Source organism: Tindallia texcoconensis, from assembly GCF_055383815.1.
Genome location: NZ_AP042431.1, coordinates 57,672 through 115,342 on the forward strand (window position 1 = coordinate 57,672; position 57,671 = coordinate 115,342).

At 36.7% G+C, this 57,671-nt stretch carries 52 protein-coding genes and 1 pseudogene (2 of these 53 cut by a window edge); all 53 read right to left on the reverse strand.

Going from position 1 to position 57,671, the window contains the following annotated elements; translation table 11 throughout:
• A protein-coding gene (gene miaA / locus ACZ47N_RS00290; RefSeq protein WP_464887142.1) for a tRNA (adenosine(37)-N6)-dimethylallyltransferase MiaA crosses the window boundary here: on the reverse strand, positions 1-564 show its 5' portion. 408 nt of this gene lie to the left of the window's left edge; 564 of the gene's 972 nt are visible here — the first part of the coding sequence; its start codon is at positions 562-564; the stop codon falls past the left edge of the window.
• Between the two features lie 39 nt (positions 565-603).
• Positions 604-2,532, reverse strand: coding sequence for a DNA mismatch repair endonuclease MutL (gene mutL / locus ACZ47N_RS00295; protein ID WP_464887143.1), 1,929 nt, complete (start codon positions 2,530-2,532; stop codon positions 604-606).
• The gene (gene mutS, locus ACZ47N_RS00300) at positions 2,529-5,225 is read right to left on the reverse strand and encodes a DNA mismatch repair protein MutS (protein WP_464887144.1); all 2,697 of its coding nucleotides are present in this window, start codon (positions 5,223-5,225) and stop codon (positions 2,529-2,531) included. Before mutS ends, mutL begins: the two co-directional genes overlap by 4 nt.
• Before the next feature lie 33 nt (positions 5,226-5,258).
• A complete protein-coding gene (gene miaB, locus ACZ47N_RS00305) occupies positions 5,259-6,599 on the reverse strand; it encodes a tRNA (N6-isopentenyl adenosine(37)-C2)-methylthiotransferase MiaB (protein WP_464888449.1) in 1,341 nt (446 codons plus the stop codon).
• A 169-nt stretch (positions 6,600-6,768) separates the two neighbouring features.
• Complete coding sequence (locus tag ACZ47N_RS00310; RefSeq protein ID WP_464887145.1) at positions 6,769-7,539, reverse strand: CheR family methyltransferase; 771 nt, start codon at positions 7,537-7,539, stop codon at positions 6,769-6,771.
• 103 nt (positions 7,540-7,642) lie between these two features.
• Positions 7,643-8,890: a 30S ribosomal protein S1 gene (gene rpsA / locus ACZ47N_RS00315; RefSeq protein ID WP_464887146.1), complete on the reverse strand. Its 1,248-nt coding sequence runs from the start codon at positions 8,888-8,890 to the stop codon at positions 7,643-7,645.
• A 153-nt stretch (positions 8,891-9,043) separates the two neighbouring features.
• Positions 9,044-10,564: a 4-hydroxy-3-methylbut-2-enyl diphosphate reductase gene (locus ACZ47N_RS00320; RefSeq protein ID WP_464887147.1), complete on the reverse strand. Its 1,521-nt coding sequence runs from the start codon at positions 10,562-10,564 to the stop codon at positions 9,044-9,046.
• A 133-nt stretch (positions 10,565-10,697) separates the two neighbouring features.
• Positions 10,698-11,561, reverse strand: coding sequence for a MurR/RpiR family transcriptional regulator (locus tag ACZ47N_RS00325; RefSeq protein WP_464887148.1), 864 nt, complete (start codon positions 11,559-11,561; stop codon positions 10,698-10,700).
• Positions 11,562-11,584: 23 nt separating this feature from the next.
• On the reverse strand, positions 11,585-12,121 hold the full coding sequence (locus ACZ47N_RS00330) for a 2-oxoacid:acceptor oxidoreductase family protein (protein WP_464887149.1): 537 nt from the start codon (positions 12,119-12,121) through the stop codon (positions 11,585-11,587).
• On the reverse strand, positions 12,114-12,953 hold the full coding sequence (locus ACZ47N_RS00335) for a 2-oxoacid:ferredoxin oxidoreductase subunit beta (protein ID WP_464887150.1): 840 nt from the start codon (positions 12,951-12,953) through the stop codon (positions 12,114-12,116). The genes ACZ47N_RS00330 and ACZ47N_RS00335 overlap by 8 nt, the downstream gene beginning before the upstream one ends.
• Before the next feature lies 1 nt (position 12,954).
• Positions 12,955-14,094 carry a 2-oxoacid:acceptor oxidoreductase subunit alpha gene (locus tag ACZ47N_RS00340; RefSeq protein ID WP_464887151.1) on the reverse strand — a complete coding sequence of 380 codons (1,140 nt, stop codon included), beginning with the start codon at positions 14,092-14,094 and terminating at the stop codon, positions 12,955-12,957.
• Positions 14,087-14,302 (reverse strand): 4Fe-4S dicluster domain-containing protein, encoded by a 216-nt coding sequence (locus ACZ47N_RS00345; protein ID WP_464887152.1) that lies wholly within the window; start codon positions 14,300-14,302, stop codon positions 14,087-14,089. Before ACZ47N_RS00345 ends, ACZ47N_RS00340 begins: the two co-directional genes overlap by 8 nt.
• Before the next feature lie 316 nt (positions 14,303-14,618).
• On the reverse strand, positions 14,619-15,413 hold the full coding sequence (gene surE, locus ACZ47N_RS00350) for a 5'/3'-nucleotidase SurE (protein ID WP_464887153.1): 795 nt from the start codon (positions 15,411-15,413) through the stop codon (positions 14,619-14,621).
• A 105-nt stretch (positions 15,414-15,518) separates the two neighbouring features.
• On the reverse strand, positions 15,519-16,913 hold the full coding sequence (locus tag ACZ47N_RS00355; protein ID WP_464887154.1) for an oxaloacetate decarboxylase subunit alpha: 1,395 nt from the start codon (positions 16,911-16,913) through the stop codon (positions 15,519-15,521).
• A gap of 226 nt (positions 16,914-17,139) precedes the next feature.
• The gene (gene mnmM, locus ACZ47N_RS00360) at positions 17,140-17,739 is read right to left on the reverse strand and encodes a tRNA 5-(aminomethyl)-2-thiouridylate-methyltransferase MnmM (RefSeq protein ID WP_464887155.1); all 600 of its coding nucleotides are present in this window, start codon (positions 17,737-17,739) and stop codon (positions 17,140-17,142) included.
• Entirely contained in the window at positions 17,736-18,200 is a 465-nt protein-coding gene (locus tag ACZ47N_RS00365) for a hypothetical protein (protein ID WP_464887156.1), read from the reverse strand. The genes mnmM and ACZ47N_RS00365 overlap by 4 nt, the downstream gene beginning before the upstream one ends.
• Positions 18,197-18,922 carry a pseudouridine synthase gene (locus tag ACZ47N_RS00370; protein WP_464887157.1) on the reverse strand — a complete coding sequence of 242 codons (726 nt, stop codon included), beginning with the start codon at positions 18,920-18,922 and terminating at the stop codon, positions 18,197-18,199. The genes ACZ47N_RS00365 and ACZ47N_RS00370 overlap by 4 nt, the downstream gene beginning before the upstream one ends.
• 13 nt (positions 18,923-18,935) lie before the next feature.
• The gene (asnS, locus tag ACZ47N_RS00375) at positions 18,936-20,234 is read right to left on the reverse strand and encodes an asparagine--tRNA ligase (protein ID WP_464887158.1); all 1,299 of its coding nucleotides are present in this window, start codon (positions 20,232-20,234) and stop codon (positions 18,936-18,938) included.
• Between the two features lie 32 nt (positions 20,235-20,266).
• The gene (gene purB, locus ACZ47N_RS00380) at positions 20,267-21,709 is read right to left on the reverse strand and encodes an adenylosuccinate lyase (protein WP_464887159.1); all 1,443 of its coding nucleotides are present in this window, start codon (positions 21,707-21,709) and stop codon (positions 20,267-20,269) included.
• A gap of 22 nt (positions 21,710-21,731) precedes the next feature.
• Positions 21,732-22,565, reverse strand: coding sequence for a PHP domain-containing protein (locus ACZ47N_RS00385; protein ID WP_464887160.1), 834 nt, complete (start codon positions 22,563-22,565; stop codon positions 21,732-21,734).
• 148 nt (positions 22,566-22,713) lie between these two features.
• Positions 22,714-22,794: pseudogene (locus tag ACZ47N_RS00390) on the reverse strand (stage V sporulation protein S); the annotation flags it as partial.
• A gap of 111 nt (positions 22,795-22,905) precedes the next feature.
• The gene (gene rny / locus ACZ47N_RS00395) at positions 22,906-24,432 is read right to left on the reverse strand and encodes a ribonuclease Y (protein ID WP_464887161.1); all 1,527 of its coding nucleotides are present in this window, start codon (positions 24,430-24,432) and stop codon (positions 22,906-22,908) included.
• Between the two features lie 253 nt (positions 24,433-24,685).
• Positions 24,686-25,717, reverse strand: coding sequence for a recombinase RecA (gene recA / locus ACZ47N_RS00400; RefSeq protein WP_464888450.1), 1,032 nt, complete (start codon positions 25,715-25,717; stop codon positions 24,686-24,688).
• 65 nt (positions 25,718-25,782) lie between these two features.
• Positions 25,783-26,328, reverse strand: coding sequence for a CDP-diacylglycerol--glycerol-3-phosphate 3-phosphatidyltransferase (gene pgsA, locus ACZ47N_RS00405; RefSeq protein ID WP_464887162.1), 546 nt, complete (start codon positions 26,326-26,328; stop codon positions 25,783-25,785).
• Positions 26,318-27,661 (reverse strand): 30S ribosomal protein S12 methylthiotransferase RimO, encoded by a 1,344-nt coding sequence (rimO, locus tag ACZ47N_RS00410; RefSeq protein ID WP_464887163.1) that lies wholly within the window; start codon positions 27,659-27,661, stop codon positions 26,318-26,320. Before rimO ends, pgsA begins: the two co-directional genes overlap by 11 nt.
• Positions 27,639-28,706: a tRNA 2-selenouridine(34) synthase MnmH gene (mnmH, locus tag ACZ47N_RS00415; protein ID WP_464887164.1), complete on the reverse strand. Its 1,068-nt coding sequence runs from the start codon at positions 28,704-28,706 to the stop codon at positions 27,639-27,641. Before mnmH ends, rimO begins: the two co-directional genes overlap by 23 nt.
• Before the next feature lie 22 nt (positions 28,707-28,728).
• A complete protein-coding gene (locus tag ACZ47N_RS00420; RefSeq protein ID WP_464887165.1) occupies positions 28,729-30,918 on the reverse strand; it encodes an FtsK/SpoIIIE family DNA translocase in 2,190 nt (729 codons plus the stop codon).
• A 35-nt stretch (positions 30,919-30,953) separates the two neighbouring features.
• Positions 30,954-32,198 (reverse strand): M16 family metallopeptidase, encoded by a 1,245-nt coding sequence (locus tag ACZ47N_RS00425; protein ID WP_464887166.1) that lies wholly within the window; start codon positions 32,196-32,198, stop codon positions 30,954-30,956.
• Positions 32,199-32,315: 117 nt separating this feature from the next.
• On the reverse strand, positions 32,316-34,472 hold the full coding sequence (locus tag ACZ47N_RS00430; protein WP_464887167.1) for a polyribonucleotide nucleotidyltransferase: 2,157 nt from the start codon (positions 34,470-34,472) through the stop codon (positions 32,316-32,318).
• A gap of 94 nt (positions 34,473-34,566) precedes the next feature.
• Positions 34,567-34,830 (reverse strand): 30S ribosomal protein S15, encoded by a 264-nt coding sequence (rpsO, locus tag ACZ47N_RS00435; RefSeq protein WP_464888451.1) that lies wholly within the window; start codon positions 34,828-34,830, stop codon positions 34,567-34,569.
• Positions 34,831-34,913: 83 nt separating this feature from the next.
• A complete protein-coding gene (locus tag ACZ47N_RS00440) occupies positions 34,914-35,867 on the reverse strand; it encodes a bifunctional riboflavin kinase/FAD synthetase (RefSeq protein WP_464887168.1) in 954 nt (317 codons plus the stop codon).
• 72 nt (positions 35,868-35,939) lie between these two features.
• Complete coding sequence (gene truB, locus ACZ47N_RS00445; protein ID WP_464887169.1) at positions 35,940-36,854, reverse strand: tRNA pseudouridine(55) synthase TruB; 915 nt, start codon at positions 36,852-36,854, stop codon at positions 35,940-35,942.
• Positions 36,838-37,836 (reverse strand): DHH family phosphoesterase, encoded by a 999-nt coding sequence (locus tag ACZ47N_RS00450; protein ID WP_464887170.1) that lies wholly within the window; start codon positions 37,834-37,836, stop codon positions 36,838-36,840. The genes truB and ACZ47N_RS00450 overlap by 17 nt, the downstream gene beginning before the upstream one ends.
• Positions 37,817-38,227 (reverse strand): 30S ribosome-binding factor RbfA, encoded by a 411-nt coding sequence (gene rbfA / locus ACZ47N_RS00455; protein ID WP_464887171.1) that lies wholly within the window; start codon positions 38,225-38,227, stop codon positions 37,817-37,819. The genes ACZ47N_RS00450 and rbfA overlap by 20 nt, the downstream gene beginning before the upstream one ends.
• Before the next feature lie 35 nt (positions 38,228-38,262).
• Positions 38,263-40,365: a translation initiation factor IF-2 gene (gene infB / locus ACZ47N_RS00460; RefSeq protein WP_464887172.1), complete on the reverse strand. Its 2,103-nt coding sequence runs from the start codon at positions 40,363-40,365 to the stop codon at positions 38,263-38,265.
• 20 nt (positions 40,366-40,385) lie between these two features.
• Positions 40,386-40,703, reverse strand: a complete 318-nt coding sequence (locus ACZ47N_RS00465; protein WP_464887173.1) for a L7Ae/L30e/S12e/Gadd45 family ribosomal protein — start codon at positions 40,701-40,703, stop codon at positions 40,386-40,388.
• The gene (gene rnpM, locus ACZ47N_RS00470; RefSeq protein WP_464887174.1) at positions 40,700-40,975 is read right to left on the reverse strand and encodes an RNase P modulator RnpM; all 276 of its coding nucleotides are present in this window, start codon (positions 40,973-40,975) and stop codon (positions 40,700-40,702) included. Before rnpM ends, ACZ47N_RS00465 begins: the two co-directional genes overlap by 4 nt.
• Before the next feature lie 30 nt (positions 40,976-41,005).
• Positions 41,006-42,124: a transcription termination factor NusA gene (gene nusA / locus ACZ47N_RS00475; RefSeq protein WP_464887175.1), complete on the reverse strand. Its 1,119-nt coding sequence runs from the start codon at positions 42,122-42,124 to the stop codon at positions 41,006-41,008.
• A gap of 12 nt (positions 42,125-42,136) precedes the next feature.
• The gene (locus tag ACZ47N_RS00480) at positions 42,137-42,604 is read right to left on the reverse strand and encodes a ribosome maturation factor RimP (protein ID WP_464887176.1); all 468 of its coding nucleotides are present in this window, start codon (positions 42,602-42,604) and stop codon (positions 42,137-42,139) included.
• 139 nt (positions 42,605-42,743) lie between these two features.
• Positions 42,744-47,084 (reverse strand): PolC-type DNA polymerase III, encoded by a 4,341-nt coding sequence (locus tag ACZ47N_RS00485; protein ID WP_464887177.1) that lies wholly within the window; start codon positions 47,082-47,084, stop codon positions 42,744-42,746.
• Between the two features lie 18 nt (positions 47,085-47,102).
• On the reverse strand, positions 47,103-48,167 hold the full coding sequence (ispG, locus tag ACZ47N_RS00490; RefSeq protein WP_464888452.1) for a flavodoxin-dependent (E)-4-hydroxy-3-methylbut-2-enyl-diphosphate synthase: 1,065 nt from the start codon (positions 48,165-48,167) through the stop codon (positions 47,103-47,105).
• A gap of 31 nt (positions 48,168-48,198) precedes the next feature.
• The gene (gene rseP, locus ACZ47N_RS00495; protein ID WP_464887178.1) at positions 48,199-49,200 is read right to left on the reverse strand and encodes an RIP metalloprotease RseP; all 1,002 of its coding nucleotides are present in this window, start codon (positions 49,198-49,200) and stop codon (positions 48,199-48,201) included.
• 26 nt (positions 49,201-49,226) lie between these two features.
• Positions 49,227-50,378, reverse strand: coding sequence for a 1-deoxy-D-xylulose-5-phosphate reductoisomerase (locus ACZ47N_RS00500; RefSeq protein ID WP_464887179.1), 1,152 nt, complete (start codon positions 50,376-50,378; stop codon positions 49,227-49,229).
• 23 nt (positions 50,379-50,401) lie between these two features.
• Positions 50,402-51,193: a phosphatidate cytidylyltransferase gene (locus ACZ47N_RS00505; RefSeq protein ID WP_464887180.1), complete on the reverse strand. Its 792-nt coding sequence runs from the start codon at positions 51,191-51,193 to the stop codon at positions 50,402-50,404.
• A 16-nt stretch (positions 51,194-51,209) separates the two neighbouring features.
• Positions 51,210-51,911 carry an isoprenyl transferase gene (locus ACZ47N_RS00510; protein WP_464887181.1) on the reverse strand — a complete coding sequence of 234 codons (702 nt, stop codon included), beginning with the start codon at positions 51,909-51,911 and terminating at the stop codon, positions 51,210-51,212.
• A gap of 239 nt (positions 51,912-52,150) precedes the next feature.
• The gene (gene frr / locus ACZ47N_RS00515) at positions 52,151-52,708 is read right to left on the reverse strand and encodes a ribosome recycling factor (protein ID WP_464887182.1); all 558 of its coding nucleotides are present in this window, start codon (positions 52,706-52,708) and stop codon (positions 52,151-52,153) included.
• Between the two features lie 17 nt (positions 52,709-52,725).
• Complete coding sequence (pyrH, locus tag ACZ47N_RS00520; RefSeq protein ID WP_464887183.1) at positions 52,726-53,436, reverse strand: UMP kinase; 711 nt, start codon at positions 53,434-53,436, stop codon at positions 52,726-52,728.
• 76 nt (positions 53,437-53,512) lie between these two features.
• Positions 53,513-54,157 carry a translation elongation factor Ts gene (tsf, locus tag ACZ47N_RS00525; protein ID WP_464887184.1) on the reverse strand — a complete coding sequence of 215 codons (645 nt, stop codon included), beginning with the start codon at positions 54,155-54,157 and terminating at the stop codon, positions 53,513-53,515.
• 63 nt (positions 54,158-54,220) lie between these two features.
• Complete coding sequence (gene rpsB / locus ACZ47N_RS00530) at positions 54,221-54,934, reverse strand: 30S ribosomal protein S2 (RefSeq protein ID WP_464887185.1); 714 nt, start codon at positions 54,932-54,934, stop codon at positions 54,221-54,223.
• A gap of 151 nt (positions 54,935-55,085) precedes the next feature.
• Positions 55,086-55,532, reverse strand: a complete 447-nt coding sequence (locus tag ACZ47N_RS00535) for a hypothetical protein (RefSeq protein WP_464887186.1) — start codon at positions 55,530-55,532, stop codon at positions 55,086-55,088.
• Positions 55,533-55,540: 8 nt separating this feature from the next.
• Positions 55,541-55,870 (reverse strand): hypothetical protein, encoded by a 330-nt coding sequence (locus tag ACZ47N_RS00540; protein ID WP_464887187.1) that lies wholly within the window; start codon positions 55,868-55,870, stop codon positions 55,541-55,543.
• Positions 55,871-55,881: 11 nt separating this feature from the next.
• Complete coding sequence (locus tag ACZ47N_RS00545; protein WP_464887188.1) at positions 55,882-57,306, reverse strand: DUF342 domain-containing protein; 1,425 nt, start codon at positions 57,304-57,306, stop codon at positions 55,882-55,884.
• Between the two features lie 35 nt (positions 57,307-57,341).
• A protein-coding gene (locus ACZ47N_RS00550; protein WP_464887189.1) for a FliA/WhiG family RNA polymerase sigma factor crosses the window boundary here: on the reverse strand, positions 57,342-57,671 show its final stretch. It continues 399 nt past the right edge of the window; only the last 330 of its 729 coding nucleotides appear in the window; the start codon falls outside the window, past its right edge; its stop codon occupies positions 57,342-57,344.

The window sequence follows — 57,671 nt, forward strand, 5'->3', positions numbered from 1 at the left end:
TTTACGGAATTTTAAGTCTTTAGAAAAATCTTTCATTCCTTTTGTAGATGTTGAACAAACTTCGATGGCACGAATAATTCGTTTCCAGTTATTTGGATGAATACGACTGGCTACAGCAGGGTTTAATTTTTCTAATTGCTGATAAAGCACAGAGCTTCCTTCATCTCGATATCTTTTTTCCAGTTGTCGCCGCATGTTTTCATCTATTTCTTTTTCCGTAAAATCCATATCATAGAGTAAAGAGTTGATGTAAAGTCCTGTACCACCAACGATTACTGGCAAAATTTGTTTTTCAATGAGTTCATCCACTTTTTGTAGGGCTAATTCCTGAAAATCAGCTACCGTAAATCGTTGTTCTGGATTAACAAAATCTATTAGATGATGTGGGACTCTCTGCATTTCATTGACATCTGGCTTAGCAGTCCCTATATTCATATGCTGATATATTTGCATAGAATCTGCTGATATGATTTCAGCATTGGTACGCTTTGCAATTTCAATTGCTAAATATGTTTTTCCTATAGAAGTTGGGCCGACAATAATTGGTATAACCGGTTGGCACAAGAAGGATCACCTTCTTTCCTTACAAAATTTAAAAACGATTTATACACGTTTAAACATTTTTTCGATATCATACATCCGTTGCTGAACGACAATTGGCCTACCATGTGGACAAGTCAATGGTGGAGATAAATCTCCAATTTGCTCGATTAAAGAACTTATTTCACTAGAGGCCAAAGCATCCCTTGCCATAATAGAATATCGACAGGCTGCTCTAATTATTTTATCCGTAGGAACTAGGTGTTTACTGGTATGACTTTCCTTTAAATCATCAATCAAATCAAGTATCCACTCTTTTCCTACAGGAGTTCCCATCTCATAGGGAACTCCCATCAAACGATATGAACGAGTTCCATATTTTTGGATTTCCAATCCTATTTTTAGAAAAACATCTTCGTAAATGGTTACTATCTCTGCTTCTTCTGCACTGAGTTCAAGAATCTGTCCTTCCATTAATTGCTGTACTGAAACAGTTTCTTGTCGATAAGATTTCATCATAGATTCATATACAACTCTCTCATGTGCTGCATGTTGATCAATATAATATAGGCACTCCCCAGACTCTAGCAATAGGTAAGTATTGAAAATATGACCAGCAAAACGATAGGTTTTATTCTTGATCACTTGTTGAAGAAAATCGGATTGTTTATGAGAGTTTTCTCTCTCTGCTACTTCGATACCAAACTCTTGATGATTGGAGGGTTCTTGAAAAGTATAGATGTTTTCCTGTACGGTTACAGGTTTTTCTTTATTCTTTATATCATATTTCAATCTTGTTATGTTCTGTTTATTCTTTTCTATCCCTGTTTCATGGAGTTTTTTACTGATTATCTCCTTCTCCTGAGGGGTTTTAGTATACAATGATTGTTGACTCTTAGACGTTATATTTATCCTTGAAGTTGGAGTGTTGACTGAGTTTGGACTTAAGGTATGTTTCATAGGGTCGGATGTAGCCAGTAAAGAAAATTCACGTAAATTATAAGTCACAAATTTTTTAAGTGCTTCTTGAACCAGTGCTTCATCTATGAATTTAACAGTTGTTTTTGAAGGATGTACGTTAACATCTACTAATGAAGGTGGAAGAAATAGATAGAGAATTCCAATAGGATGTCGTCGAGTCATCAATGCTTCGCCATAGGCTTCTTCAAAGACATTCGATAGAAAAGAACTTCGAACCAAGCGATTGTTGACAAAGAAAATTTGGTAGGATCGATTACCTCGAGTACAACTTGGTTGTCCTATAAGACCAGAAATCGATATTATTTCATTATCATTAGAAGGATCTACTACTCCTTTGATCATGGCTAAAGCTAGTTCTCGAGGAAAAATTGATTCCATAGCTGTAAAAATGGAATTATCACCCAAAGTAGTTAACATAATATTATTATTGTTAACATACTGAAATGCGATATCTGTTTTACTGAGAGCGATACGAGTCATCAACTCTGTAATTCTACTAGATTCAGCTCCGTCGTTTTTTAGGTATTTTAACCTAGCAGGTGTATTGGAAAAAAGATCATGAATTAGGATGCTAGTACCTTCAGGACAACCAACCGGCTTTCTATATTGTATTTTACTATTTTCAAAAACCGCATAAGTCCCATGAGTTGCATCCACTGTTTTTGTATATACCTCTACTTTAGAAACAGAAGAGATACTTGCCAAGGCTTCGCCACGAAACCCTAAAGATTCTATGTGCTCCAGGTCTTCTAATTTTCTAAGTTTAGAGGTTGTATGAGGAAGAAAGGCTGTTTCCAGATCTTCCTCGTTAATTCCAGTTCCGTTATCAGACACTTTAATTAATCGTTTTCCGCCTTTGGAAATTTCAACTCGTATCTCTGTTGCCTTAGCATCAATGGCATTTTCCACTAACTCTTTTACAGCTGAGCTTGGGGCTTCAATCACTTCTCCAGCAGCAATTTGATTAATGACTTGCTGATCTAGTTGTTGAATAATTTGCTTATTCTTCATCCCTTACCAATCTCCCAAGTTTTTGACTGATGGTTAGTATCTGACACCTTTTCTTTTTCTATCTGACATGCTTCCTGCTGGAGTTCATATAGATAATTAATAGCTTCTAAAGGAGACATTTTTATCACTTCTGTTTCTACTAGTTTTTGAAGTATTTTTTCTTTCTCTTGTTGATTTAATGTTTCGAAAGGTTGTTCTTTTATTTCCGTGCTTTCTTTATCTTTTTTTCGCTGAAAAAAAGAAATCGGTTGATGAATAATCTCTTTTCCACATTCCAGATGCTCAAGTACTTCTTTTGCTTCTCCTAAGAGGGATTCCGGTAATCCAGCTAATCTAGCCACCTGGATACCGTAACTTTTATCACTAGTACCTGCCATCACTTTACGAAGAAAAATAATATCGCATCCATCTTCTTTAATGGATACCTTATAATTGCAGATACCTGGTAACATCTCTTCTAACTCTGTTAACTCATGATAATGAGTTGAAAATAAAGTTTTGGCCTTAATATGCTGATGGATATATTTGACTACGGACCAAGCAATGCTTAATCCATCGTAAGTACTAGTTCCCCTACCCACTTCATCAAGAATTATAAGGCTTTTGGAGGATGCTTCTTTTAAAATGGAAGAAACCTCGCTCATTTCCATCATAAAGGTGCTTCGTCCTTGGGATAAATCATCACTAGCTCCAATCCTAGTGAAAATACGATCAACTACTCCTAAAATAAGTTTATCCGCTGGAACATAAGAACCAACTTGTGCCATCAGTACAATTAGGGCTACTTGACGCATATAGGTAGATTTTCCAGCCATATTCGGCCCAGTTATAATATGAATCATTTGGTCTTCTTCGTTCATGCACGTATGGTTTGGAACAAAAAATTCTTGATTAAAGGTTTTTTCCACCACAGGATGTCTTCCATTTTGAATTTGTATAGTCGATGTTTCAGATAACGTTGGTTGCGTATATTGATTTTGAAATGCAACTTCAGCCATACCAGCCATGACATCTAATCCTGCAACTGCTTTAGCCGTTTGTTGCAAGGTGAAAATATAATGAGTAAGTACTTCTCTGATCTCTTTAAATGCCTTGGCTTCTAAAATCTGTGAGCGTTCTTCTGCCCCAAGTATTTTTGATTCCAGTTTTTTTAATGGATCTGTAATGTATCGTTCACAGTTTGCTAAAGTTTGCTTTCGTTGATAATCCTCTGGCACTGTATCCATGTAAGACTTTGAAACTTCAATGTAATAACCAAAAACACGATTGTATCCAGTTTTTAATGTTTTGATACCCGTTCTTTCTCGCTCTGTTTTCTCGTAGTTAGCAATCCATTGTTTTCCTTCCGAAGCTGCTGTTCTAAGTTCATCGATTTCATCATCAAACCCATTTTTAATGACACCACCATCTTTTAATGTAAGCGGTGGCTCTTCTGTAATAGCTGATTCCAAGAGGTCTATAAGTGTTGGATGTGGATCCAGCATAGAATTCCACTTACTAATAAGACTTGGGTGGATGTCGTCTTTTAACAATGTTTTCATATGATTAATCTGTTGTAATGTTTGTTTCAAGCTCAATAAATCCCGAGGACCAGCAGACTGTAGTGCTATTTTCCCAATAAGACGCTCAATATCATATACATGGCGAAGAACACGACGTAGATCTTTTCGTAGCAGCTGATTGTAAACAAATAGCGTCACTGCGTCCAAGCGATCTTTAATGGCATTGGGATCTGTCAGTGGTTCTTCAATCCATCTACGAAGCAATCTTCCACCCATCGCTGTTTTCGTTTTGTCTAGTACTCCCAGCAAAGATCCTTTTTTTTCATGATCTTGAATAGTCTCTGTCAGTTCAAGATTTTTTCGAGTTTGATAGTCTAGCATCATTCGGTCATCAATCCGATAATGGGTTAGAACTGTAATATGAGTGAGATTTCTTTTTTGAGTATCCTGTAAATAATAGAATAATTGAATAAGAGCAGGTAAAGAGAGATCCTTCGTTGTCAACGGAAAATCTTGGGTTTCATGTTTGGCAAAATGTTGCTGGAGCATATCCTGCCCCTGATCCAAGTCAATGGAATAGTCGTTAGATGACGTGATAAAATAAGATGTCGTTTGTAGCCAGTTTTTGAGTTTTTTATTTTCTGTGTCACCTTGAATACCATAAATGATTTCACCTGGATGAATTTTATTGATTTCACTTATCAGAGGCCCAAAGTCATCAGCATTCCTGCTTTGGGTGCACAAAACTTCACCCGTTGATAGGTCCACATAGGCAATACCCCATCCGTTTTTTTGATAGTATATAGATAAAAGATAATGATTGTTTTTTTCTTCTAGAAGTTGGCTGTCATAAGCAGTACCAGGCGTCACCACTCTTATTACTTCTCGTCTCACAATTCCAGGTGTAGTTTCTGGATCTTCTACTTGTTCACAAATTGCAACCTTATACCCTTTTTTAACAAGTCTGTCTATATAGCTTTGTGCTGAATGATGTGGAACACCACACATTGGTGCACGTTCTTCCTGTCCACAATTACGGCCTGTCAGGGTTATTTCTAACTCTTGAGAGGCCGTTAGGGCATCGTCAAAGAATAGTTCATAAAAATCTCCTAGGCGAAAAAAAAGCAGAGAATCTTGATACTGCTTTTTTATGTCAAAAAACTGTTGCATCATTGGCGTTAATTTTGCCATTTAAAAAAATTCCTCCCTTGAACTTGCCTGTATCTATTTCTGAAGAGTCCCCACCAGAGAAAATGTTTTTGCTTCCGTTATAGTTACAGGTACAATGGTTCCGATTTGAGATTCATCTCCATCAAAATTAACCAACTTGTGTGTATCCGAGCGACCTGTTAACCGACTCGAATTGTTTTTACTCACACCTTCTACCAAAACAGGCACAGATGTTCCTATAAGTTCTAAGTTTTTCTTTAATCCTATTTCATTGATTAGATCCACTAATCTATTAAATCGGTTCATTTTTTCTTTATGGGGCACCTGTTTTTCCATGGTAGCTGCAGGAGTTCCTGTTCTAATGGAATACAAAAAAGTAAATGCTGAATCGAACTCTGCCTTTTTAACAAGATCCAATGTATCTTCGAAATCATCTTCTGTTTCTCCTGGAAAACCAACAATAATATCCGTTGATATGGCAACATTGGGTACCTTTGCTCTAAGCTGGTATATTTTTTCCAAGTACTCTTCACGGCTATATTTTCGATTCATTTCTTTTAATACTCGATTACTTCCGGCTTGTACTGGTAAATGCATATGTGGAGAAACTTTTTCAAGATTAGCTATGGCATCCATCAGTTTCTCGGAAAAATCAGCAGGATGAGATGTCATAAATCGAATGCGCTGAATGCCTTGAATCATGTTAACTCTTATTAATAAATCCGTAAAATCCATTGGCTTATCTAAGGTTTTTCCGTATGAGTTAACGTTTTGTCCCAACAAAGTAACTTCTAAGGTCCCAGACTGGGCTAGGAACTTCACCTCTTCAATAATCTTGTCAGGTTCTCGACTGCGCTCTCGACCTCTGGTGTAGGGTACAATGCAATATGAACAAAAATTGTTGCATCCGTACATAATATTCACAAAAGCCTTCGTTGAAAACTTACGCTGTACAGGTAAATCCTCTGGTATTTCCTCCTCATGATCCCATACCTCTACTAATAAGCCTTCCATTTGATATGCGTTGTTCAGTAGCTCAGGAAAACGATGTAAATTATGAGTACCAAAAACTAGATCAACAAAAGGATATGTTTGTTGAATTTTTTCTACCACATGTTTTTGTTGCATCATACAACCACAGATCGCCAGAATCATATCTGGATTTTTTTGTTTTAGTCGCTTCAGCTCACCTAAGTTACCATACACTTTTAGCTCCGCATTTTCACGGACACAACAGGTGTTAATAATAATTAGGTTTGCCTCGTTCTTAAGTTCTGTTTCTACATACCCCATTTCTTGCAACATAGCTGTTAGTTTTTCAGAATCGTGAAAGTTCATTTGACAACCAAAGGTTTGCACATTATATAATAAGGGGTTTTGATGGGTATTTTCCATAAACTTGTTCAATGTATAATCACCTTTCTATTCTTACGATATCTCTCATCATTGTACCTTATTTTGAGGTTGAAAAAAAGGTTTCCAAGAAAAAACAGCCACATATGGTGGCTGACAGATTGTAAACAAAGTAACATGTGTTAATTTAACCTCTTTCTAAGTACAGAGACTATTTTTTTTGATAAAAAAAAGTCTTTAATGGCGTTAACTTATATCGATTAGGCATAATAATTTGCTCTGTGCTGCCTACAAATAATACCCCTGATGGCTTTAGAGCATCATGAAATTTATGATACATGAGGCTTTTTGTCTCTTCCGTAAAATAAATCATTACATTTCGACAAATAATCAAATCACAATCAGCAGGGTATTTGTCTTCAAGTAAGTTATGCTTTTTAAATCGCACCCGTTCCTTAACTTCATTCTTTATTTGATAAAAGTCACCATTTTGATCGAAAAATCTTTTAACGTTTTCCGAAGATAAATTTTTGGTTGCTTTTGCATTATACATTCCAATATCAGCTTTTTCCAATGCACCTGCATCAATATCCGTAGCCATGATTTCTATCTCTGCCAAGGGCATAAATTTAGTCATAAGCATTACCAATGTATACGGTTCTTCACCGGTAGAGCATGCAGCACTCCAGATTTTGGGCTTTTTGACTTTCGCCATAATGGAAGGAATTATTTCTTTTTCCAAAACATCCCATTGTTGTGGATTTCTGCGAAATTCAGAAACATTTATCGTTAGGTAATTAATAAACTCCTCAAGTAGAATTTTATTTGTTTTTAGTTCAGTGAAATAATCCACGTAAGAAGTAAATCGATTTCTAGAGATCAGTGATTCTATCCGTCTTTTCATTTGTCTTTCTTTATAACTAGAAAGGTCAATGCCTGTAAACTTATATATATTGGATTTAAACGTTTCGTAACCGTCCATAGCTACTCTTCCTTTACAGTAGGATTTAAATACAACCAGGCTAATATGGCAAATAAACTTATGTCCATATCCTCCTGGTTGCAAACACGTATCACCTTAAATCTTATTGCTCTTCTTCTGTTTTTTCTTTTTCGGTCACATTGTCAATAGAGTTTTTATCTTCATCTGCGTCAACATGTCCTAGAGCTTCTCCGATGGTTACACTTTGATCTTCCTGTGTCGCTTGTTCTACGGTTTCAACTTGTTTTTTCTCTTCTTCTTCTCTTTTATCTCTCTCAATTGCGGACATACTCAAGCTCATGCGCTGATCTTCCGTGTTGATATCCAGCACTTTTACCATCACTTTTTGACCTTTTTGAAGCACATCTGATGGTTTAGCAACGTGTTCTTCACTAATTTGAGAAATATGAACAAGTCCATCTAATCCTGGTTCAATCTCAATGAAAACTCCAAAATCCACTAATCGAACAACTTCTCCTTCAATAATTTGGCCTACTTCATATGTTTCACCAGCCACTTTCCAAGGCTCTGGTTGCGTTGATTTTAAACTTAAGGAGATTCTCTCATTTGACTCTTCAAAATCAAGAACTTCAACTTTAACCTGCTCACCAATGCTTAAAACATCTGATGGATGTTTAACACGACCCCAAGAAAGTTCAGAAATATGAATCAATCCATCAATTCCGCCTATATCAACAAATGCACCAAAATTTGTGATTTGCTTTACTTGCCCATCTACAATTTGACCTTTCTGAAGCGTTGTCAGCAGTTCTTTCTTGTTCTGTTCTCTTTCCTCCTGTAGGACTGCTTTTCTAGATAAAATCACTTTGCTTCTGCGTCGATCCATTTCAAGTATTCTAGTATTGACAGTTTCGCCAACAAAAACGCTTAGATCATCTACATATCGATCTGATAGCTGACTAGCTGGAATAAAGCATTTAACATTTTTATAATAAGCAATCATTCCACCTCGCACAACCTCTTTTAAGACAACAGTGATCATCTCATTGTTTTCCTGTGCGTCATCCAGTTCAACCCATTCATTCATGGCATCGACTTTTCTTTTGGACAGCAGTACATTTCCATCACCATCATCAACTTGTTGCACATACACCTCTATCTCATCGCCAGCATTAAAATGCGCTGATAGTTCGCCTGTAATCTCAGAAGGAAATTCGTCTCGTGGTATAATTCCATCTGATTTATAACCCAAGTTTACAGTAACCTCATTTTGAGTGACATGGATGACATGACCTTTGACAATATCACCGCTGTGAAGCCGTACCATTGACTTTTCAATTTCTTCCATCATTTCATTCATTTCATTTGACTGATCGTTATTGTTGTTCATTCAATAACCTCCCATGTGAATAAATTTCATAAAAAGGTGACGCATATTACTTGTATAAGTGCATACCTTTCTTACTAACGTTCTATTTCTACATAACTTTTCAAATTCCTTCTTTTTTATTCGGAAAATTTTCAAATAATAGTACTACCTATTTCAATTACTCGTTTTATGAGTCCTCTTTTCATATACTGCTTGAATTCTTCGAACCACTTCCTCTATGGTTAATTGTGTTGTATCTATATGAACGGCATCTGAAGCAGGAATCAATGGATCAATCTCACGATTCTCGTCCTCATAATCCCGATTAATAATAGTTTGTTTAATTTCATTATAGCTCACTTCTTTTCCAAACTTCTCTTTAAATTCTTCGTATCTTCTCTGGGCTCTCATCTCTACTGAAGCAGTTAAAAATATCTTCATATCAGCATTAGGAAGAACAACGGTACCAATATCTCTTCCATCCATCACTACATGATTTTCCGTAGCTATTTTTTGCTGTATACCAACTAACCAGACTCTCACTTCTTTCAATGCTGCTATTTTTGAAACATTAGACGTGATTTCTACAGATCTTATTTCATCAGTAACATTCTGATTATCCAGATAAATCTCCCCATCTTTAAAGTTTAGTTCTGTTTGGGTTAAAAGATGACTCACCTCTTGTCGATCATACATATTTACATTGCATTTTAGAATTTTAAGGGTAATAGCACGGTACATAGCTCCTGTATCGATGTATAAAAACCCCATTTTATGTGCCAAAATCTTAGCAATAGTGCTCTTGCCAGCCCCAGCAGGGCCGTCAATAGCGATTTGTCTCGTTTGACGATAGGTTTTATCTATTTCACCAATGACTTTTTCTATAATGTAGTTTGGTGTTGAAGCTCCGGCTGTTATCCCCACTCTTTTATAATGACTGAGATCGTATTGTTTCAGGTCATCAGATTGTTCAATGGCATATGTATCTTGAGGCAAAATTCTTCTACATAGTTCCACTAGTTTTTGTGTATTGGAGCTATGTCTACCTCCAATGACAATCATAGCATCTACTTCTTGTGAAAGTTCAAGGGCAGCTTCCTGTCTATCTTGAGTAGCCAGACAAATAGTATTAAATACTTTCATATGCTGGTGATGTTCTTTTAATGCGGATACAACATTCTCAAAAAGTGGAATAGGCATAGTAGTTTGCGATACGACACATAACGGTTTACTGGAAGGAATTTGATCTATATCTTCTGGACTTTGAATCACAAATCCTTCATGGTTGCACCATCCATTAATACCTATAACTTCAGGGTGCCTAGCGCTCCCCACTATAACAATAGCATAATCATCTCGGTGAAATTGATCTACTATTTTCTGAATCCGCTTTACAAATGGGCATGTAGTATCCACTAACTGTAGTTTTTTCCTTCTAATATCTTTATAAATTTGTTTTGGGACACCATGAGATCGAATAATCACCGAGCCGCTATGGATTTCATCAATGGTATCGGCTAAAATTAAACCTCTCTCCTGAAGATCATCCACCACTTGTTTGTTATGAATTAACGGCCCTAGGGAATATATATCCTGATTTTGTTTTTGGGAATTATCCATTTCTTCAAAGGCTTTTTCAATAGCTTTTTGCACACCAAAGCAAAAACCTGAATGTTTAGCGAGAATTACCTTCAATCACTTCAGCTCCTGTTTTAACAGAGTTATTCTTATACGAACATTATATAATTATACCGTATTAAGCTTAAAACCTCAAGGATCAATTAAAAACGCGGCGTTTCCGCCGCGTTTCAGGCATGAAACCCTATTGTTAGTAGTCTCCATCATATATCTTGTATTTTTCCCAAATACGTTCAAGCTTATTGAAATGCTCTTTTATATCCGCTTTCTCTCGCATGCCTATGGCTACAATCAATGCATTTAAGAGACTTAAGGGTGCCACTAGTGAATCAACAAAAGACGCCATATTACTCTTTGCAGTCAGATATTCATCTGCCATACCTGCTACCGGTGATATTTCACTATCGGTGATGGCTACCACTTTTGCACCCTGCTCTTTAGCGTATTTGGTTACTTCGATACTTCGGCTAGAATACCGAGGAAAGCTCAGGCTTATGAGTAGATCCTTGTCGGAAATTCTAAGCATTTGCTCATAAACATCGCTAATACCATGGCCAACCAGCACTACATCACCTTTAATCAAGCCAAGATAAAAAGCTAAAAAATCAGCTAAGGACTTAGAGCTTCTCAATCCTAGAACATAGACCCGATTTGCTTTCAGAATCATGTCGATTACAGACTCAATTTTCTCTGCATTAATGGTATCCAATGTATGGCGCATATTGTCCATATCCGATTTCATGATGCGCTGTACTACTTCTAAATCCGAAGAGTAAGCTTTCCCCATATCTACCCGTTGTACGGTAGTCAACTTTGTCTTAATAATATCCTGCAATGCTCGCTGTAATTGAGGATATCCTTCAAATCCAAGATTATTCGCAAATCGTACTACCGTAGACTCGCTAACATTTGTTTCTATGCCAAGTTTAGAAGCGGTCATAAACGCAGCTTTCTCATAGTATTCAATAATAAACTGCGCAATGCGTTTTTGCCCTTTACTGAGTTTCGGAAATTGTTTTTGTATGCTTAAGATCAAATCGTTTTTTTCATCCATTTTCTCACCTCCGGGCTATGCCATTATTTGATTAACCCATAACCCGCTACCAATGCTTTTTTGTTCAAGTCTTCTGTTCCTTTAGGGACTCTTTTCAAAACAGCGGCTTCTAATGATTCTTTGGTGATTACCTGTGTTAATTCTTGGATTACTGCCATGGCTATGATATTTGCCACCATTCCTTTTTTCAATTCATCTACTGCTGTTTTGATGATTGGTACTTTTACAACTTTAAAGTTTTCATAAGTGGTAGGATTTAACTCTATCTGATCATCTAGAATCAATAAACCATTCATTTTGAGATCAACAAGATACTTGTCACAGGCTTTCTGGGTTAACGCCAAAAATATATCAGCTTTCTGAACTTTCGGATAATCAATAACACCTTCGCTGATGATTACTTCTGCTTTACTAGCACCACCTCGAGCTTCTGGACCGTAAGACTGGGCTTGAACAGCATTTTTGTTTTCTAAGATAGCGGCTTCAGCCAGAATTATTCCACCAAGAATAAGTCCTTGACCTCCAGAACCACCTAATCGAATCTCTGTCTGTTTACTCATTTTGAGATCGCTCCTTTTGTACTTTTTCTACGACTTTCATGTACTCGGAAACGTATTCTGGCTTGGATTCTTGATGAAATTCTCCAATTAAAAATTTGCCAGTTTTTTTGTCTTCAGGTAATTTTTCTGCTGCCTTAATGTCTAAAGCATTGTCTTTATAGTAATTCATTAAATCAACAGCATCACCTTTTTTATTCTTGCGACCATAGTAGGTTGGACAACCACTAATGGCTTCAATCATTGAAAAACCATTATTTTCAATACCCTTTTGAATGTATTTAATTAATTGATTAGCATGATAGGCCGTTGATCTAGCAACATAAGATGATCCAGCACCGACAGCCAATTTACAAATATCAAAATCTGGATCAACGGTACCATATGGGGCAGTGGTTCCCATTTCATGGATCGGTGTTGCAGGTGAATATTGTCCACCTGTCATTCCATATATTTTATTGTTAAAAACAATAGTTGTGATATCAATATTTCTTCTAGCGGCATGAATAAAATGATTTCCTCCAATAGCTGTACAGTCACCATCACCAGTTATAACAATTACTTCTAGTTCTGGATTAGCTAACTTCACACCCGTAGCAAAAGCCAAAGCACGACCATGAGTTGTATGAAGGGTATTGAAATCCATATAGCCAGAAGCTCTAGAAGAACACCCTATTCCAGATACTACACACACTTTCCGCTTATCTAGTTTTAAATTATCTATGGCCATTGCAACACCACGCATTATAACACCATGGCCGCAGCCTGGACACCATATATGAGGCAAGCGGTCACTACGGAAATACTCTTTTACCACAGGGCTTCCTAAATTCATATTAGTAGGCCTCCTTTATTTTCTTGATGATTTCTTCTGGTGAAATGGGTTCTCCATTAACTTTCCCATAATGAAATACTTTACTATCTGGTTCTTTTACCCGATGTACTGGAATTACATATTGACCTAAGTTCATTTCTACAACAAGTACTTTTTTAGACTTTTGAGTGAGTGTATTCACTTTTTTTTCAGGAAAGGGCCATAGTGTTATAGGGCGAAACAACCCAACTTTAAGACCTTGTTTTCTACATTCTTTCACGGCTTTTGCAGCTGCTCTTGCAACTCCACCATATGCTATAATTAACAATTCTGCATCTTCAGTCTCTGTTTCTTCATAGGTGATAATATCATCCACATTATTTTCTATTTTGTTCATCAAGTGGTTTAATAGATTTTCAGCAACGTCTGTATCTGTTTTTGGAAAGCCATACTCATCATAGACCAATCCTGTAACATGGTATGAAAATCCATCACCAAAGGATGCCATTCTTGGAACAATTTCCCCTTTGTTCACTGCATATGCTTTGTAATTCTTATCATTTGGAATTGGTTTTAATCGATCAAAAACTTCATATTCATCTGGAGTCGGTATTTCGATTCGTTCCCTTAGATGTCCGATCATTTCATCCATAAGTAAAAAAACTGGCGTTCTGTATTTTTCCGATAGGTTGAAGGCTCTAATCGTCAAATCGTACGCTTCTCTTACAGAGTTTGGTGTTAAAGAAATAGTCGGGTGATCGCCATGTGTTCCCCATTTTGCTTGCATCACATCGCCCTGTGATGGAGCAGTAGGCAAGCCTGTACTTGGTCCTGCTCGCATAACATCTACCACCACACAAGGTATTTGCGCCATGGCTGCGTAGCCAATATTTTCTTGCTTCAATGAAAACCCTGGCCCACTAGTAGCCGTCATTGATTTTAAGCCAGTTAAGGATGCACCAATAATAGCTGCCATTCCTGCTATTTCATCTTCCATCTGAATAAACTTTCCGCCCACTAAAGGTAATTTTTCTGAACAAATCTCTGCAATTTCCGTTGAAGGCGTAATTGGATAACCTGCATAAAATTCAAGTCCAGCAGCTAATGCACCTTCCACACAAGCCTCATTCCCTTGCATTAATTTAACGACTTTTTCACTCATTTTGATCCTCCTCCAAATAAATTGCTAGGTCGGGACAGCGCAGTTCACAAAGTCCACAGCGTGTACATTTGTCATAATCAAGAACTTTTACTTTTTCATTCTCCAGTTCCAGAACTTTTACTGGACAAAAGGCAACGCATATTCCACATCCTTTACACCATTCACGAATCGTTTTTAAGCTTTTTTTCTTTTTTTGACCCTGTACCATTTTTTCAACCCCTTCTAATTTCTATGAAATACAATTCTGTCAGTTCATCATAAATCTCTTAATGAAGGTAGGAAGCCTATAGGTTTATATTAACAAAAAAATAAAGAAAATGCAATAAATGTTTCATTTTCTTTACTTTAAAAGACGATATGAAATTTATAATTCATTCGTTGCGTTTTGATTCAATATCCACCATTGCTTCTTTCAGACAGTTTTTTAAAAGAGTTCTACAATAGGGATTCTAGGGTGGAATTCTAGAATTTGTAATCGTTTTCCTTTGTTGAAATGCAATATATCTTATTTATCTTGCAATACCTTAATCGTGATGCGAGGGATAAGAGAAATTTTTTAAAGCTTTTTTCCACTCTATCATTTGATTCATAACCGAATAATGTGTAAAATCAAAATTTAACGGCGTAACAGAAATATAGTTTTCATCAATCGCAGTAATATCACTGTTTGATTCCTGCAAAATAGTTTCAAGCTCCCCTGCCATCCAATAGTACGTATTACCTCTAGGATCTTTTCTACGAGTATAGTTGTTTCTGTATCTACGAATACCTAGTTTTGTTATCTTTATACCCATTATATCTTCGGTATTACAAACAGGGAAATTAATATTAAACATAGGTGCTGTTTTTCGGGGTAGTTCCAGGACGTAAGGGACTAGTTTTCCTACAAACTCAGAAGCATCTGTGAATGATGTAAAATGATGACTAGACATTGAAATTGCAATAGAGGGCACTCCCATCATAGAGGCTTCCGCAGCCGCTGAAACGGTTCCTGAATAAATAACATCAGTCCCAAGATTCGGCCCATTGTTAATACCAGAAACCACTATATCAGGCCAGTCATCTTTCATGATCATATCGAGGGATAACTTAATGCAATCAGCAGGAGTCCCACTAACTGAATAAGCACAGACTTCAGGACCGAACCGATGAATCGTTTTTGTCATAATAGGGGAGTGCATGGTGATTGCATGACTGGTGGCACTTCTTTCTTTATCTGGGGCAACCACAGTAATTCTACCAATGTCTTTTAGTGCTTCTACTAGTTTTTGAATTCCAGGTGCATAGATGCCATCATCATTTGTAATTAAAATATGCATATTCAACGCTCCTTCTATCTTTATGTTGATAATAACTAAAAAGCTGGAGATGTCTGTTAACAGGCACCTCCAGCCATTATTGAAATAAAATATACACCGTATTCTTTATACGGGATGAGTCATCTCTTCTTCATTATATAAACCTGTCTCGATATGGTATCGTTTTGCCCATCTTTCTTTGAAAAACTTAGTGGCAACTTGTGGAAACAACGCATAAGATAAAACATCTTCATCCTGCTCGATATACTCTTTGATTTCATTCCGAATTATCTCCAGCTGAGGCGGAATGTCATCAGCAGGCCGGTGTGTAATGACTTTTTCATCTTTGATAATCTTTTTGATAATATCTTGTTCCATGGCTTTCGCAGGTTTCCCATAGAGACCTTTTACATAATCTCGTACTTCTTTGGGAACCATTTTATATCGTTCACCTGATAATACATTAAACAGCGCTTGTGTTCCAACGATTTGACTAGTTGGAGTTACTAGTGGAGGATAGCCAAGATCTTTTCTTACTCGAGGAACTTCTTTCATTACTTCATCCATCTGATCAAGCTTGTTTTGTTCTTTCAACTGCGAAATGAAGTTAGACATCATTCCACCTGGAATTTGATTTATCAGTGTACGTGTATCAATACTCAAGACCTTTTCACTAATAAGACCTTCTGCAAAATATTTATCGCGTAAAGGACGGAAGTAAGAGGCAATTTCATCCAGGGCTACCAGGTCCATTCCAGTATCATACTGTGTCCCCTGTAGTGCTGCTACTAAAGGTTCTGCAGCAGGTTGGGATGTCCCAAGGGCCATAGGCGATATAGCCGTATCTACTACATCAGCCCCAGCTTCAATGGCTTTTAGATAAGTCATTGAAGCAAGCCCACAGGTATAGTGCATATGAACCTGTACAGGCAAATCAAAATTGTCTTTTAATGCTTTTACTAAATCATAGGCTGCGTAGGGTTCTAAAATACCTGACATATCTTTGATGCAAAAAGAATCGGCTCCCATCTCTTTCATCGCTTTAGCTCTTTCAAGATAATAGTCCGTATTATGGACAGGGCTGATGGTATAAGAAATACAACATTGAGCATGGCCGCCTTCTTGATTAATAGTTTTTACGGCTGTCTCAAGATTCCGAGCATCGTTTAACGCATCAAAGACACGAATAATATCGATACCATTTCCAATGGCACGTTTAACAAACTCTTCTACGACATCATCTGCATAGTGCTTGTATCCAAGGATATTTTGACCTCTTAAAAGCATTTGAAGATTCGTTTTTTTAACATGCTTACGGATTGTTCTCAGTCTTTCCCATGGGTCTTCATTCAAATAGCGAAGACAGCTGTCAAATGTTGCGCCACCCCACATTTCAAGCGAATGATAACCTGCATTATCCATTTTTTCAGCGATTGGTATCATGACATCTGTAGACATTCTTGTTGCCATTAAAGATTGATGCGCATCCCGATAAGTTGTGTCAGTTAGTTTTACCCCCATGATTAACGCCTCCTCTTTTCAATTAGCCATTGGCCCAAAATCCATGCATAAAACGACTAAATTATTGCATAGTCATTAGGCCGTTGAAATTGTTTTGTAATGCCTCTCAAGTATAAAGGAATAAGATGTTTTTTTCAAGATGCTTTGAGATATAGGTTAACGAATACAACAAGGCAGTGTAGACATATTGTGTTACATTTGAAAGAATACAAGAAATCGTTTCATATCAGATGCGCTGAATTATAAAAGATACCGGAGCAGGTCGAATTGTATTCCATACTTTGGTTACATGAATGCTAAACTCTGATGGTGGTAAGCCTTGGATAAATTGGTATAATCGATTTTGTTCCTCTTGACCTGCAGGGTGGCCTCCATATGAAACAATACTAATAAATCCACCGGAACTTATTAATCGTTTCGTTAGTATTTGCAAGGCTTTGTATAACTCATTCCAATTAGTTGTTACAGAGTGGTCTCCTCCAGGAAGATATCCAAGGTTAAAAAAAGCTACTTGGACAGATCTATTAAGGTATTGATCAAGATTGCCATGGCTATCAGCAATTAGATGATAATTTGTTGTATGATGGAGTTGCTTCATATTATCAATCTTGTTTTGTGTAGTTTTTAAGGCTTCGGATTGAATATCAAATGCAAAAAGAGTGCCACCTGGGTTTATTTTTTCTAACAAAAACACAGAATCATGCCCATTACCAGCAGTAGCGTCTATGACGGTGGAACCTGGAGTGATAAAATTATTCAATAGAATATGGTTAAGAGTAGCGACTCGCAGCTCTTTCCAAGGCTTATTTTGATATTTTTCAATCACTGTCTAAGGTTTCCTCCTCTACATCCATTTTCATATATGATGCTACTTTTTAAATAATAGAATTTAGAAATAGGATCCTTACAAAAATGCTTTCTGACAATTTCAAGAAGCTCTTTATTGCTCTCAATTGGAGAAAAATTATTTTTAAAAGGAAAATGTTGATCATAAAATGTTTCATGACAAATAATCCACTCCACGCTTTGTTTGTTCAACTTATTAAAAACTGCTCTCATAAGGCTATCCTTAAGGATTTCATCCTTATCTGTCATCAAATAGTCAAGGGAAGCAAAATCTTCCCCATAAACTGAAATAGATAAAAACCCTTTGACGACAGAATTATCTAGAATAATCCAAATAGGATGTTTGTTATCTAATGTAAAAGGCTGTGTTAGCGGTATTTCATTCAAGTAGTTCATAAAGTCATCATAATACGCAGGAGTCAGTTCTTTTATTATTATCACTTTAACATCCCTGCCTCTTTTTTAAGTCTATTTACTTCCTCTGGGGAAAGAGATCGATACTCACCAGGATTTAATGTCCCCAATACCAAAGGTCCAACGGAAATTCTTTTCAAATATACCACTGGGTGTTCCACAGCTTCAAGCATTTTTCGAACTTGTCGATTACGACCTTCTTTGATTCCGATTTCTAATAAAGTTCTATTTTTACCTGGAAACGTCTTGAGTATACGAACTTTTGCTTTTCTTGTTCTCCTGCTATCTATTAAAACTCCGTTTCTTAGCAACTGAAGGGTTTCCTCATCAACCGCTTCTTGTACCAATGCATGATACATTTTTTCGACGCTATGACTTGGATGCATCAACCTTTGTGCTAATTCTCCATCATTTGTTAAAAATAATAATCCAGTAGTATGATAGTCTAATCTTCCCACTGGATATATCCTCTCCTTAGTGGGTATTAAATCTAATACAGACTTTCGATTAAATTGATCTTTTACCGTTGTAACAGTTTCCTTTGGCTTATTTAGAATTATATAAACTTTTTCTTCTGGATCGGACAAATGCTGACCACGAAAGGTAACTTGATCATTGCAGGGATCAATTTTAATACCCATTTCCCTAATAACTACGCCATTAACGATTACTTCACCATTTTCAATATACGTTTCACACTTTCGTCTTGAACCAACGCCACATTGGGCCAAATATTTTTGCAATCTCAAGTTAACAGCTCCTTTACGGGTATATTCGATTTAATGTTCTGGCAAAAGGAATTGTTTGTCGAATATGCTCGGATCCACAAACCCATGCTACCATACGCTCTAAACCCATTCCAAATCCAGAATGAGGCACTGAACCATATTTTCTTAGTTCAATGTACCATTGATAGGCTTCTTGTGGCAAATCTTGCTCTTTCATTTTCTGTAGCAGTAGATCAAGATTGTGCACACGTTGGGAGCCACCAATAATTTCTCCATATCCCTCTGGTGCAATAAGATCAGCTCCTAAAATCACTCTGGGATCCTCTGGGCAAGGCTCCATGTAAAAGGGCTTCATCTTAGCTGGAAAATGTGTAATAAATACGGGTTTTTCATATTGATCAGCAATATAAGTTTCGTGAGGTGCTCCAAAGTCATCCCCCCATTCAAACTCGAAATCAGCTTTTTGAAGCATTGATACAGCCTCCGTATAAGTGATTCTTGGAAAAGGTGCTTCTATTTTATGAAGGAGTGTAATATCTCTGTCTAAAACTGATAATTCATGGTTCCGATTTTTCAGTACAGCTTTAACAATATGAGTAATGAGATTTTCCTGCACTTCTAAATTACCTTCAAAATCTACATATGCCATTTCTGGCTCAACCATCCAAAATTCATTTAGATGTTTCCGCGTTTTAGATTTTTCTGCACGGAAGGTTGGTCCAAAGCTATAGACTTTCCCAAAAGCCATAGCTGCAGCTTCTGCGTAAAGCTGACCAGTTTGTGAGAGGTATGCTGGCTCACCAAAATAGTCAATCTCAAATAATTCAGTAGTACCTTCACAACTTGTTGGCGTAATGACAGGTGGCTCCACCAAGACAAAACCATTATCATGAAAATAATTCCGTATTGCTAGGTTAATCTCGTCACGAATGCGTAAGATTGCATTTTGCTTAGGAGTTCTCATCCATAGATGTCGGTAATCCATCAAAAAGTCAGTTCCATGCTCTTTTAAAGAAATAGGATACCCTTCTTCTGCTGCTGTTACCAATTCAACATGACTGACTAGCAGTTCATATCCTAGTTTTGATCGATCATCCTTTTGAACCATGCCTGTGACCATTATTGATGACTCTTGAGTGAGGTCTTTACATAATTGAAACACTTCCTGTTCAACTTCTTTTTTTACGACAACGCCCTGAATATATCCACTACCATCACGAATTTGAAGAAATACAATTTTTCCACTAGACCTTTTATTATAAAGCCATCCCGCTAATATTACATGTTCACCTTCGTATCGACTTATGTTTTCAATAGATATAGCATTCTTCATAGAAATACCTCCCATTTGCTTTTTATTATTGTTTAAACTTTTAAGTCAGTTTTTGTTCTGCTTATGGCATCTTTTTTTTCTAAAACTGGGTATACGTATTCTTTTAAAAATTGAGTAACTTGTTCCCCAGCTCTTCCTACATACAGTGCCGGGTCTAGAATACCTTCTAACTCTTTATCTGTCAAATCAAACGAATCATCTTGCAGTATACGATGCAATAGATCGTTTTGTTTTCCTTCTTCTTTTACCATTCTAGCAGCTTCCATGGAATGCACACGAATTTTTTCATGTAACTCTTGACGGTCACCACCTTTTTTAACTGCTTCCATTAAAATATTCTCTGTTAGCATAAATGGAAGTTCTTGCTGAATATGTTTTTGAATCATTTTTTTATAAACAATCAATCCATCAAAGATATTAATAGCAATATCTAGAATAGCATCCGTTGCAAGAAATGCTTCTGGTATGGTTAATCGTTTATTGGCAGAATCATCCAAAGTTCTTTCAAACCATTGAGCAGATTGTGTCATCGCAGTATTTTGAGTGATGTTGATCACATATCGAGACAACGCTGCAATCCTTTCACTTCTCATAGGATTTCTTTTATAGGCCATAGCGGAAGAACCAACTTGATTTTTTTCAAAAGGTTCTTCAATTTCTTTTAAATGTTGTAGCAAACGTAAGTCATTGGTTATTTTATGAAGAGACTGGGCAAGACCGCTTAAGGTACTAACAGCTTCATAATCAATTTTTCTGGTATAGGTTTGACCTGTTACTGGTAAACGTGATGAAAAACCCATACGTTCTGCGACTCTTTGATCCAGTGTATCCACTTTTTGTTGATCTTGATTAAATAAATTAAGAAAACTTGCTTGTGTACCAGTTGTTCCTTTGACTCCTCTAAATTTAATTCTTTGAAGTTGATACTGGACATTCTCATAATCCATTAGTATATCATAAAGCCATAGAGCACCTCTTTTTCCAACAGTTGTTAGTTGAGCTGGCTGGAAATGTGTAAATCCAAGGGTAGGAAGGTTTTTATACTGTTCACAAAAACTCGTCATTGCTTCCAGTAAAACCATCGTTTTATCCTGTATCACCTGAAGGCCTTTTTTAATTTGTACAAGATCTGTATTGTCTCCTACATAAGCACTAGTGGCCCCTAAGTGGATGATTGGTTTTGCTTTGGGACACTGAAGACCATAGGCATACACATGAGCCATTACATCATGTCGAATTTCTTTCTCTTTTTTCTGTGCCTCCTCATAGTTAATGGTGTTTTGGTTTTGTTTTAGTTCTTCAATTTGTTCATCTGTTATTTCTAAACCTAGTTCTTGTTGTGATTCAGCCAAAGCAATCCAAAGCTGTCTCCAAGTGGTAAATTTAAAATCATCAGAAAACAAATACAGCATTTCATCACTGGCATATCGATGAACCAGTGGATTTTGATAAACGTCTGTTTTCAAAGTGATCACAATCTCCTTTCAGTGAATTTCTTTAGGTGTTTATTATTCTTTGAATCATTTTTGTCTGTAATGCACATCGACCAATTTGGTTGTTTCTTATTCCCGCTGAGGGTGGTGCGTGAAAATCCGAACCTCCTGTAACTATAAGATTATGCTTTTCTGCTATAGAAAGATATCTTTGAATATCTGCATGAGTATGTGCGGGATAATAAGCTTCAATGCCAGCTAATGAATCTCTGAGGATAACTGGTATAAGATCATCATCTTTCATTAACCCTGGGTGAGCCAACACTGGAAGCCCCCCTGCTTCTTTAATTAGTCCAATGGCTTCCCGTGGAGATAATTTATAACGCGGAGAATAGGCAGGTGCATTGCGATTTAAATAACGTTGAAAGGCTTCTTCTATAGACTGAACAAAATTTCTATCCTTAAGTACTCTTGCCACATGAAGTCTGCCTGGGTTTTTAAGTTGTTTCAACATTTGAATATCTTCAAATGGCAAATAAATCCTTAATCCTTGAAGTTTATGAATCATATTTTCCAGTCGTTCCAGTCGGGCATAATTTATTTTTTTTAAGGTTGCTAAAAAAGATTCTTTTGTCCAGTCCATTCCATATCCTAGTAGGTGTATCTCTGTATTTCTGAATTCAGCACTTAACTCAATACCTGGGACAAGAATGAATCCTTCAATGGTATTGGATTCTTTAACTGCTTCATCAATCCCAGATACAGAATCATGATCTGTTAGAGCTATTCCTGCCAACCCATTCGCATATGCATACTTCACTAAGATCTTGGGAGCAAAATATCCATCAGAAGCACTAGAGTGTGTATGTAAATCTATTTTGCTATTATATTTCATCATTAGAGGTATAATCACCCACCTACTTTCTAAATCACTCTCTCTATTATAGTTGAATACCAATGCAACCGTCAAATACACATAGCATTTTAAATCAAAATGTCTGTACTCTATGTGGTACAGACATTAACGAAAGTTATGCTTTATGGATTTATCGTGGCTCCACAATAAGTTTAATTGCCGTATTTTCTTCTTCATCAATCTCTATGTCTTCAAAAGCCAGTACGCTTATGGATTTCTGCTGTCACTAAAAGTATTTTTCTTCCTTTACTTATGTGTCCCTATTTTGATGTTTAAAAAAACAGCCTCCCTAAATGTGAGAAGCTGCTTTTAAAATTATTCTTTATTTTGCATATTCTACTGCTCTTGTTTCCCTGATTACGTTGATTTTGATCTGTCCTGGATATTCCAGCTCAGATTCAATTTTCTTAGTTAAATCTCGAGCTAACATCACAATCTCAGTATCTGAATAAGATTCTGGTTTTACCAGAATACGTATTTCTCTTCCTGCTTGAATAGCAAAGGATTTTTCGACTCCGTCATAGTCATTAGCAATCTCTTCTAATTTTTCTAGGCGCTTAATATAAGATTCCAATGTTTCTCTACGGGCACCCGGACGCGCTGCAGAAATAGCGTCAGCTGCCGTAACAAGCACTGCTTCAATACTCTGTGGTTCATAATCGCCATGATGTGTGGACATAGCATGAATTACGTCCTTAGATTCTTTATACTTTCTTAGCAATTCCATCCCTATTTCAATATGAGTTCCTTCAATTTCATGATCTACTGCCTTACCAATATCATGGAATAAACCTGCTCGTCTAGCCACTTTTACATCAGCACCAAGTTCTTCAGCCATAATACCTGTTAAATAAGAAACCTCTAGAGCATGTTTTAATACGCTCTGTCCATAACTCGTACGATATTTTAATCGGCCTAGAAGCTTGATTAACTCTGGATGAACATTGTGAACACCAGCATCAAAGGTAGCTTGCTCACCTTCGTCTTTGATCATGGTTTCAATTTCACGTTTAGCCTTGTCTACCATTTCTTCGATGCGTGCAGGATGAATACGACCATCTACAATCAATTTTTCAAGGGCTATTCGTGCCGTTTCTCTTCGAATCGGATCAAAGCCCGACAAAATTACGGCTTCCGGTGTATCATCAATAATTAAATCAATACCTGTTAATGTTTCAAGTGCCCTAATATTTCGACCTTCTCTACCAATTATGCGGCCTTTCATTTCATCGTTAGGCAATTGCACAACAGAAACCGTTGTCTCCGCAACATGATCTGCAGCACATTTTTGGATAGTATACGATACAATTTCTCTTGCTCGTTTTTCTGCTTCTTCTTTTGCTTTAGATTCCATTTCTTTAATCATCATTGCAGTTTCTACGCGTATTTCTTTTTCTACATCTCTCAGCAACAGGGTTTTTGCTTCTTCACTAGTTAAACCAGACAGTTCTTCCAGCTTTTCTTTTTCCTGGCCTCGAAGTTTTTCTATTTCTACTTCTTTTTCTTCAAGGTCAAGCAGTTTTTTAGACAGTTTGTCGTCTTTCTTTTCCAGATTGTCAGATTTTTTGTCCAATGATTCTTCTTTCTGCATTAACCTCTTTTCAAATTTTTGTAGCTCGTTGCGCCTTTCCCTGCTCTCTCTTTCGAACTCACTGCGAAGTTTATGAACTTCATCCTTGGCTTCAATCAGAAGCTCTTTCTTAGTTGTTTCAACTTCTTTTTCAGCTTCTTCAATAATTTTTTTAGCCAAATCTTCTGCGGCATTTAGTTTGCCTTCAGCAATGTTTTTTCGAACAAAATAGCCGACAAGGCATCCTGCAACGGCAACGATTACAAACAATAGTATCATTATGCCAGTATTAATATGCGGACACCTCCCTTATTAAGTTTTATTGATGCAGTTTGTTACCCAATTTCATTTGGAACCCAAAAACACTTATGCGCTCACACTAAATTTAAACTATGACTACTTCATTCTATCTTTTTTTTTATCAAGTGTCAAGAAAGCATTAGAGTGGCCTGATGATTGAAAAATATTCCTAATAGCAAAAGAAACTCTAGTATATTCATTTCTAGAGTTTCTTCTATGGCAAACATATTTCTTATTCGGCTACTTCCTCTGTCTTTACAGCAGGTTCAATATTGTTTTTTAATGGGAGGTCATAATGTTCTCTGATTTTATTATCAATTTCTTCAAACAACTCCACATTTTCTTTCAAAAATTGCTTTGCTGCTTCTCTGCCTTGTCCCAAACGTGTATCTCCGTAACTATACCAAGACCCAGATTTTTTAGCGATATCTAAATTGCTAGCAACATCAAGTACATCTCCATGGCTAGAAATTCCTTCCCCATACATAATATCAAACTCTGCTATTTTAAAAGGAGGAGCTACTTTGTTTTTTACTACCTTAACACGTGTACGATTTCCTAAAATATCGCTTCCTTGTTTGATGCTTTCAATTCGCCTAACATCTAATCGAACAGATGAGTAGAATTTGAGAGCTCTTCCTCCAGGGGTTGTTTCTGGATTCCCAAACATAACCCCGATTTTTTCACGAAGCTGATTAATAAAAATAGTTGTTGTTTTTGATTTGTTCACAGATCCAGCTAGCTTACGCAAGGCTTGCGACATCATTCGAGCTTGGAGACCTACATGACTATCGCCCATCTCACCCTCTATCTCAGCTCGTGGAACCAGTGCTGCCACAGAATCTACTACAATTACGTCAATGGCACCACTTCTTACTAAAGCTTCTGCAATCTCCAGCGCCTGTTCACCAGTATCTGGCTGTGAAACAATTAAATTTTCTACATCAACCCCTAGATTAGCTGCATATGAAGGATCCAAAGCATGTTCAGCGTCAATAAAAGCTGCCGAACCTCCATTTTTCTGAGCTTCTGCGATAATGTGAAGGGCCAATGTTGTTTTACCAGAAGATTCTGGTCCAAATATTTCTACCACTCTTCCTCTTGGTACTCCACCTAGACCTAATGCTACATCTAAATCGATAGATCCTGTTGAAATGGTTGCAAGTTTTATTTTAGCTTCTTCACCTAATTTCATAACAGAACCTTTACCAAACTGTTTTTCAATTTGACTAATTGCAGATTCTAATGCTTTTGACTTATCCATTTTTTTTCCAGCCAAAGCTGGATCACCACCTTTAGTATATTTATTTTGTCTTTAGTCTGAACTCATTACTCTTTTGTAAGTATATGCATATTTAATTTCAAATAATCAACACCCGAAATCACTGTGAAAATCACTGCTAAAAGTACCATTATTTGATCGAAAGGAAAACCTATATAAGAAAACGGAAAGTTATTCATTAGAATTGCTATGATAGCAATGATTTGTGTGATTGTCTTGGCTTTCCCCCACCAACTTGCAGCAATCACAATACCTTCTGAAGCGGCAACAGCCCTTAAAATACTAATTGTAAACTCGCGTGAAATAATAATGACTACTACCCAGGCCGATAACTCACCCATTTGCACCAAAGATATCAGTGCGGCAGATACCAATAGTTTGTCCGCTAAAGGATCTATGAACTTCCCTAAGGTAGTTACTTGATTTCGTTTGCGAGCAATATAACCATCTAGCGTATCTGTTAATGCTGCAAGAATAAAAATAAAGGCTGCTATAGGCACACCATATGGAATTTTGTTGAGGAGAAAAATCATAAATACGGGTATCATAAAAATCCTAAGGATCGTTAATTTGTTCGCCAAGTTAAGTTTCATAAATTGCCTCTCCCATCAGATCATATTCAAGAGCACCTGTTATTTTAACAGATATAATTTCGCCTGGAGAAAGCATCGTTTTACTAGTAACATATACTACCCCATCAATCTCTGGCGCATCCTGTTCCGTTCTCCCCAAATATTCGTATCCCATATCTGTTTCAGATAACAACTCTTCTAAGAGTACTTGTTTGATACTTCCTACATGGTTGAGTTGAAGATTTTCAGAAATATGTTGTTGAAGCTCCATAATAGCCTCTTTACGACTTTTTTTAATCGCATCATCGATTTGATCTTCCATATCCGCCGCCACTGTTCCTTCTTCCTGTGAATACTCAAAAACACCTAGTTTATCAAATTTCATCTTCTTAATAAAACTTTTGAGATTCTGGAAGTCTTCTTCAGTTTCTCCGGGAAAACCTACTATAAGGGTAGTGCGCAGAACAATATTTGGAATTTCTGTACGCAACCTTTCTAGCAATTGAAATAACATGTCTTTTCGAGCAGAGCGATTCATCCGCTTAAGAATAGCATCCTCCGAATGCTGAATAGGAATATCCAAATAAGGGCATATTTTTTTGCTCTTTTTCATAACTTGAATAAGCTCATTGGTAATGCGTTCAGGATAACAATACAATAAACGAATCCAACGTAATTCTTTGATTTTTTCCATTTCTTCTAATAAAGCAGGTAGCATATATTTTTGATACCTGTCATGTCCATAAGCAGTAGTGTCTTGAGCAATTAGTACTACTTCCTTAACACCTGATGCAACTAATTCCCTTACTTCACGAAGGACACCTTCTATTTCTCGACTTCTGTAGGCACCCCTTAATTTGGGTATAATGCAGTAGGTGCAATGGTTATTACAACCGTCAGCAATTTTTACGTAAGCCATATAACTTGGTGTTGTTAGAAAACGACCTGTGCTTTCATTGTACTCATGATTAATATTCCCTGTTCGTATTGTTTTGATTTCTTGAATAGACTCTTCTACAAGATCAACAATTTCTTCATACCGACCTGTTCCAAGTAATGCATCTATTTCAGGCATTTCATCCAGAAGCTCACTTTTATAGCGTTCTGCTAGACATCCAGTTACTATTAGTTTTTTTAATTGATTTTCTTTATGCTTAGCAGTTGCTAGAATATGTTGAATAGATTCTTCTTTTGCACTGTCTATGAAGCCGCAGGTATTCACTACAGCAATATCAGCCAGGTCAATTTCATTGGTAATAATATAATTGTTTTTTCGTAATAATTCCATCATTATCTCTGCATCAATCAGGTTTTTTGAGCAACCAAGTGATTCAAAGTAGATTCGTTTCATCATAATTTTGTGTTCCTTCTTTCATTTTATAGAATTGACGCAACTGTTCCAGTGGCTCTTCTATTGTATCATATGTGATATTTAATTCATACGAATACTTTTGAATTGAATGTTTATACAGAGGATCATAATAGTTTTTTGTTAGTTCAAGAACAATTCGATCAAACCGTCCATGATCTAGGTCATTTGTATATTCAATGATTTTGTTGCGTCCAAGTTGTTGTTGTAAATCCATTAATGCTTTTTTCAATTCTTCCATTCGTTGGTTCATTTTATCAGCATACTCATTAACAAGATTAGTAACTCTTTTTTCCATTGATGCATTGATTAACACATGGGTCCCATTGACCATATGCTGATGTATTGATTTCGGTATCGATACACTGCCAAGTCGTTGGCTTTCACTTTCAATAAATAAATGTGAAGCATTGCTTTTAATCAGTCTATTCAACAGCATAGATTCAAATTGTTTTTGAGTGATTTTTTCTTTAGATTGTCCAATGAAACCAAAAACCGATCCACTGTTTTGGGCCAGCTTTTCGAGATTGATGCATGGCATTCCATAGGTTTCTAGCTTTTCTAAAATAATGGTTTTCCCTACTCCAGTATATCCATGCAACACTATAAATTGATGATAACGTTCAATACTGTCAAAATAAGCTAAGGTGTATTTGCGGTATGACTTATATCCACCCTTAAGTTGATATACAGGTATTTTCATTTGATTGCATAATCGAACTAAAGGTCCACTCCGATATCCACCACGAGAACAGAATAAGATAACATTTTCATAGAGACAAGTATATGCTTCAATTCTCTTTAACACATCACCAATTTTAGGAGAGACTTTTTCTATCCCAATAATCTTAGCTACTGCAGTGCTTTTTTGTTTATAAATAGTGCCAATCATTTTACGTTCTTCGTCATCTAGGATCGGTAGATTAACTGCCCCATAAATGGTCCCTTGTTGAAATTCGCTGGGTGATCGAAGATCAATAAAAAAACATGATTTGTCTTTTATTGCCTGGTCAATGGTTATTGTATACATATAAGGATCCCTTTCGTCGGACTCATGAGTTTTCTTCTGCATTGGGTGATGTAAATGTTCTTTGAACAACTTTCCTAGGTTTAGTCCCTTCATTAGGGCCTATATAACCCTGCTGTTCCATCTCATCAATGATACGAGTTGCACGATTATATCCAATTTTAAACGTTCGTTGCAATGTGGATATAGAAATTTGCTGTTGTTCATAAGCTAATCTGAGGGCATCACTAAATAGATCATCCGTTGCTGAAGACATTTCTTGAGAGGGTTGATTCTCAATTTGCATTAAGACTTCTTCTTGGTATGCAGGTTCACACTGGTCTTTTAAAAACTTAACCACATTCCTCACTTCATCATCCGTTACGAAAGCACCTTGTATCCGAGTTGATTTACTGGCGCCTACAGGGTGAAATAACATGTCCCCTTTACCTAGAAGCTTTTCCGCACCGCCCATATCAAGAATTGTTCTGGAATCCACTTGAGAAGCTACGGAAAAGGCTAACCTCGTTGGAATATTTGCTTTAATAATACCTGTAATGACATCAACAGAGGGCCTCTGAGTGGCTATAATTAAATGAATTCCTGCAGCTCGTGCCATTTGAGCCAGACGACAGATGTAGTCTTCAACTTCTTTTGCTGCAGCTAGCATTAAATCTGCTAATTCATCGATGATAACAACGATATGAGGCAAATGATCTTCCTTTGCTTTTGCATTAAAACTACCTATGTCTCGTGCTCCTGCTTCCGCAAATTTTTGATATCTCTCTTCCATTTCTGTAACCGCCCACCTTAAAGCACCAGTTGCTTTCTTGGGATCAGTGACAACAGGGATCATTAAATGTGGTGTTCCATTATATACGTTCAACTCAACCACTTTGGGATCAATTAGCAGAAGTTTTACGTCTTCAGGTTTTGCTTTGTATAAAATACTAAGAATCAGTGTGTTGATACAAACTGATTTTCCAGATCCTGTAGCACCAGCAATTAACATATGTGGTGCTTTTGTTAAATCAAAAATGATTGGATCTCCCGATATATTTTTCCCTATAGCAAAAGGAACAACTGCGTCCGTGCGTTGATATTGTTGACTTTCTATTAATTCTTTAAACGTTACAAGCGTAGTGCTGTCATTAGGGATTTCGATCCCAATAGCTGCTTTTCCAGGAATGGGTGCTTCTATTCGTATTGATGAAGCTGCGAGGTTCAGGGCAATATCATCGCTAAGATTAACAATTTTACTCACTTTAACCCCTTTGCTAGGTTGAAGTTCATATCGAGTAATCGTCGGACCTTTATTCACTTGGGTAACTTTTGTTTCCACTCCGAAACTCCGCAAAGCATCTTCTAACATTTTAGCTTTTTCTACAACTTTACGCCGATCTATATGAGTTGCTTTTACTTCTGAATCATTCAAAAGTTCTAAAGGCGGCAAATGAATTATTTCAATATTAGACACTTTTTCATCAAGGATTTTTTCAATTATTTCATCCTGAGAAGAATTATTTTCTTTATTAGTGGTTTTAGAATCAGTAAGGGGTATCTGCATTTGCTGACCACGAATTAACAAAGTATCTTCAGACTCTATATGAACACTCTGTTCTTTCGACAAATTTGGCTTTGCTCTAGGTTTATAAATAAATTCCTTTACAATTTCCCTAACTCTGTTGAAGCTTTCGGGTAGGATTAAAAAAATAATAATTGCCACTATAGCTGTCCACAAAATAACAGCACCAGGCACACCTAGCAGAGGTATAATCCAGTAATGAAAAAAAGCAGGAATGCTACCTGCCCCTTGTCCTTGTAGGCCAGCATTAAAGGCATAAAACAAGACATTTCCATAATGAAGATCCTTAAATAAATCTATCAAAACCTTGTCAAACAAGCCTCGAATCAACATTCCATATATAAAAACAACAGCTAAAGCTCCAATATGTCTAACATACTTACATTTATTTGTCAGGTAAAGAATAGAAAACCCTAATATCAAATAAGATATTAAATATGCAAACCAACTAAATAGACCCATAAATAAGTTCCTAAAGACTAACCCTATCATTCCTGCTGTATCAGTGTGCAAGGCAAGGATAAGCAACGTAGAGAGAGAAAGCAAAAGAATTCCTTTGATTTCTCTTGGTAAAGTTATTTTTTTTATACTTTCAAGATATGACATCATATTAGAAGAATTTTTATTGGTTTTTTTGGGTTTTTTTTTCATTCATAGCACCTCTTTTTATCATATGATTCAGTCCTCTAAGCTTGTAGGGGGCCATGATTTTTTCCAACAATCACACTGGCTTTCTGGTCAGAATGAAAATAATTATCAATTGAAGCCATAACACGATCATAACTAATCTCGTTGATTTTTGCTAAAATATCTTCTTGTGAATAAATACTATTTAGCATCAGTTCAGATTTTCCCATGGTAGCCATTCGTCCACTAGTACTTTCCATCCCAAGTATAAAACTGCCTTTCAATTGATTTTTAGCTTTATAAAACTCATCATTCGTTAACCCACTTTTTTTAATTTGAAGTATTTCTTCATCAATCAATTGACTTGTACTATTAAGCTGACTAGGATTCATACTACAATAAATACTCAAAATACCAATGTCTGAATAATTCTGTATAGAAGAATAAATATTATAGGCAAGGCCTTTATCTTCCCGAATAGTTTGAAACAACCGCGAACTCATGCTGCCTCCCAGAATATTATTAATGAGAAGTAAATCGTACATTTCAGGAGTTCCAAGAGCAGCTCCTTGGTAACCAATATTTAAGTGAATCTGCTCTATATCCTTATTTCGAGACCAGTGATCATAAATCAAAGGTCCCTTGTTATCTAACTCTCGATGTTTTGGGGCTAACACTGTCCATTCTCCAAAACCTTCCCTAAGGACTTTTAGAATTTCTGATTCATCTATATTTCCTGCTATTGAAATCACAACGTTATCAGGTCTATATACATTTTTCATGTATTCTTGAATTTGGTTTGCATCGATGGATTCCACAGTTTTAATAGTTCCAAGAATTGGAAGTCCCAAGGCACTAGCAGAAAGCATGGATTCAGTAAGAATGTCATGGGCTAAATCCTCAGGTGAGTCTTCATACATACTTATTTCTTCTATAATAACAGACTTTTCTTTTTGAACCTCTTCAGGGTCAAATGTTGAATTGAAAAACATGTCTTTTAATATATCTATTGCTAACATAATGTGTTCATCTAAAACTTTAATATAATAACATGTGTATTCACGGCTAGTGTAAGCATTGATATGCCCTCCTACTTTATCGACATCCTCAGCTAATTGACGGGCAGTTCTATTCTTAGTACCTTTGAATAACATATGTTCAATGAAATGAGAAATGCCATTCTGTTCCATTAACTCATGCGTTACTCCAGATTTAACCCAAATGCCTACTGCAATGGATTTTACATGTGGAATGTTTTCTGTGACAATACGAAGACCATTTTTAAGTTCATGCTTTTCTATCATAAGAATCTCCTTTTCAGTCTATCTCTTTATTAGAAACCCAGAACATACTTATTTATGTATAACGAAATAAAAACATAAACCGATAATGGTTTATGCTCTTATACGCTCATTTAGACATCAGGATTTTTTAAAATATTTTTTCTCTCTGTCACCGGATCTTTTGGCATCTGGACCATCACTTTTTTCTCCAGCTGCAGGTGCAGGAAGTGTTGCCTTGTGGGATAAACTTACTTTACCCTGAGGATCAATTTCAATGACTTTAACATCTAATTCTTGTCCAACTTTCAATACATCTTCTACTTTGTTGACTCGACTATGCGAAAGGTTAGATATATGAATTAACCCTTCCTTTCCAGGCATAAACTCAGCAAAAGCACCAAAGTTTGTGATTTTGACGACCCGAGCTTTGTAAATTTCACCTACTTCAGGTTCTTTGATTATATCACTTATAATATTCCATGCTTTAAGTCCATCTTCTTTTGATTCAGCAGCAATATAAATAGTTCCATCATTTTCTATATCAATTTTAACGCCTGTATCATCAATGATTTTATTGATTACTTTCCCGCCAGCACCGATAACTTCACGAATTTTATCTGGATGGATACTCATTTTCATAATTCGTGGTGCGTAAGGAGATAGTTCAGGGCGAGGCTCACAAATAGTTTCTTGCATCTTGCCTAGAATATGAAGTCTTCCGACTTTTGCTTGTTCTAGTGCTTTTTCCAGAATCCCTCTGCTGATGCCACCTATTTTAATATCCATCTGTATTGCAGTAATGCCATCGGCTGTTCCCGCTACTTTAAAATCCATATCACCTAAGAAGTCTTCCATTCCCAAAATATCTGTTAAAATAGCCACATTTTCTTCCTCTTTAATAAGGCCCATCGCAATGCCTGCCACCATTTTTTTAAGAGGAACTCCCGCATCAAGCATAGAAAGAGTACTACCACAAACACTGGCCTGAGATGTGGATCCATTAGATGCCAAACATTCAGAAACTAATCGAATAGTATAAGGGAATTCTTCCATGCTTGGAACCATGGGTTCTAAAGCTCTTTCAGCTAAGGCTCCATGACCTATATCCCTTCTACTGGCTCCTCTCATAAATCTTGCTTCTCCGGTACTAAAAGGTGGAAAATTATACTGATGCATGTACCGTTTGGATTCTTCTTCACCAATTCCATCTATAATCTGAACATCTCCTAGTGCTCCTAGGGTTGCAACCGTTAAAACCTGCGTCTCTCCCCGTGTAAATAGTCCTGAACCATGCGTTTTGGGCAGCAGGCTAACTTCACAGGAAATCGGTCTAACTTCATCTAAATTTCGATTATCGATTCGTTTCTTCTCAGTTATGACGATTCGACGCATTTCTTCTTTAACAATTTGTTTTAAAATGTTTTTAACATCGCTGATTTCATCTTCATGGGTTTCTTTGAATATTTCAACAATTGATTCCTGAACTACATCAATATTTTCCATGCGTTCCTGCTTATCAACTGTTTTTATGGCCTCAACCAGTTTATCCGTTGCTGTTTCGCGTATTTTTTTCTCAAGATCTTCATCTGGCATTTTCAATTCAACCTGTTGTTTTTGTTTGCCAGCCGCTTGTTGAATATCTTTAATAAAAGCAACTAGCTTTTTTACTTCTTCATGACCATACAGAATAGCATCAAGTATTTCTTGCTCTGTTAACTCGTTAGCACCAGCTTCGATCATCATAACGGCTTCGTCAGTCCCAGCAACAGCCAAGTCTAAAGTGCTTGTTTCTCGTTGCTGACTAGTTGGATTGATGACAAATTCCCCATCAACACAACCAACATAAACACCTGCGATGGGTCCCATAAACGGAATGTCAGAAACTGAAAGAGCAATAGATGCTCCTATCATAGCAACAATATCTGGCACGCAATCATTATCCATAGACAATACAGTTGCAATAATCTGCACATCATGATGATATCCTTTGGGGAACAAAGGACGGATGGTACGATCTATGAGTCTGCATGAAAGAATTGCTCTTTCTGAAGGTCTGCCTTCACGCTTAATAAACCCTCCAGGAATTTTTCCAGCTGCATACATTTTCTCCTCAAAATCTACTGTCAAGGGCAAAAAATCAATACTTTCTTTTGGCTTTGGAGATCGGTTAGCTGTAACGAGCACTACGGTTTCTCCATAAGTTACCATACAACTACCACCAGACAGAAGGGCTACTTTTCCAATTTCAACGGATAAAGATCTGCCATTCAGATGAGTTTTAAAAGTTTGAATCATAAAATGCTACTCCTCCTTTCAATCCTTCATGAGTAAAACGAATAATTTTTTCCATAGAATATAAGAGCGGGATATCCCGCTCTTATATAATAAACTATTTTCGCAAACCTAATTTGCTAATTAATTGACGATACTTTTCGATATCTTTTTTCTTAAGATAATTCAACAGATTCCGTCTTTTCCCAACCATCTTTAACAAACCACGTCTAGAGTGAAAATCTTTTTTGTGGGTTTTTAAATGCTCATTTAAATGATTGATCCTGTCTGTCATCAGTGCAATCTGCACTTCTGGAGAACCCGTGTCATTTTCATGCAGCTTATGCTCTTCAATGATTGACTTTTTTTTGCTTTCTTCCATCATTCTTCACCTCCCCAATTTAATCCCCATATCCTAAGAAATCGTTGGTGAATCGACTATCTGAGGATAGGTTCTTGACTTTCTTATAATATCATAGTTTTTTTGCTTTGTAAATAGCTCTTTATTGACTGAACATCTTCAAATATCTGGCTTTTTAGGTCGGTTGCATTTTCAAAAGTAATCTGATTTCGAATTTTCTTGTAAAAGTATAGCTCTATTTCCCTCTCATACAGCATTAAATTAGAATCAATAATATAGGTCTCAATAGTTACATTCTCAGACCTAAACGTAGGGTTTTTGCCAACAGAAGTCGCTCCCATGTAAGTAACACCATCGATGTTAACACGAGTTGCATAAACACCCTCAGCCGGAACCAATTGATTATGTTCCAAGACAAGATTGGCAGTGGGGTAGCCCATCTTTCTCCCTCTACCATAACCTTTTTCCACTTGATTCAGCATCATGAAAGGATGGCCTAATAACCTATTTGCCGACTCTATGTCACCACTTTCGATAAATTTACGGATATGAGAACTACTAATTCTCATATCCCCTTGACAAATTGGTGGCGCAATCATCACTTCGAAACCCAATAATTTTCCCAACCTTTTTAAAACCTCTATATCACCAGAAGCTTGATAGCCAAACCGAAAATCATCCCCTACAACTACTAATTTAGCTTTCAATGTGTCTACTAGGATAGTTTTAGCAAATTCAGAAGGGGATAGACTCATAAGATTTTTAGTAAAGGTATCCAAAAACAATAGCTCAACGCCAAACTTTTCCATTATTCTTTTTTTGAGTGGTATAGGGGTGATTCTGTAGGGATAAATTGGTTTGTTGTATTGATCCAATACTGTCCCTGGATGATTTTGAAAAGTATACACCGTGGGAAGAATCTTCTTATTACGGCTTTTTTCAACTAAAAGTTTCAGTAATGTCTGATGTCCTTTGTGAATCCCATCGAAATTCCCAAGAGCCACCCCTCGTGGATTAGCATCATATAAAATTTCGTGATAATCTTCCATCACTTTCATAGACAATAGCTCCCCAATTTAATAAATTAATTTTCCTTGACCGTCCTACAAAACAAATCCAATTCAATAAAACTATTTACTTACTTCAGCCGAACTTAATTTCATTTTAAACTTCATTAAAGAAGCAACTTCTTGTACTTCTCCAATTCCAATAAACTGATCTTTTATATAAAGTCTATAGCTGTGTTCGTTTTCATCATTTTTTAATAAACTCTCTGTAGAAATCATTATATCATTCATAGGGATTGGGTTTCCATTAGATACTTCACTGGTACGCTGTGGATTAATTTGTGCTTTCGGAAGATGCATCAGAGGAGTATCTGGGGATAAGCGATAGGTTGTCCAGTCGTCCGCATCCTGAAATTCTTCTAGTGTGATAGCATTTTCTACTAAAAATCCACAAGACTCTATTCTAAGGAGAAAAGACATCGCTGCACCACAACCGAGCTTCCGACCAGCATCGTGACATAAAGTTCTAACATAGGTTCCTTCTGAACAACTAACATCAAACATTACGAACTTATCATTGATTCTAATTGGATTCACTGAGTGAATCTGCTTAATTCTTTTTTTTCGTTCCACTTCATTACCTTCTCGAGCAATTTCATATAGTTTGCGTCCGTTTTTCTTGATTGATGAATACATAGGCGGGGTCTGATGGTATTCTCCTACAAAGGATTCTAGTACTTCTATTATTTCTTCTTTACCAGGCATACTTTCATTTCTACAAATTACTTCTCCAGTAGTGTCTTGAGTAGTCGTCTCAAGCCCCATCTTCATTTCAGCTCGATACACTTTTTTTCGATGATCCATATATTGAATCAGTCGAGTTGCCGATCCAACACAGACCGGCAAGACTCCAGCAGCTTCTGGATCAAGGGTGCCTGCATGTCCTACTCTCTTAAATCCTGTTTTTTTTCTAATTTTGTTAATAATATCATGAGAAGTCAGCCCAGGTGGTTTAAGTATATTAAGAATTCCATTCATTATTATATTTCTCCTGAAAGTAGATTTCGAGCAAGTTTGTAATCCGTTCTTTCGTCTTTTCAATTCCCTCAGTACTTACTGTACCAGCAGCACGAATATGCCCACCACCATTAAGCTCTTGTGCAAGTATGCTAACATCAAAGTAGGACTTCGAGCGTAAACTTATCTTAATATTTCCGTCCTTCATTTCTTTAAATAGAACAGCTACTTCTACCCCTTGAATATCTCGTGCAAAAGCTACATATTCATCTAAGTCTTCATATGAAACACCATGCTGAGTTAATAAACTATTTGTAATAGTAAGGTAGATAACCTTTCCTTCAAGAAGCACTCGCATATTCTGTATCAAAAAGCCTAGAAACAGAATATTTCCCAAAGGTTTATTGTGGTAAAGATGAAACTTAATTAATTCGATCTTTGCACCTTTGTCTACTAAATCCCCTGCGGCTCGATAGGTTTCTGAACTTGTGTTTTCATAAAGAAAATTACCGGTATCTGTCATGATGCCGGTAATTAGACAGGTGGCAGTTTTATCTGATATCATCAATTCTTGAGATTTTGCTAGAATCCATATAAGCTCACAGGTAGATGAAATATTATCTGCTACAATATTGTCGTGGCCAAAGAAAGGATTGCTAATATGGTGATCAATGTTAATGACACGTTTGGCATGATTAAAAACCCACTCTTTTCCAGAAATTCTATTTTGATCGCCACAATCTAGTGTAATAGCAATATCAAAGTGTAAACTAGAATTCCTTGGAATCGTAACAAGTTCATCGTATCCTGGTAAAAAGGAAAACTTCCCATCCTTTTTAGATTCATCTATGAAGGCTGTTGCGTCAATTCCACAACTCTTTAAGAGATGCCAAATACCCAATAATGAACCGTAGGCATCTCCATCAGGGTGAATATGCGTTAATAGTGCTATGGATTTTTCTTTTAAAATACTACGAAACACTTTATTCCATGACTGATTCATCAGACTCATCCTCATTCATATATCGGGGTGATTGCTCATTACTGTCTTGAGTCTTCAAATCATCTATCTTTTTCGCCATATTCACTCCATACTCAATAGATTCATCTAATTTAAAAATAATTTCTGGTGTATGACGTAAGGAAACCCTTCGCCCCATTTCACGTCTGACAAAACCTGCCGATTTAGTTAATCCTTCTATGGTATCATTTTTTTCATCTTCTGATCCTAAAACACTTACATAAACATATGCATAACTGAAGTCTTTGGTTACATCAACCGACACAACGCTAGTTATAGGTGAAATCCTTGGATCCTTCAGTTCAGAGCGCAATAGTTGGCTAATGGCTTTTTTATATTCTTCATTGATTCTATTAACACGTGGATAGGACATATAGCTCATCCTTTCTATGGTAATTCTACATATATTTACACACGTTTTAGTTCTTTCATATGATAGGCTTCGATAATATCGCCTTCTTTGACATCATTGAAATTATCTATTCCTATCCCGCATTCGTACCCGGTGGCCACTTCTCGAACATCGTCTTTAAAACGTTTTAATGATTTAATATCACCTTCATGGATTACTATTCCATCGCGAACCAACCGAATGCTTGCTTTACGCAATATTTTTCCAGTTGTAATATAACAACCAGCAACCATTCCACTACCCGGAACCTTAAACACTTCTCGAACTTCCGCTTTCCCTAATTCTTCTTCTTTAAACTCAGGATCTAGCATACCTTTCATAGCCGCTTCTATATCTTCAATTGCATTATAAATGATTCGATATGGGCGGATATCTACATCTTCTTTCTTTGCTAAAACTGTGGCATTTACAGTAGGTCTCACATTGAAACCAATAATAATCGCATTGGATGCCGAGGCCAACATAACATCCGTTTCTGTGATAGCACCTACTCCGCCATGTATGGTTTTAATGGCTACTTTTTCATTGGTTAATTTGTTCAGAGACTGCTTTACAGCTTCTACCGATCCATGAACATCTGCCTTGAGGATAATATTAAGCTCTTTTAATTGTCCGTCTTGCATTTGTTGATACAATGCGTCCAAAGAAATTTTTTGACTTGTTTTCAACTGTTCTTCTTTAATTCTGTTTTTTCTATCCTCAACAATATCGCGAGCAACACGATCGTTTTCCACAGCAACCATTTGATCACCAGAGTCAGGCACGTCGGATAAACCTGTTATCTCTATAGCGGTGGACGGTTTCGCTACTTTTACGTTTTTTCCTTTATCGTTTATCATAGCTCGAATACGACCACATGTATTGCCAATAACAACAGAGTCCCCTACTTTGAGTGTTCCATTTTGAACCAGTACTGTTGCTACAGCGCCTCTGCCTTTATCCAATTTCGCTTCTACAACAATCCCAGTGGCTTTTCGGTTTGGATTTGCCTTTAGCTCTTCCATTTCTGATACAAGAATAATCATCTCTAATAAGTTGTCAATATTTGTACCTTGAAGGGCTGAAACAGGAACACTTATAACATCGCCACCAAATTCTTCGATGATAACGCCATTGTCTGCAAGTTCTTGCTTCACACGATCGGGGTTTGCTCCAGGTTTATCAATCTTGTTAATCGCTACGATAATTGGTACTTGAGCTGCTTTAACATGATTAATAGCTTCTAGTGTTTGTGGCATAACACCATCATCTGCGGCTACCACTAAAATCGCAATATCTGTCACTTTAGCTCCTCTTGCTCGCATAGAAGTGAATGCCTCATGTCCAGGAGTGTCTAGGAATACAATCCTTTTTTTATCAATAAGGATTTCTGATGCTCCTATATGCTGAGTGATACCTCCAGCTTCTCTTTCCGTTACCTTTGTCTTGCGTATAGCATCCAACAAAGAGGTTTTACCATGATCGACGTGCCCCATTACTGTAACAACAGGTGCTCTTGGTTTCAAGTCCTTTTCATCATCTTCTTCAATCACCAGGTCGGATACGGTTTCTACCATTACTTCTTCTGTCTTTTTTTCCAACTCTATTTCATAGTCTGTGGCAATGGCTTGAGCTGATTCAAAGTCTATCTCCTGATTAATAGCAGCCATAACGCCTTTCTGAATTAATTTCATAATAATTTCATTGGGATTTTTTTTAATTTTTTCCGCAAAATCTTTTACAATTATTTTTTCACCAATTTCTATAATAGGGCTTCCTTCTTTCTGAGAAACAGCTTTTGAGACAGCTTCCTTTGAGGAAGGTTGCTTGCTGGTTTCTTTTTTTGATTTTGTTTTCACATTCTTCACTTGCTGCTTATCCACTTTTTTTTCATCTTTTGACTTTGTTTCATTTAAACTCTTATCATCTGGTTCAATTGTATGCGGCTCTGTTTTTTTCTTTTCAGAGTCAAGTAACTCTATTACCAATCTAGCATCCTCTTCTTCCAATGTGCTCATGTGGCTATTAACACGAACACCAAGTTCTTCTAATTTTACGATTAATTCTTTACTCTCAATATTCAGTTCTTTTGCCAATTGATAAACTCTCATTTTCGACAAATTCCTCACCTCCGTAATACTCACTCCGTGGTTATCTCATTTATCAGTTTCTCTATTGTTTTGGCTAGACCGTCGTCGATGATGACAATGAGTGAACGTGAACCTTTCCCAATGGCTGACCCCAGTAATTCTTTTTGGCTAAAAACTAAACAAGGAACTCGATGATGTAAGACTAGATCTTCGAATGCTTTCTTTGTGTTTTGAGATGCATCTTCCGAAATGATAAGCAATTTTGCTTTTTTTTTCTGAATAGAAATTCGACATCCAGTTGAACCGGAAACGATTTTTCTGGATTTTTCACCAAACCCCAACATCGTTAGTACTCTTTCTTTACTCATGAGTTTTCTCCGTTATAAAGTTTTAGTTTTAAATCCTGATATACTTCATCTGGTACCTCTTTACTAAAAGATCGATTTAACCCTCTTACCTTCCTAGCCTTCTCGAAACAATTCTGGTCTGAACATATATAGGCTCCACGTCCATTTGCTTTTCCTGTATCGTCTAAATGAATTTCCCCTTCTTTTGTAGCTACGATACGAATCAATTCTTTTTTTGGCTTCATTTCCTGACAACCAATACATTTTCGTAAAGGAATTCTCTTGTTTTTCATTCGTTATCCTCCATACCCTTTTACACCTATCTAATCTTCAGTTTCTAGAATCAACCCTTCTATATCATCATCAGAATCTGGGGAATACTCAGGGACAATGGCTACCGATTCTACCTCTTTTACCTGACTCTCACTTTTGATGTCAATTTTCCAACTAGTTAATTTAGCTGCAAGACGTGCATTTTGACCTTCTTTCCCAATAGCAAGAGATAGTTGATAATCTGGCACCACGACTCTGGCAGATTTATTATCTTCGTCCACAATAGCTTTACTTACTTTTGCGGGGCTTAATGCACTAGTGATGTAATCTACTGGATTTTCACTATAACGTATAATATCTATTTTCTCACCACGCAATTCATTCACAATTGCTTGAACACGGACACCTTTTTGACCCACACAAGCCCCAACCGGATCTACATTCGGGTCTTTTGTATCAACTGCAATTTTAGTTCGATAGCCAGCTTCTCGAGAAATGCTCTTTATTTCAACAACTCCATCATGAATTTCTGGCACTTCTAACTCAAATAGCCGCTTTATTAATCCTGGATGGGTTCTAGAAATTAAAATTTGTGGCCCCTTCGTGGTTTGCTTCACTTCAACAATATAGGTCTTTACACGATCTCCAGGATTGTAGGTTTCACCAGGCATTTGTTCGCTGTGAGCTAAAACTGCCTCCGCCTTTCCAAGGTTCACAAAAACCGTTCCTCGAGCAATTCGTGCTACTTCCCCTGCAATAATATCTGATTCTCGATTAACAAACTCATCAAAAACCACACCTCTCTCTGCTTCTCGAATCCGCTGTACTACGACCTGTTTTGCAGTTTGTGCTGCAATGCGACCAAAATCTTTGGGGGTAACTTCACGTTCCACAATATCTCCAGATTCGAATTTTGGACTAATTTCTTTTGCTTCTTCTAGTGATATTTCAGTACTTTCATCCTCTACTTCTTCTACTACGTTCTTCTGTCCATACACATTCACTTCGCCAGTTTCTCGATTAACCTCAACCCGTACATTGTGCGTTGAACCAAAGTTACGTTTGTAGCTTGAAATTAAAGCAGCTTCAATTGCCTCAATAAGTACTGCTTTAGATATTCCTTTGTCTTGTTGAATTTGTTCTAATGCTTCTATAAACTCAGTATTCATCTTCCATGCCCCCTAAAATATAATGGCCGGTTTTATCAATGCAATTTGTTTGTGTTCCAATGTTAGTTCCTCTTCATTATCTAATGTAAGCGTCAATGTATCTTCTGTATATCCATCTAAAATTCCTTGGATTAGCTTTTTGCCATCTTTATTTTGATATAGTTTAACTTCTACGAGTTTTCCCATGTTTCTACGGTAATCTTTTTCCTTCTTAAAAGGTCTGTCTAGACCCGGTGATGCCACTTCCAGGTAGTATGCCACTTGAATCCATTCATCATGTTGATCCAACTGCTCGTCAAGGTAGCGACTAGTATTTTCACAATCTTGAATAGAAACCCCTGTGGGCTTATCGATATAAATACGAAGGTAATGATTAGGTCCTTCTTTTACAAATTCAACATCTACCAAATCAGTTTCATTTGTTTTTAAATATTCTTCCAAAATAGACTCTATGCGCTGTTCCAATTCTTTTCTTTTCACTATTTTCCCCCAATTCTTCAACGAAGGAGCCTAAAAGAAAACGAAAGAGTGGGGGGTTCCCACTCTTCTCATCAATAGCTCTGCGTTTAAGTGCCAAAGTTCAACTTCAACCTACTAATATGCACACATTATATCATACTCATGATGGCAAATCAAGCTGAAAGAGGGAGAGCTGGTTAGTCTCAGGTAAATTATTAAAAGCACCATGGTTTTTTAGTGTTTCAATTACCACTTTCGAGGCTCCTGTTCTGTTCCTGAATTCTTCAATGGAAAGAAATTCTCGACTGCTAGCCTCTTCTGCAATTTTTTGTGCTGCGTTCCTTCCAACACCTTGCAAGGAGGTTAAAGGAGGTCTTATTTTCTTATCTTCTACAAGAAATCGATCTGCATGCGAACGATATAAGTGAACTGGCAGAAGTTCAATGCCTCGACTCAACATTTCTAAGATTACTTCCATCACAACGAGTTGATTTTTTTCTTTAGCCTTTAGTTTTTGTGAAGTACTTTCTAATTCTTTCATTTGCTCAATGATCGTTTCTGTTCCTTTTAGAGCTACTTGAGCATCAAAATCATCTACCTTCATACTAAAGTAAGAAGCATAAAAAGCTTCTGGATGATGCACCTTATAATAGGCAATACGAAAGGACATTGTCACATAAGCAACTGCATGAGCTTTTGGAAACATGTATTTTATTTTTTTACAAGATTCTATATACCATTTGGGGACATTGTGTTTTTTTAACAGCTCTTCCTCTTCATCCTTCAGCCCTTTTCCTTTTCGAACGTTTTCCATAATCTTAAAAGCTTGCTTAGATGGAACATCTTTCAGAATTAGGTAGTTCATGATATCATCTCGGGTACATATGACCTCTTTTAGGGTGGCCGTTTCATTTCTAACTAATTCTTGGGCATTATTAAGCCATACATCTGTACCATGTGAAAGGCCACTAATTCGGACTAGTTCAGCAAATGTAGTAGGCTTTGTATCTAAAAGCATCTGCCTAACAAACTTTGTTCCAAATTCGGGAATACCTAGACTACCAACTTCTGGTTTCCATTTCTCATCATCAAAATTAAGAGCATCCGTATTGCGAAAAAGACTCATGGTTTCCAAATCATCTAATGGAATTGCAAGGGCATTGGTTCCGGTCATATCTTCTAACATTCGAATAATAGTGGGCACATCGTGACCAAGAATATCTAATTTAAGCAGCTTGCCACTAAGGGCATTGTAATCAAAGTGAGTAGTTATAACACCAGAAGACGCATCATTTGCCGGATGCTGAATAGGAGTAAATTCATGAATGTCTTTGTCTTGAGGAACAATCATTACACCACCTGGATGTTGGCCTGTAGTGCGTTTTACACCTGTGCACCCATCTATTAAACGCCTAATTTCTGCGTTGTTCATCTGAACAGAATAAGCTTCACTAAATTTTTTCACAAATCCATAAGCTGTTTTATTTGCAATAGTTCCTAAAGTACCCGCTCGAAAAACATGTTCTTTACCAAATAATGTTTCGATATACTGGTGTGCAACACTTTGATATTCACCTGCAAAATTCAGATCAATATCTGGTTCCTTGTCCCCTTCAAAGCCTAGAAATACTTCAAATGGAATTTGATGACCATCTTTTATATAGGGCTTACTGCATTGCTGACAGTTACGATCTGGTAAATCCACTCCTGATTCATATTCTCCATCGGTGAAGAAGATAGAATGTTTACATTGGCTGCATACGTAATGGGGAGCTAAGGGATTCACTTCAGTAATATCACTCATAGTAGCTGCAAATGAAGAACCAACAGATCCTCTAGAGCCAACTAAGTATCCATCTTTCAGTGATTTTGCTACTAATTGATGTGATATCATATACATAACAGAATACCCATTGTCGATAATAGAATTCAGTTCCCTAGACAATCTATTTTCAACAATATCTGGCAATGGATTTCCGTAAATTCTATAAGCATTTTCATAGCATAGATTTCTCAGCTTAGCCTCCGAACCTTCTATGGAAGGCGGAAAAGTTCCTTCTGGCACTGGAATCAGAGTCTCAATACTATCTGCAATACTACGAGTATTCGTTACCACTACTTCGTAAGACTTATCTTTACCTAAGTGCGAGAAATCATTTAACATTTCTACTGTGGTTTTATAATGAAGCTCTGAATCCTCCTCAATATCATCAAAGCCCATGCCTGCTTGTAAAATTTGTCGATAATGATTATCTCGTCTTTCAACATAATGAACATCTCCTGTAGCAACAACAGGAATCTTTACTTTTTCACCAAGCTTAAGGATTTCATGATGATGTTGCCTTAACTCTTCTTCGTCTTTTACAAATCCTTTTTCAATGAGAAATAAATTGTTGCTCGTAGGTTGTATCTCAAGATAATCATAGAAAGAAGCAATAACTTCAATTTGTTTTTGCTTCTCATGATTTAAAATAGCTTGATATACTTCCCCATCCTGGCAAGCTGATCCAACCAATATACCATCTCTTTTTTTACGTAAAAGACTTTTGGGTATCCGTGGTTTTTTATAAAAATAGTTCATATGAGACTCACTTACTAATTCATATAAATTTCTAAGGCCCTTATGATTCTTTGCAAGAAGTATAATATGATTTGTTCCTTGACGTGTTGTATCTTTGTCTTTTTCTGAAACTTCATTCATTTGGGTAAAATCTTCAATTTCCTGATCTTTCATTCTTTGAATCAACTTAATGAAAATTTCCGCCGTTGCTTTTGCATCATAAACTGCACGATGATGATTTTCAAGCTTTACATCCAAAGCCTTGGCAACAGCGTTTAATTTATATTTTTTCAAATCTTTCAGCAATTGCCGAGAGAGTTTCAACGTATCTAAAACCTGATAATCGAAATAGTATCCCTGTTTTTGCATGTTCTCTCGCAGAAAGCCAATATCGAAATCAGCATTATGGGCCACCAACACACAGTTTTTCACAAATTTAACAAAAGAAGGAAGAATCATCTCTATAGTAGGAGCCTCACGAACCATTTCGTTTGTAATACCCGTAATTTTTGTTATTTTTTCAGAAATAGACTGTTGAGGATTTACCAACGCACTAAATTCATCTACAATTTCACCTCCTATTATTTTGACAGCTCCTATTTCTGTAATTCGATGATGTACATTCGATAACCCTGTTGTTTCAAGGTCAAACACAACAAATGCATCCTTAAAGCCAACCTTATTTTCACCTTCTAGTATTTTTCGTTCATCATCTACTAAGTATCCTTCCATCCCATATATCGCTTTAACCCCATGTTCAAGAGAAGCTTGATGTACTTCTGGAAACGCCTGCACAACACCATGATCCGTAATGGCTAATGCTTCATGATTCCATTTTCTTGCCTGCTCAAACAAATGGCTTGGGGAAGAGATACCATCCATCTGCGAAAGACAAGTATGGCAATGAAGCTCGACTCTTTTTTCCGATGCCATATCTTGTTTATCTTTCATAATTATTTGATTAATATCTGAAATCATCATATTTATTTCGCGGCTATAATGATCATATTGAAGTGTGCCTTTCAATGCGATGCTGGCGCCAGGTTTAATCAATTCATCCAAGGGTTTATCATTTTTTCTTGGTTCAAACAACTTTGCAGTAAGCGAACCTGTATAGTCTGTAATATCGAGAATGTAAAGTTTTCGTTCATCTTTTAACACACGAATCTCTACACCGAATATTTCTCCATGGATGATTACTGAAGTATCATCTTCTGATATACTTCCTATGGGAATAGGATGATCATTGATTTTTCGGCCACACCATATTTTATCGTCTGATTTCTGACTATCCGTTGACTTACACTTAACAACGTCTTTTGCAGGTGTTTTTTCATTCTTTTCTTGATGTTTTTCTTCTAATCTAATTTTCTGCACTAGATCTTTTTCTAGATGCTGCCGTCGTTTATAGAATTCGTTCTGATTGTCAGAACATTCATGCGAAAGATTAATCCCACAGGAAATGCTGAAGCCGTAGTATTGTTTCAAACAGTACGTGATCCATTTTTCTAAATTTCTTTCTTTAGCCTTATCATAGAAAACTTGATCCTTTGCATTAAGGATCAAGTTTTCTGTTGTTATTTGTATTTCAACCCGATCAATAAGCGTTGTAGAGACCGGCATTTTTTTTTGAATTGAATAAAACAAATTGTCCAGAAAAAAATCAGATGAACGCAGTTTTCTTAAGGTCTCAATACCAGCCACATGACTTATTTGATAAGTAACAGGGCATGAAAGTTGCAATTTCTTCTCTAGAAGACTAAATTGTTTTTCTAAAGACTCAATTATTGGCTCTTGCAGGAATGTAAGCAAAAGATTCATCTTATGTGACGAGGAATACAACTGAACTCTTTCTACTATACAATACTGGAACCAGTCTCCCTCCGTATCAACAGAAAAATAGTGAAATAACTGGTCTAATGTATACATTTTTCTTTCCATGATCTATATCCTCCCGTTTTACAAAGGACCAAGCTGACGTATCTCATTTATCAAAGCTGGTACAATCTCATTTTCCTTTAATTTGCGAATAATTTTCCCTTTTTTAAACAAAAGTGCTGATTCTTTTCCACCAGCAATGCCAATGTCTGCTTCTTTAGCCTCCCCAGGTCCATTTACAGCACAACCCATCACAGCAACAGTAATGGGTTTTTGAATATCTTCTACAGCTTTTTCAATCTCTTCTGCCATAGAAACTAAATCGATTTGACACCTTCCACACGTTGGACATGAAATAATTTGTACTTGGTTGTTAAGAAGTCCTAGACTATTTAATATTCTTTTTGCTACTTTTATCTCGTGTACAGGCGAACCTGTCAAGGATACTCTAAGTGTATCCCCTATGCCATCCAGAAGTAGGCTGCCTATACCTATGGCAGACTTAATGGTGCCTGTATCAACAGTCCCAGCTTCCGTCACTCCGATATGGAGAGGATATGTCAACTTTTCACTAACGGAACGATAAGCACTCACCATCGTAGATAAATCACTGGATTTAATGGAAATCACCATATTGGTAAAGTCAATATCCTCAAGTCTTCGCACAGAGTCCATGCAACTTTCTACCATTGCATCTACACTTGGTCCACCATATTTATCAATCCATTTTTTTTCAAGAGACCCTCCATTAACCCCAATACGTATCGGTACATTGTATTCTTGACACACTCTAGAAATTTCCTTCACTCGAGAAAAATCACCGATATTTCCTGGATTAATTCTCAGTTTATCAGCACCCATTTCCACTGATTTAAGAGCTAACCGATAGTCAAAATGTATGTCCGCAGCTAAAGGAATAGAAATCTGTGACTTTATTGTTCTGATAGCCATAGCCGCTTCTTTGTCCGGTACTGCTACGCGGACCAATTGACATCCTTCATTTTGCAAGTCTTTTATCTGATTAACAGTAGCAATAGTATCCCTGGTATCGGTTGTCGTCATGGACTGAATGCTCACAGGTTCAATTCCACCAATACCTAAGGTTCCACAATATATTGTTTTCTTTATTTTTCGATTCATTATTATCTCCTCTAGTTCCATATCAATAGAAAGCAACTTAGAAAAATGTTAGTATGTCTTTATAGGTTATGGCTATCATCAGCATCATTAAAAGTGTTATCCCTACCATATGAACCAAAGCTTCTTTTTCAGGATCAACAGGCTTTCCTCTTAAACCTTCTAAAATCAAGAAAATAATTCGACTTCCGTCTAAGGCTGGTATCGGTAACAGATTCATGATTCCTAAGTTAATACTAATAAGACCGGCTAATCCCACTACATCAATCCATCCAGATCGACTCGCTTGCCCAACTAGACTTATAATGCCAACAGGGCCCGCTACATCAGAAGTGTCCGCCTGTCCTCGGATAAGCTGCTGTAGAAAGCTAAATATTTCCGTAAAGATAAACCGACTTTGATGATAACTATTAATAAAAGCACCGGTTACTGATACTTCACTCCCTGGAACAATGCCAATCATTGCCCGACCTGATGTCGAATCCAACTCTGGTAACAACTCAAAAGAAAGTGTTCTATTATCACGTATTATCTCCACAGAAATAGTTTGGTCTTCAGCGGCCGAAATTCGTTCTACTAATTGATCCCAACTAGTAATTTCCTCTCCCTGAATACGCTTTACTTGATCTTCTGCCTGCAATCCAGCAAAAAAAGCTGGAGAATCAGGAATTACATGACTTATTTGAGTAGATGGCACTCCAATAGTCAAAAAAATAATAAAAAAACAAAAGAAGCCCAGAATAAAGTTCATTATTGGACCTGCAAGTATAACACTTATTCGCTGTCCTACGGTTTTTTGACCAAAGCTATCTTTCGTCTCCGAACTTTCATCCTCACCTTCCATTCGAACAAATCCTCCAATTGGAAATGCGCGGATCGAGTAGAGCGTTTCTTCTTTCTGTCGATGCAAAACCTTGGGTCCCATGCCTATTGCAAACTCATGCACTTTAATCCCTACATACTTTGCTACACTGAAATGGCCTAACTCATGAAAAAAAACAAGTAGTCCAAATACAAATATAGCTACAATTGCCGTTGTCATAAAAACACCTTCCTCACAGTACTTTCCTATATTAACTCATTAACTTGTTCTTCAACCCACTGTTCAACTTCTTGAATTTCTTCAACGGAGTCATAATCGAAAGCTTCGTGACGCAACATGATCGTTTCAATCATGTTAGCCATTTGATAAAAACTCACTCTTTCTTCTAAGTAATGTGGAACAAGGTGTTCATTGGCTGCATTCAATACACAGGGCATCGTCTTGCCAATATCCATGGCTATAAAAGCCAGTCGAAGATTTGGAAATCGGTTCATATCAGGTTTTTCAAAATTCAGTTGTTTAAGCCTAGCTAAATCAAGCTTGGGAGCATCCAAATAATACCGCTCTGGGTAGGTCATAGAAAATTGGATCGGAACCCGCATATCAGGTTGCCCTAACTGTGCAATTACTGATGTGTCCCTGAATTCTACCATAGAATGAATAATGCTCTCAGGATGAACCAGAACATCTATCTGATCTGCATTCAAATCAAATAGCCACTTCGCCTCAATAACTTCTAAACCTTTGTTCATCATAGTGGCAGAGTCAACTGTTATCTTTTGTCCCATATTCCAATTAGGGTGCTTTAAAGCAGCAGATGGATTCATAGTCTCTATCTCTTCTTTTTTTAAAGTTCGAAAAGGACCTCCAGAGGCCGTAAGAACAATGCGGGTTAATTGCTTTGCTTTTTCGCCTCTGAGGCACTGAAAAATAGCTGAATGTTCACTGTCAACAGGCAGAATGTCCACTTGATTTAATTGGGCCAGCTTCATTACCAGACTCCCGCCAGCAACTAAGGATTCTTTATTTGCTAAAGCTAAGGTTTTACCAGCTTTGATAGCGTAACAGGAGGGTAGTAATCCTCTACTACCAACAAGAGCGTTTAATACCACATCAATTGTATCCTCTGTAGCTGCCCAAAGAATGCCTTCCATGCCATAGCATATACTCGTATCTGTATTGCAGTTGGCTTTAAGCCATTCAGCATCTTCTTTACAGCTAATAGATGCTATTTTAGGATTAAATTCAATTATCTGTTTTAATAATAAGCCTCGATTACGATGAGCTGTTAATGCAATTATGCGAAAAGATTCAGGATGCTGTCGTACAACATCCAATGTTTGCTTTCCAATAGAGCCAGTTGATCCAAGAACGCTTACCGCTTTCAATACAAACACTCCTTCGTTATGATATAGATACCCTATCTCATATAAACCACCCATTGAAGATAATAGAATACATAGGGAGCCGTAAATAAAATGCTATCAAAACGATCAAGAACGCCTCCGTGTCCTGGAAAAAGATTTCCAAAGTCTTTAATGTCAAAATATCTTTTTATAGAAGATGCAGAAAGGTCCCCCATCTGTGAAATAACAGCGCCTCCCAATCCCATAATCGAAATGGATAACAGAAATTCAGGCATCAAAAACCAGGAAAAAATAAAACATCCCACCACAGAACCAATAATGCCACCAAGAGCTCCCTCTATGGTTTTTTTTGGGCTTACAGAAGGACAAAGTTTGTGCTTTCCAACTAATAAACCTGTCAGATAAGCAAATGTATCACAACACCAAGCAACAATAAAAACCAACCAGATTAAATGAGGCATACTCATTTGATGTAGAGCCATTAAATGACTCATCATAAAAGGAATATAAATAACTCCAAATAGAGTTAAAGAAATATCCTGAATCGTATAATGCTTTCTGCTAATAATGGACAAAGACATTAAAGCAATACACATTAAAACTGTTATTACCAGACCATCAGGGAGTTGATTTTGACGATATACAAAATAAAAATAAGCAACGGTGGTTAAAAATCCAACCTCCCTCATTGGATTCATCCCCGTTTTTTTTGAAGCTTGATATAACTCATGTAAGCCCAATATGCTGACAACCATCAATGCTGGCAACAAATACGGGTTCCCTATGTGTAAAACAATAAATAAAAACGGAAGGCCAATCACCGTGGTGAAGACGCGTTTAAACATAAAGGTCCTCCTTAGATTACAAACCGCCAAACCTTCTAGATCTATGCTGAAAATGTTCTATCGCAGCATCTAATGAATCTGCATTAAAGTCTGGCCATAATGTTTGCGTAAAATAGAATTCTGTATATGCTAATTGCCAAATCAAAAAATTACTTATTCTAACTTCTCCGCCTGTTCGAATAAGTAAGTCAGGATTCGGTAAACCATAGGTATCTAAATTATTTTCAATGGTTTCTTGGATAACATCCTTAGATGATTGGTGGGAGATATGCTTGTTCTTTAATGCTTTTTCAACAGCCCTTGCAATTTCATTTCTACCTCCATAATTCAATGCAATGTTAACAACAAGACCCTGATTGTTTTTGGTTTTTTCAACCGCAGCATTAATTTCATCCTGTAATAAGGATTCTAGCTTTGTTAAATCTCCTATGGTCATTATTTTTACATCATTCTTATCTAGTTCATATAATTCTTTAGAGATATATTCCTTAAGTAAATTCATTAGAAATCCTATTTCTTCAGGTGGTCTTTTCCAGTTTTCTGTTGAAAATGCATAGATTGTAAGTATTTCTATGGATAGATCTGAGGCTCTTTTGATAACGCTTCGAAGAGCTTCCACACCCTTTCGATGACCTGCACTCCTAGGCATAAATCGATTTTTAGCCCATCGACCATTACCATCCATAATGACAGCAACGTGTCTTGGTATTTCATTCATTGAGACTTACCTCCTGTAACTGTCAAATAGCCCCCTACGAAGGGGGCTAAAAGTATGAGACTGTTATTTCCATTATAGCACAGGAATGAATAAACCGCTGCCTTACAACACGACAGTTTGTGTGATGCTGTTTTCTAAAGGCTGATGTTTCTTGGATCCTGTATTCTATAGAATGGAGCTTCATAACATGAATTGCTTCTTTAAGATGATATCCTAAAACATCCTGCTCTACATTCACATTATACCTCCAAAATTTCTTTTTCCTTTGTTTCATAAAGCTTATCTATTTCTTCAATATATCGATCTGTTAGTTTTTGCACTTCTTCTTGTGCTTGCTTCAAATCATCTTCTGTTAATTCTCCATCTTTTTCCATCTTTTTAAATGCGTCGTTTGCCCATCTTCTTTCATTTCGAATAGCTACACGTCCATCTTCCGCTTTAGCTTTCACTAACTTCGTTAAATCTTTTCTTCTTTCTTCTGTTAATTGAGGAATAACTAAACGAATAATTTTTCCATCAGAAGATGGATTAATACCTAATTCAGATTTTTGAATTGCTTTTTCAATTTCTTGAAGAACAGAAATATCAAATGGTTGAATTGTAATCATTCTAGGTTCTGGAGCCGCAATAGTAGCCACTTGATTGAGAGGCATAATAGCTCCATAATATTCTACGCTGATTCGATCTAGCATTGATGGATTAGCGCGTCCAGCACGAATACTATTAAACTCATCTTGAACTACATGAATCGTTTTTTTCATTTTTTCTTCCATCGATTTATGAATTTCCAGTTGCATCAACAAGTCCCCCTTTATTAACTATGTATATAAGTACCCATAGGCTTACCCAATACTACTTTTTTAATATTTTCAGGATCATCCAACCCAAAAACTTTTAATGGTATTTTATTGTCCATACAAAGAGAAGTCGCAGTAGAGTCCATAACCTTTAATCCTCTGTTTAATATTTCTATATAACTGACATCTTCAAATTTATTTGCGTCTTCATTTTCATTTGGATCTTTATCATATACAGCATCCACTTTTTTTGCCAAAAGGATTACATCTGCTTCAATTTCTGCTGCCCTAAGAGCTGCAGTAGTATCTGTTGAAAAGTAGGGATTTCCAGTCCCTGCAGCAAAAATAACCACTCTATTTTTTTCCAAATGCCTGACAGCACGGCGTCTAATATACGGTTCAGCGATTTGACGCATTTCTATAGCCGTTTGTACACGTGTAATGACGTCAACATTTTCAAGGGCATCTTGTAAAGCCAATCCATTTATAACCGTTGCCATCATTCCCATATAATCCGCTGTAGTACGATCCATCTTTTCACCAGACCTACCACGCCAAAAATTACCACCACCTACAACAATTGCAACTTGAACGTTCATTTCAATTACTTCTTTAATCTGAAGTGCAATTTGCTGAATAGTGTCAGGATCGAGTCCAAACCCTTTCCTTCCGGCTAATGCTTCACCACTTAATTTTAATAATATTCTTTTATATAATGGTTTATCCATGTACGTTTACTCCCTTATCTATATTTAATTGTAAGACATAGAGAAAGAGAACACAAGTGTGTTCTCATCATTTATATTATTGGATTTGTTTAGCAACTTCCTCAGCAAAATTTTCTTCTTTTTTATCAATGCCTTCTCCAACTTCAAATCTAGAAAACCTTCTTATATTAAGATTTTCACCAATCTTGGCAACCTTCTCTGTTAGAAGATCGGATATTGTAATATCAGGGTTTTTGACAAAGTCTTGCTCTAGAAGGCATACTTCTTTGTAATATTTTTCTATTCTTCCTTCAACCATTTTATCTACTATTTTTTCAGGTTTCCCTTCATTCAATGCCTGATTTCTCAAAAATGTTTTTTCATGTTCAATTTCATCTTGAGGTACTTCTTCACGACTAATATATTGTGGGTTGGATGCGGCAATTTGCATAGCCACGTCTTTCACAAAAGTTTTAAATTCTTCATTTTTAGCAACAAAATCCGTTTCAGAATTCACTTCTACAAGAACCCCAATTCGCCCACCATGAATATATGCTTCAACAAGGCCTTCCGCTGCAACACGACCAGCTTTTTTAGCTACGGCTGCTAATCCTTTTTCGCGCAGTAATTCTACCGCTTTGTCCATGTTGCCTTCTGTTTCTGTTAGTGCTTTTTTACAGTCCATCATCCCTGCACTCGTTTTTTCTCGCAGTTCTTTAACCATACCTGCTGTTATATTCATTTTGTAACCTCCTGTATTAATTAAAATTCCAGGGTACCCGTTTTCCCCAGAAGTAATTTGTTTTTACATTTCAGATGTTTCTTCGTCAGACTGAAACCCTTGTCGTCCTTCTAAAACGGCGTCCGCCATTGTAGAAGCTAACAATTTAACAGCTCTAATAGCATCGTCATTACCTGGAATAACATAATCTACTTCATCAGGATCACAATTGGTATCCACGATAGCTATAACCGGGATGCCTAGTTTTTTCGCTTCTAAAATTGCAATTTTTTCTTTTCGTGGATCTACCACAAATACTGCTTTAGGCATTTCTTTCATGTCTTTTATGCCGCCTAAGAATTTTTCAAGCCTTTCCATTTCATGTTTAAGCTGAATCACTTCTTTTTTAGGCAGTAAGTCAAAAGTGCCATCCGCTTCCATTTTTTCGAGCTCTCTAAGTCGTTGAATTCTCTTTTTAATGGTCTGGTAGTTTGTTAACATTCCACCTAACCAACGCTGGTTAACAAAATACATGCCACATCTTTTCGCTTCATCTTCAATGGACTCTTGGGCTTGTTTTTTTGTTCCCACAAATAAAACAGTTCCATTGTCTTCTGCTATTTCTTTAATCACTCGATAAGCTTCATCCACTTTTTTTACAGTTTTTTGCAAGTCAATGATATAAATACCATTTCTTTCAGTGAAAATAAATTTCGCCATTTTAGGGTTCCATCTTCTTGTTTGATGTCCAAAATGAACACCTGCTTCCAATAATTGTTTCATTGATACTACACTCATTTAATTTCCCTCCAGTTTGTTTTTTCCTCCATCTTTGTCACCTTCTGATAAGACCTTTAAAAGGCACCCTTAACAGAATCCAAAGATGTGCGATTTATCACCTGTATTATTTTATCATAATCACCAATAAGTGGCAAATATTATTTTCTTGTTATTTAAGTAATCGATAGACCATCTCTACTTCTCGAATACTTTTATTTAATCTTTTTGCGGTTTGATCTATAGAAAGACCTTCTTTTAGTAGCTCAAGCACATCATAATTTTTTTGGAGAAATTGATGATATTGCATGGCTTTGTCAAAATGGTCGTCATCATTTACAATTTTTTTCTCGACGCTTTCCGTAACTTTCTGCAAATTCATACTTTCTACTATGTCACGAAGTTCAACGAATTCGCCCTCTAAGTGATCTATTCGTATACTTAAAGATTTATTTCGTTCTTGTAGCAACACAATACGTTCTTCTAACACCTTATTGCTAACTGAACAACTGGAACTTTTTGTGGTTTGTCGATTGAAGTAGTACCAAGACAGAGGCACTGCAATCACAAATATAACAAGAATGATTGACGAAATAACTATGGATGCATCAAAAATCATAGGACACCTCAAATCTTAATATCGAGACGAGCACCTTTACTTTGACTTGTGTCAGAACAGTTCTCTTCTTGTTTCTCTTCTTGTTTCTCTTCTTGTTTCTTCTTTTTTTTCCTCGATCCTTGCTGATTTTTTTCTTTCTTCTCATCCTGCTTTACCTTTTGTCCTTGTGTTTCATCGTAGTTAGTGACACGAGTCTGATCTTTAATTCCTTCTTTTTGTGCGTTTCCTTGTAAAAATTGATTCGCATTATGAGCTCTATTATTTTGATGGTGTTGGTGTTTTGACTCTTGCACAGAATTCAGCACAGTAATTTGTTGATCGATAGGCTTAATAGTCATTTGACCACTCCTTACTTTTCATGCAAACCAATAACGATATCTCCATCTTTATAATGTAATGTTGACATAGCTATGTCATCATAAATATGTTTTGTTGCAGTAGAAATCGTAACTTTTACTCCAGGATGAATGGTAGAAGAAACGTGAATTTTTCCTTTTGTTGCGTTTTCCATATCTTTTGTCATGCTTGCTATATTCTCTTGGATACTAATATGTTGATCCTTCAGAACTTCATAGGTTTTAACAGATCGTACTAACATTTCTTTTTTATCTTTTGGTAACGGCGAATTTTTACTCATTTTATTTAAAATTTCGATTGTTTTTTTCAAGTTGTCTAGATTTTTAATCGTTTCTTTTAATTTCGCCTGCATTTGATCATACTTTTCTTTGGTTTCTGGATCAATTCCTACTTCAATTTTGGTCTGTGTGCCCATGGAACTGCCGATCAAGGTAGCATCTATTTCTTCCCCTGCTTTTACAACACCACCCACAATAAGACCACGCTTCCCTTTAATCACAATTTTTTTCTTTGCAGAAGCAATGCTATGCAATATACAGTCAGCTTCAATATTCCCACCAACAGAAATTTTAGTATTCTCTATATACTTAGCGATCAAGTCTCCTTTGCAGTACAGTTCTGCCTGATTATTCCCTTGTACGCCACGATTCAAAAAAATACTTCCATTAGACCTTAAAATTGCTCCTTCGACAACACCATGCACTTCTATATCACCATCAGCTTCGATCGTAAACCCAGATTTCACATTACCTTTCACAATCACTTTTCCTTTAAAACGAATATTACCCGTTGTATTATCAACATTTGCAGGCACGTCATATACAGGACTAACTTGTATTTTCCCATCTCGAAGCAATGCCTGACCATCAATTTCAGCAGATATTTTAAGTTGATCTTCGCTTATAACGGCATTTTTCCCAGCAATAAATGTTGGTCTTTTCCCAGGTTTTTGCTCAATAACTTCCCCCATCACATTGGTCCCTGGAGTTCCTTCCGAAGGAGGGATTAACTCTGCTAAGAGTTGTCCTGCCTCAACATTCTGAATGAGTTCAAGGTTTTTAAAATCAACTGATCCATCTTCCATAATAGACAGTTTTTTTGAACCTTCAGTATTAAAAAAGTAATTTACTGTTCCGTCCTCACCGTCTTGAGGCATTTTTGCTTCAGCTACCGTAAAGGTTTCCCCAAAAAGATGCGCATCAATTTTTTCTTTGATAATTGTATGATCAATCCCAAAAATAACTCCTGCTTTTTTCAATTCTTGTAGGGCCGCTTCTTCATCAACAGGGTTTCCTTCGCCTTGCGGGGCAACTATTCTCATAGTAGCCTTCTTTTTTTGGGGATCTGTCTCAACCAATACAGTGCCGTCAATATGCTCAATTTCTTGATTTTGATTGGATTCATAACTTTTATTCATACCTTCCCTCCTCCGAGAATCAACGCCGCCCGCGTTCAACTCATTTGTGCCTTAATTCTAGAAACTGCTTTAGAGTGCAATTGCGAAACTCTAGACTCTGAAACTCCCATGATTGCACCAATTTCTTTATAAGTAAGCTCTTCATAATAGTAAAGGGTGATTACCTGCTTTTCTCGTACAGGTAGTGATTCAACGCTGGTTATTAAAACTTCTTTCATTTCTTCATTTAAAAGTTTGTCTTCTGGTGATTCAGATTGGCCATCCATTATTTTATTCTCTTCTGCTGTATCTAACATTTTTTCTTCTAGGGAAACCACATGATAGGAACTAGTCTGTTGAAGTACTGAGTGCAGCTCTTGTACAGT

Bases quoted from the DNA above. Each gene is read 5' to 3' on its own strand.
- mutL (WP_464887143.1), bottom strand. From the start codon at position 2,532: ATGAAGAATAAGCAAATTATTCAACAACTAGATCAGCAAGTCATTAAT.
- mutS (WP_464887144.1), bottom strand. From the start codon at position 5,225: ATGGCAAAATTAACGCCAATGATGCAACAGTTTTTTGACATAAAAAAG.
- miaB (WP_464888449.1), bottom strand. From the start codon at position 6,599: ATGGAAAATACCCATCAAAACCCCTTATTATATAATGTGCAAACCTTT.
- ACZ47N_RS00310 (WP_464887145.1), bottom strand. From the start codon at position 7,539: ATGGACGGTTACGAAACGTTTAAATCCAATATATATAAGTTTACAGGC.
- rpsA (WP_464887146.1), bottom strand. From the start codon at position 8,890: ATGAACAACAATAACGATCAGTCAAATGAAATGAATGAAATGATGGAA.
- ACZ47N_RS00325 (WP_464887148.1), bottom strand. From the start codon at position 11,561: ATGGATGAAAAAAACGATTTGATCTTAAGCATACAAAAACAATTTCCG.
- ACZ47N_RS00330 (WP_464887149.1), bottom strand. From the start codon at position 12,121: ATGAGTAAACAGACAGAGATTCGATTAGGTGGTTCTGGAGGTCAAGGA.
- ACZ47N_RS00335 (WP_464887150.1), bottom strand. From the start codon at position 12,953: ATGAATTTAGGAAGCCCTGTGGTAAAAGAGTATTTCCGTAGTGACCGC.
- ACZ47N_RS00340 (WP_464887151.1), bottom strand. From the start codon at position 14,094: ATGAGTGAAAAAGTCGTTAAATTAATGCAAGGGAATGAGGCTTGTGTG.
- ACZ47N_RS00345 (WP_464887152.1), bottom strand. From the start codon at position 14,302: ATGGTACAGGGTCAAAAAAAGAAAAAAAGCTTAAAAACGATTCGTGAA.
- surE (WP_464887153.1), bottom strand. From the start codon at position 15,413: ATGCATATTTTAATTACAAATGATGATGGCATCTATGCACCTGGAATT.
- ACZ47N_RS00355 (WP_464887154.1), bottom strand. From the start codon at position 16,913: ATGGGGGTAAAACTAACTGACACAACTTATCGGGATGCGCATCAATCT.
- asnS (WP_464887158.1), bottom strand. From the start codon at position 20,234: ATGAAGAATGCTATATCTATTGAAAACATAAGTCGATACGAAGGTGAA.
- ACZ47N_RS00385 (WP_464887160.1), bottom strand. From the start codon at position 22,565: ATGATGAAATATAATAGCAAAATAGATTTACATACACACTCTAGTGCT.
- rny (WP_464887161.1), bottom strand. From the start codon at position 24,432: ATGATACTATTGTTTGTAATCGTTGCCGTTGCAGGATGCCTTGTCGGC.
- recA (WP_464888450.1), bottom strand. From the start codon at position 25,717: ATGGATAAGTCAAAAGCATTAGAATCTGCAATTAGTCAAATTGAAAAA.
- pgsA (WP_464887162.1), bottom strand. From the start codon at position 26,328: ATGAAACTTAACTTGGCGAACAAATTAACGATCCTTAGGATTTTTATG.
- rimO (WP_464887163.1), bottom strand. From the start codon at position 27,661: ATGATGAAACGAATCTACTTTGAATCACTTGGTTGCTCAAAAAACCTG.
- mnmH (WP_464887164.1), bottom strand. From the start codon at position 28,706: ATGTATACAATAACCATTGACCAGGCAATAAAAGACAAATCATGTTTT.
- ACZ47N_RS00420 (WP_464887165.1), bottom strand. From the start codon at position 30,918: ATGAAAAAAAAACCCAAAAAAACCAATAAAAATTCTTCTAATATGATG.
- ACZ47N_RS00425 (WP_464887166.1), bottom strand. From the start codon at position 32,198: ATGATAGAAAAGCATGAACTTAAAAATGGTCTTCGTATTGTCACAGAA.
- ACZ47N_RS00430 (WP_464887167.1), bottom strand. From the start codon at position 34,472: ATGATTCAAACTTTTAAAACTCATCTGAATGGCAGATCTTTATCCGTT.
- rpsO (WP_464888451.1), bottom strand. From the start codon at position 34,830: ATGGAAGAAAGCAAAAAAAAGTCAATCATTGAAGAGCATAAGCTGCAT.
- ACZ47N_RS00440 (WP_464887168.1), bottom strand. From the start codon at position 35,867: ATGAAAGTGATGGAAGATTATCACGAAATTTTATATGATGCTAATCCA.
- truB (WP_464887169.1), bottom strand. From the start codon at position 36,854: ATGAATGGAATTCTTAATATACTTAAACCACCTGGGCTGACTTCTCAT.
- ACZ47N_RS00450 (WP_464887170.1), bottom strand. From the start codon at position 37,836: ATGAATCAGTCATGGAATAAAGTGTTTCGTAGTATTTTAAAAGAAAAA.
- rbfA (WP_464887171.1), bottom strand. From the start codon at position 38,227: ATGTCCTATCCACGTGTTAATAGAATCAATGAAGAATATAAAAAAGCC.
- ACZ47N_RS00465 (WP_464887173.1), bottom strand. From the start codon at position 40,703: ATGAGTAAAGAAAGAGTACTAACGATGTTGGGGTTTGGTGAAAAATCC.
- rnpM (WP_464887174.1), bottom strand. From the start codon at position 40,975: ATGAAAAACAAGAGAATTCCTTTACGAAAATGTATTGGTTGTCAGGAA.
- nusA (WP_464887175.1), bottom strand. From the start codon at position 42,124: ATGAATACTGAGTTTATAGAAGCATTAGAACAAATTCAACAAGACAAA.
- ACZ47N_RS00485 (WP_464887177.1), bottom strand. From the start codon at position 47,084: ATGGAAAGAAAAATGTATACATTAGACCAGTTATTTCACTATTTTTCT.
- rseP (WP_464887178.1), bottom strand. From the start codon at position 49,200: ATGACAACGGCAATTGTAGCTATATTTGTATTTGGACTACTTGTTTTT.
- ACZ47N_RS00505 (WP_464887180.1), bottom strand. From the start codon at position 51,193: ATGTTTAAACGCGTCTTCACCACGGTGATTGGCCTTCCGTTTTTATTT.
- ACZ47N_RS00510 (WP_464887181.1), bottom strand. From the start codon at position 51,911: ATGAATGAAATACCAAGACACGTTGCTGTCATTATGGATGGTAATGGT.
- frr (WP_464887182.1), bottom strand. From the start codon at position 52,708: ATGCAACTGGAAATTCATAAATCGATGGAAGAAAAAATGAAAAAAACG.
- pyrH (WP_464887183.1), bottom strand. From the start codon at position 53,436: ATGGATAAACCATTATATAAAAGAATATTATTAAAATTAAGTGGTGAA.
- tsf (WP_464887184.1), bottom strand. From the start codon at position 54,157: ATGAATATAACAGCAGGTATGGTTAAAGAACTGCGAGAAAAAACGAGT.
- rpsB (WP_464887185.1), bottom strand. From the start codon at position 54,934: ATGAGTGTAGTATCAATGAAACAATTATTGGAAGCAGGTGTTCATTTT.
- ACZ47N_RS00535 (WP_464887186.1), bottom strand. From the start codon at position 55,532: ATGATTTTTGATGCATCCATAGTTATTTCGTCAATCATTCTTGTTATA.
- ACZ47N_RS00540 (WP_464887187.1), bottom strand. From the start codon at position 55,870: ATGACTATTAAGCCTATCGATCAACAAATTACTGTGCTGAATTCTGTG.
- ACZ47N_RS00545 (WP_464887188.1), bottom strand. From the start codon at position 57,306: ATGAATAAAAGTTATGAATCCAATCAAAATCAAGAAATTGAGCATATT.